The organism is Streptomyces sp. D2-8, from assembly GCF_023184515.1.
Taxonomy (GTDB): Bacteria; Actinomycetota; Actinomycetes; order Streptomycetales; family Streptomycetaceae; genus Streptomyces.
The window spans coordinates 1-57,671 of record NZ_JAAHBP010000012.1 but is presented as its reverse complement, the minus strand read 5'-3'; the positions used below and the strand labels follow the sequence as shown (position 1 = coordinate 57,671).

The 57,671-nt window shown below is 72.2% G+C and carries 31 protein-coding genes (1 of these 31 running past the window's edge); 21 read left to right on the top strand and 10 right to left on the bottom strand.

From position 1 onward, the window contains the following. The 9 genes from eccD to G3I77_RS21570 all read left to right on the top strand — a co-directional run. On the top strand, positions 1-154 hold the end of the coding sequence (gene eccD / locus G3I77_RS21610) for a type VII secretion integral membrane protein EccD (protein ID WP_248506207.1). It extends 1,253 nt beyond the left edge of the window; only the last 154 of its 1,407 coding nucleotides appear in the window; the start codon falls outside the window, past its left edge; its stop codon occupies positions 152-154. A gap of 45 nt (positions 155-199) precedes the next feature. Continuing rightward, the gene (gene eccB, locus G3I77_RS21605) at positions 200-1,768 is read left to right on the top strand and encodes a type VII secretion protein EccB (RefSeq protein WP_248506205.1); all 1,569 of its coding nucleotides are present in this window, start codon (positions 200-202) and stop codon (positions 1,766-1,768) included. A 441-nt stretch (positions 1,769-2,209) separates the two neighbouring features. Continuing rightward, positions 2,210-2,545 carry a hypothetical protein gene (locus G3I77_RS21600; RefSeq protein WP_248506203.1) on the top strand — a complete coding sequence of 112 codons (336 nt, stop codon included), beginning with the start codon at positions 2,210-2,212 and terminating at the stop codon, positions 2,543-2,545. A gap of 94 nt (positions 2,546-2,639) precedes the next feature. After that, positions 2,640-2,948: a WXG100 family type VII secretion target gene (locus G3I77_RS21595; protein WP_248506202.1), complete on the top strand. Its 309-nt coding sequence runs from the start codon at positions 2,640-2,642 to the stop codon at positions 2,946-2,948. A 228-nt stretch (positions 2,949-3,176) separates the two neighbouring features. After that, a complete protein-coding gene (locus tag G3I77_RS21590; protein WP_248506200.1) occupies positions 3,177-3,647 on the top strand; it encodes a type VII secretion system-associated protein in 471 nt (156 codons plus the stop codon). Between the two features lie 129 nt (positions 3,648-3,776). Then, positions 3,777-7,340 carry an AAWKG family protein gene (locus G3I77_RS21585; protein ID WP_248506198.1) on the top strand — a complete coding sequence of 1,188 codons (3,564 nt, stop codon included), beginning with the start codon at positions 3,777-3,779 and terminating at the stop codon, positions 7,338-7,340. Positions 7,341-7,488: 148 nt separating this feature from the next. After that, on the top strand, positions 7,489-7,935 hold the full coding sequence (locus G3I77_RS21580; RefSeq protein WP_248506196.1) for a YbaB/EbfC family nucleoid-associated protein: 447 nt from the start codon (positions 7,489-7,491) through the stop codon (positions 7,933-7,935). A 2-nt stretch (positions 7,936-7,937) separates the two neighbouring features. Next, positions 7,938-8,315 carry a hypothetical protein gene (locus G3I77_RS21575; protein WP_248506194.1) on the top strand — a complete coding sequence of 126 codons (378 nt, stop codon included), beginning with the start codon at positions 7,938-7,940 and terminating at the stop codon, positions 8,313-8,315. A 93-nt stretch (positions 8,316-8,408) separates the two neighbouring features. Then, a complete protein-coding gene (locus G3I77_RS21570) occupies positions 8,409-26,201 on the top strand; it encodes a hypothetical protein (RefSeq protein WP_248506192.1) in 17,793 nt (5,930 codons plus the stop codon). A gap of 21 nt (positions 26,202-26,222) precedes the next feature. On the opposite strand, the gene G3I77_RS21565 is transcribed toward G3I77_RS21570, so the two are convergent. Together G3I77_RS21565 and G3I77_RS21560 are read right to left on the bottom strand one after the other, a co-directional pair. Further along, the gene (locus tag G3I77_RS21565; RefSeq protein ID WP_248506190.1) at positions 26,223-26,474 is read right to left on the bottom strand and encodes a hypothetical protein; all 252 of its coding nucleotides are present in this window, start codon (positions 26,472-26,474) and stop codon (positions 26,223-26,225) included. Beyond that, positions 26,471-26,695, bottom strand: coding sequence for a hypothetical protein (locus G3I77_RS21560; RefSeq protein ID WP_248506189.1), 225 nt, complete (start codon positions 26,693-26,695; stop codon positions 26,471-26,473). The genes G3I77_RS21565 and G3I77_RS21560 overlap by 4 nt, the downstream gene beginning before the upstream one ends. A 212-nt stretch (positions 26,696-26,907) precedes the next feature. On the opposite strand from G3I77_RS21560, the gene G3I77_RS21555 reads away from it, so the two are divergent. From G3I77_RS21555 to G3I77_RS21545, 3 genes are all read left to right on the top strand, one after another. After that, the gene (locus tag G3I77_RS21555; protein ID WP_248506187.1) at positions 26,908-27,744 is read left to right on the top strand and encodes a helix-turn-helix transcriptional regulator; all 837 of its coding nucleotides are present in this window, start codon (positions 26,908-26,910) and stop codon (positions 27,742-27,744) included. Further along, on the top strand, positions 27,732-27,953 hold the full coding sequence (locus tag G3I77_RS21550; RefSeq protein ID WP_248506185.1) for a DUF397 domain-containing protein: 222 nt from the start codon (positions 27,732-27,734) through the stop codon (positions 27,951-27,953). The genes G3I77_RS21555 and G3I77_RS21550 overlap by 13 nt, the downstream gene beginning before the upstream one ends. 303 nt (positions 27,954-28,256) lie before the next feature. Beyond that, positions 28,257-31,772, top strand: a complete 3,516-nt coding sequence (locus G3I77_RS21545; RefSeq protein WP_248506183.1) for an NACHT domain-containing protein — start codon at positions 28,257-28,259, stop codon at positions 31,770-31,772. A gap of 9 nt (positions 31,773-31,781) precedes the next feature. Here G3I77_RS21545 and G3I77_RS21540 read toward each other — a convergent pair whose 3' ends face one another. Then, a complete protein-coding gene (locus G3I77_RS21540; protein ID WP_248506181.1) occupies positions 31,782-35,024 on the bottom strand; it encodes a BTAD domain-containing putative transcriptional regulator in 3,243 nt (1,080 codons plus the stop codon). Positions 35,025-35,198: 174 nt separating this feature from the next. Here G3I77_RS21540 and G3I77_RS21535 point away from each other — a divergent pair, with 174 nt between their 5' ends. Genes G3I77_RS21535 through G3I77_RS21520 form a run of 4 tightly spaced genes read left to right on the top strand, consistent with a single transcriptional unit; the run spans position 35,199 to position 39,841 of the window. Beyond that, entirely contained in the window at positions 35,199-35,873 is a 675-nt protein-coding gene (locus tag G3I77_RS21535) for an NAD(P)H-dependent oxidoreductase (protein WP_248506179.1), read from the top strand. After that, positions 35,816-36,604, top strand: a complete 789-nt coding sequence (locus G3I77_RS21530; RefSeq protein ID WP_248506177.1) for a thioesterase II family protein — start codon at positions 35,816-35,818, stop codon at positions 36,602-36,604. Before G3I77_RS21535 ends, G3I77_RS21530 begins: the two co-directional genes overlap by 58 nt. 30 nt (positions 36,605-36,634) lie before the next feature. Continuing rightward, positions 36,635-39,196, top strand: coding sequence for a BTAD domain-containing putative transcriptional regulator (locus G3I77_RS21525; protein WP_248506175.1), 2,562 nt, complete (start codon positions 36,635-36,637; stop codon positions 39,194-39,196). Positions 39,197-39,256: 60 nt separating this feature from the next. After that, complete coding sequence (locus G3I77_RS21520) at positions 39,257-39,841, top strand: hypothetical protein (RefSeq protein WP_248506173.1); 585 nt, start codon at positions 39,257-39,259, stop codon at positions 39,839-39,841. Here the strand turns inward: G3I77_RS21520 and G3I77_RS21515 are convergent. Both G3I77_RS21515 and G3I77_RS21510 read right to left on the bottom strand, forming a co-directional pair. After that, the gene (locus G3I77_RS21515) at positions 39,794-42,238 is read right to left on the bottom strand and encodes a BTAD domain-containing putative transcriptional regulator (RefSeq protein ID WP_248506171.1); all 2,445 of its coding nucleotides are present in this window, start codon (positions 42,236-42,238) and stop codon (positions 39,794-39,796) included. The two genes, G3I77_RS21520 and G3I77_RS21515, sit on opposite strands and share 48 nt — an antisense overlap. Positions 42,239-42,424: 186 nt before the next feature. Beyond that, the gene (locus G3I77_RS21510) at positions 42,425-44,026 is read right to left on the bottom strand and encodes an aspartate aminotransferase family protein (RefSeq protein ID WP_248506170.1); all 1,602 of its coding nucleotides are present in this window, start codon (positions 44,024-44,026) and stop codon (positions 42,425-42,427) included. Between the two features lie 188 nt (positions 44,027-44,214). On the opposite strand from G3I77_RS21510, the gene G3I77_RS21505 reads away from it, so the two are divergent. Further along, a complete protein-coding gene (locus G3I77_RS21505) occupies positions 44,215-44,760 on the top strand; it encodes a flavin reductase family protein (RefSeq protein WP_248506168.1) in 546 nt (181 codons plus the stop codon). A gap of 112 nt (positions 44,761-44,872) precedes the next feature. Here the strand turns inward: G3I77_RS21505 and G3I77_RS21500 are convergent, their stop codons facing one another. From G3I77_RS21500 to G3I77_RS21480, 5 genes are all read right to left on the bottom strand, one after another. Continuing rightward, positions 44,873-46,066: an acyl-CoA dehydrogenase family protein gene (locus tag G3I77_RS21500; RefSeq protein ID WP_282573731.1), complete on the bottom strand. Its 1,194-nt coding sequence runs from the start codon at positions 46,064-46,066 to the stop codon at positions 44,873-44,875. Positions 46,067-46,122: 56 nt separating this feature from the next. Further along, the gene (locus G3I77_RS21495; protein ID WP_248506164.1) at positions 46,123-46,563 is read right to left on the bottom strand and encodes a nuclear transport factor 2 family protein; all 441 of its coding nucleotides are present in this window, start codon (positions 46,561-46,563) and stop codon (positions 46,123-46,125) included. Positions 46,564-46,610: 47 nt separating this feature from the next. Then, positions 46,611-48,026, bottom strand: coding sequence for an NAD(P)/FAD-dependent oxidoreductase (locus G3I77_RS21490; RefSeq protein ID WP_248506162.1), 1,416 nt, complete (start codon positions 48,024-48,026; stop codon positions 46,611-46,613). Between the two features lie 108 nt (positions 48,027-48,134). Then, positions 48,135-48,515 (bottom strand): nuclear transport factor 2 family protein, encoded by a 381-nt coding sequence (locus G3I77_RS21485; RefSeq protein WP_248506159.1) that lies wholly within the window; start codon positions 48,513-48,515, stop codon positions 48,135-48,137. A 270-nt stretch (positions 48,516-48,785) separates the two neighbouring features. After that, entirely contained in the window at positions 48,786-49,373 is a 588-nt protein-coding gene (locus G3I77_RS21480) for a maleylpyruvate isomerase N-terminal domain-containing protein (protein WP_248506157.1), read from the bottom strand. Positions 49,374-49,619: 246 nt separating this feature from the next. On the opposite strand from G3I77_RS21480, the gene G3I77_RS21475 reads away from it, so the two are divergent. From G3I77_RS21475 to G3I77_RS21460, 4 genes are all read left to right on the top strand, one after another. Continuing rightward, positions 49,620-50,795, top strand: coding sequence for an acyl-CoA dehydrogenase family protein (locus G3I77_RS21475; RefSeq protein WP_248506155.1), 1,176 nt, complete (start codon positions 49,620-49,622; stop codon positions 50,793-50,795). Between the two features lie 86 nt (positions 50,796-50,881). Continuing rightward, complete coding sequence (locus G3I77_RS21470) at positions 50,882-51,769, top strand: NAD(P)-dependent oxidoreductase (RefSeq protein WP_248506153.1); 888 nt, start codon at positions 50,882-50,884, stop codon at positions 51,767-51,769. Positions 51,770-51,967: 198 nt separating this feature from the next. Beyond that, on the top strand, positions 51,968-53,389 hold the full coding sequence (locus G3I77_RS21465; RefSeq protein WP_248506151.1) for an NAD(P)/FAD-dependent oxidoreductase: 1,422 nt from the start codon (positions 51,968-51,970) through the stop codon (positions 53,387-53,389). A gap of 225 nt (positions 53,390-53,614) precedes the next feature. Beyond that, a partial coding sequence (locus tag G3I77_RS21460; protein ID WP_248506148.1) for a type I polyketide synthase occupies positions 53,615-57,671 on the top strand: 4,057 nt, incomplete at its 3' end.

The window sequence follows — 57,671 nt, the reverse complement described above, 5'->3', positions numbered from 1 at the left end:
CGTGGTCGCCGCCTGGACGGTGCCCGGCCGCCGGATGCTGCCGTACTGGGGCCGTGCCGCGGAACTGGCCCACACCGGCCTCGCGGTGGCGCTGCTGCCGCTCAGCCTCTGGACCGCGGGGCTCTTCGGCTGGCTGCGCGGCCTGTTCGGCTGAGCGCCCCTGAACGCCGTCACATCGAAGAGGAGTTGAGAAGCGGCCGTGCAGTCCAAACGCGACCAGGTACACGCCCACAGTTTCATGATGGGCAGGCTCAGCTCGGGCCTGCTCATGGCCGACCCGGACGCCCCGGAGAGCCCGCTGGGACGCACCACCCGCGGCGTGGTCTTCGGCCTCCTGGCCACCGTCCTGATCGGCGCCGGCGCCACCGTCTACGGCCTGCTGCGGCCCGGCGGGAACGACGGCTGGCGCGACGGCGAGCACCTGGTGGTCAACCGTGACACCGGCGCCCGGTACCTGTGGACCGGCACCGACGGCGTGCTGCACCCGGTGCGCAACTACGCGTCGGCGCGGCTGATAGGTGGCGCCGACCTGCCGACCGCGGACGTCCGAACCGCCTCCCTGCGGGACGTCCCGGTGGGCAGCCCGGTCGGCCTCCCCGGCGCCCCGGACGCCGTGCCCGAGCCCGGCGGACTCGACGACGGCCCCTGGCACATGTGCGTGACCGGGCCGGACGGGGCGCTGCCCGACACCTCCGGTGCCGTGGCGAGCACCGGCGTGGACAAGCCCGGGGCCACCACCGTGGTCGCCGGGGCGCCCGTGGACTCCCGCGCCGTCGGCGGCGACCGCGGGGTGCTGGTGCGCGGCCCGGACGACACCGAGTACCTGGTGTGGCGGGGGAGCAGGCTGCCGCTGGACCGCGCCTCCGACGCCCGCAACGCCCTCGGCTACGGCGCCGAACGGCCCATGCCGGTCTCGGCGGCCTTCCTCGACGCGCTGGCACCCGGTCCCGCGCTGAAGCCCCCCGCGGTCCCGGGACGCGGCGAGGAGGGCCCGGTGCTCGGCGGCGAGGCCAGCCGGATCGGCCAGCTGTTCAAGGTCAGCGTGCCCGGCGGCGGCAGCACCTACCACCTGCTGCGTGAGGACGGCCTGGTGCCGCTGACCCGGCTCGGCGCCGCCCTGGTGCTGGGCGACCCGGCCACCCAGAAGGACGCCTACCAGGGGCGCTCGCCCGAGGTGCGCACCGTCGGCGCGGACGCGCTGCGCGAGCACCGGGCGAAGGACGCGGGCCCGGCCGGATCCGCGGAGCTGCCGGACGCGCCGCCCGTCCCGCAGTCCGCGCCGCGCGGCAGCGCGCTCTGCGCCCAGGTGGACGGCGACGACGGAGGTGCCCGGATCAGGTCGGTGCTGGTCCCGCTGGCACGGCTCGCCCCGGTCGCCGTGCCGGACGGCACCGCCGAGCCGCTGGAGCCGGCGTGCGCGCCGACGGACGCCACGGTGGTACGGCCCGGCAGCGGCGCCCTGGTCAGGGCGCTGAACGCGAGCGGCGCCGCCCACGCGGGGACCACCTACCTGGTGGCGGAGAACGGGGTGAAGTACCGCGTGTCCGCCAAGGACTCGCTGGCGGCCCTCGGATTCGGGGCCTCGGACATCGGCTCGGTCCCGGCGACGCTGCTCGCGGCCCTCCCGACCGGAGCGGACCTCGACCCGGCCGCCGCCTCGGGCGTGGTCCCGCCCAAGGTCACGGCTCCCGCGTGCGAGGCAGAGCCGGACAAGGGCGGCAAGGCGGACGCGGCGGGCACCGCTCGCACGGCCGGCACCGCAGGCTGATCGCGGCAAGCACCCCAGGGAGCGCCGGGGACGAGAAAAGGCGGCCGGGATCGGGAAGAATTCGAGCCAGATGAAAGCTCAGGAAAAGCTCAAATATCCCGGCCGGTCGGGTGCGGGGAATCCCGTGTGTGCGCCCACGCCGGAAACGGTCCTTCCCGATGACCGTTTGCCCGTTCCCCGTGCCCGCTTTCCGCCCGAATCACGGGCTGCCCGCGGGACGTCTCACGTTCCTGCCGCCCGGACGCCGGGAGCACCTGTTCATCTGGCGGCAAACCAGACACAACTCCGTTGCGATACGGGCGAATTCTGCCGGCCTGACTGATGCTCAAAAACTCACGGATCGCGTTGCGCGGAACGCCGGGTTCTCTTTAGCCTCAGCGTGCAACGCTGCGACGAGACTTGCTTGAACGACGAGACTTGCTTGAACGAAGGGAACGCGACATGGCGGACAGCGCCGCGAGGAAAGCGGACTATGCCAAGGGCCTGGGGGGCGTCTCCTCCCTGGAGTCGGCCCGCGACCAGGTCGAGAAGATCCAGAACAACGTCGGCGAGATCGCCGCGCGTTCGGGCGTCGGCGGCGACGAGGGCCAGGCCCTGCTGAAGCTCTTCCGCAGCTGGAACGCCGAGGCGCAGAAGGTCGTCATCCAGATCAGCAAGATGGTCGACGCGCTCCAGGAGAACGTGACCTCCGCCAACCGTCTGGCGAAGGAGAACCAGGACCTCACCGAGGTCCTCAACAGCAAGACCAGCCAGGGCGTCTTCGAAGCGCTCCGCTGACCCATCCCCCCCCCGCGGCACCGGCCCCCTCGCGGTGAGGCCGTACCCCCGTGAGCTCGCCGGGCCTTCGTGCCCGGCCCCGAGAGGAGACGTCATGGCCGACGGCATCATCGACGTGCAGTACCCCAAGGTCCGGCACGCCATCGAGGAGCTGATGGACCAGACCCAGCAGATCATCAAGACCCTCAACACCCTGGAGGACGAGCTGAAGCCGCTCGTCATGTCCTGGGAGGGCGCGGACCAGCAGACGTACCGCGAGGTCCAGGCCGAGTGGGACCAGGCCACCAAGAACATGGCCATGCTCCTCGGCGACAACGGCGAGCTGATCCAGACGATCCACGACAACCACTCGCGGGACGAGCGTCGCAGCGCCGACAACTGGGGCGGTGTGCGGGCCCGTTAGGGCTCCGGGCCCGTCAGGGTCCGTCCGCACCCCCTTTCATCCGTCCGGGGGGCGGCCCCCGGCGCCGGGCGTGTGCGACCGGAAGGCTCCGGTCGGCCGCCGGCACGACACCCGTGCGGGCGGCCCGGCGGGCACACCCCACGCCGGAGCCCGGCGTCGTCGCGGGGCGCCCGCCGGGCCCCCGTCCCCCCACCCCCCTTCCGGTACCGAGCGGCAGGAGAGCGTCCCATGGCCGGTGAGAAGGCCGACGTCAAGCACTTCGACCTCAAGCAGATGGAGAACTTCCGGGACAACGAGGTGCAGCCGGTGCACACCGCCGCGAAGAAGCACCACGACCAGGGCGACGGGACGAACATCCTCCCGCTCGGCAAGCTCATCGGCGGGTACACCACCCCGGACAACCTCGACCAGCAGAAGCAGATCCTGCGCATCGGCCGGATGACCACCGAAACCCTGGTCTCCGGACCGAAGCTGATCGAGGACATCCGCGGCGCGGCCGAGGCCATCGACAAGTTGCTCGGTGACCAGATGGACCTCTTCAAGGAGTTGCAGGACGCGCTCACCGAGACCATCGAAGAGGCCAACAAGACCAAGAACAAGAACCTCGACGCCATCGACGCGCAGACGCTGCTCCAGACCTTCGAGGAGGTCGACACCCTCACCGCCGGCAGTTCCGGGACGACGGGCGAGGGCGCCTGACCCCGCCCCCGCGTGGGCCGGTCCCGGCCTCGGCCGCCCGGCACAACCCCTTGAGACAGACACCCGGCAGCGAGCGCGTGAGAACGCGGTGCGCCGGTACGGACGACGACCGACCAGAAAGGGTGCCCGGTGGCCGAGCGGTACGACCCCAACTCCGGCAAGAACATCAAGGACCTGAGCGGCCGGGCCGATCCGTCGTCCGACACCTGGGCCACCCTGGTCACCCACATCACCGGCTATCCCGTGCCGGACCGCAGCACCGTCTTCGACACGCTCCGCTCCGACCACGGCGGCAAGCTCTTCCGGATGGACATCAAGGAGCGCAGCCTCAGCCTGCTCGTCAAGGACTCCGGCTTCCTGACGAACAAGGGCGAGGACTACGACATCTGGTTCTTCGACAGCGGCAAGAAGCGCTCCATCATGCAGGCGCGGATCGTCTTCGAGGGCCGCGTCAAAGCCGGCGACGAGATCATCTTCGCCGGCCCCGGCTCCGACAACGTCCACGACGCCCAGGTCCGTGAGGGCAACGAGTTCACGGACTACAACAAGGACAAGATGAGCACCATCCCGCTCGCCCGGTACATGAACGGGCCGCGGGCGGCACTCCTGGAACTGCTGACCGGCAGCACCCAGAACGCCCGGTTCAGCAACCTGGGCGTGCCCGGGGCCGACGTGGTGGATCTGAGCTCCTTCAACAGGACCGGTGAGTCCTTCGACTTCGCGGCCAAGTTCTTCAAGGACCACGCGACGGTGCTGAAGGACTGGGAGGACCGGTTCGGCCGGGACGACGCGAGCTGGAAGGGCGAGGCGGCGGGGGTCTTCCGCAGCCTGCTGAAGAAGATCCGCGAGAACTACGACAACTACGTCGAGACCTTCAACTCCAACCCCGCCGGAGACGCGACCGGCACCGGCGGCACGGTGTACTCGCGGGCCCTGTCCCTGGGCCGCACGTACCTGGAGGACTCCGCCAGGGAACTGCTCGACGCGTGGCTGGAGTGGGCCAAGTCCCCGTACTACGACCCGCACCAGGTGCTGCGCTACGTCCTGGACGACCTCGCCCAGTGGGTCGACACGAACAACGTCGCCCAGACGGACATCACGTCGTACACCACCCGCTACAACACGGTCGTCAGTCACAGCCCGAAGGCGGACTTCTCCCAGGTGCACCCCGAGTACGGCGACCTCACCGACATCGCCAACTGGGCGAAGGTCGGCGACAAGGCGGTGAAGATCTGGAGCCAGGGCGTCGACAAGCTCCTGGGCGAACCGGCGGCCCGGGTGCAGTCCGCCCTGAACAACCACTTCCTCGACCTCGGCAAGGACTTCTCGGGGAACATACCCGAGCCGAAGTCGACCAGCACGGCCTCGGAGGACTACGAGAAGCAGAAGCTGAAGGAGGAGCAGGAGGAGATCAGGCGGCAGAACGAGGAGAACAAGAAGTACCAGGACGAGCTGCGCGACGAGCAGAACCGGCAGCGGGACGAGGACAAGAAGTACCAGGACGAGCTGCGCGACGAGCAGCGACGCCAGCGCGAGGAGGACAAGAAGTACCAGGACGAGCTGCGGGAGGAGCAGAACCGGCAGCGCGAGGAGGACAAGAAGTACCAGGACGAGCTGCGCGAGGAGCAGAACCGGCAGCGGGACGAGGACAAGAAGTACCAGGAGGAGCTGCGGAAGGAGGCCGAGCGCGAGGCCGAGGAGCAGCGCAAGGCCATGGAGGAGAGCCTGGGCGGCCTCAACGATCCCAACGCGGTCGGCGAGCAGAACCTGAGCGGCCTCGATGACCTGCTGAACCAGAACAACGCGGTCACCACCGAGAGCCTCGGTGACCTCGGCGAGGTGAACACCTCCGGTGGCAGTGGCGGGCAGGGGACCTTCGACCCGCTCCCGATCACCCAGAACCTCGGCAACCTCGGCGGCCTGAACAACGGCACCGGCGGCTCCCTCAGGACTCCGACGGGCGGCAGCACCCGGCTCGACGACCGCAAGCTCACCACCGACTTCCCGGACGGCAGCAGCAGCTCCTTCGACCCGGACAAGGGGGTGCTCACCACGACCCACCCGGACGGTTCGGTCACCACGCAGGACCTGGGTGACGGGCTGAAGGTGACCAACCCGGACGGTTCGGTGACGTCGTTGGGCGACGACGGCAAGCTGACCACGACCTTCCCCGACGGCACCGTCCAGAAGGTCGACCCCACGACCGGTCAGACCACCACCACCGACCCCGACGGCACCACCACGACGACCGACCTGGGCAGCCTCGACGGCCTCAACAGCGGCCTCGGCGGCGGTGACGGTGTGCTCGACACCCCGACCGGCGGCAGCACGCAGCTGACCGGCGGAGGTGACGTGACCACCGACTTCCCGGACGGCAGCGGCAGCTCCTTCGACCCGGACAAGGGGGTGCTCACCACGACCCGCCCGGACGGTTCGGTCACCACGCAGGACCTGGGTGACGGGCTGAAGGTGACCAATCCGGACGGTTCGGTGACGTCGTTGGGCGACGACGGCAAGCTGACCACGACCTTCCCCGACGGCACGGTCCAGAAGGTCGACCCCACGACCGGCGGGACCACCACCACCCGGCCCGACGGCAGCACCGTCACCGAGAACCTCGGCAACCTGGGCCGGCTCAACGGCGGGAGCGGGCAAGGGGGCCTCGGCGACCTGGGGAACATCGACTCCGGCCTGCCGACCGAGTCGATCGGCGACCTGGGCGACCTCGGAAACCTCAACACCGGCCTGTCCGACGGCCTTCAGACCCCCACGGGCGGCCACACCGCGTTCGACGACGGCGACTTCACCACCACCTTCGCGGACGGCAGCAGGGCCACGTTCGACCCCGACAACGGGATGCTCACCACCACTCGCGCGGACGGCACCACCACCGTCACCGACCTCACCCACGGGGCGCAGGTGACCAACCCCGACGGCTCCCGCACCGCCCTGGACGACGGCAAGCTGACCACCACCTTCCCCGACGGCAGCACCCAGGTCATCGACCCGGACACCGGCATCGCCACCGTCACCGACCCGCAGGGCAACACCGAGAAGGTCGACCTGCGCGACCTCGACTCCAGTGGTGGAAAGGGCGGTTCCGGCCTGCTCGACGACCTCGACCTGACGGGCGGCGCAGGCGGCACCACCACCCGGGACGTGCCGTTTTCCGAACTGGGCGTCGGCGGTGGCAGCGCGAGCCCGGCCGGCGTCGGCGGCGGCCTTTCCGGGGCGGGCTCCCTCTCCCCGGGCGGCACCGGCGTGCACGGCGTCGCCCCCCTGGCCAGCGGCACCGCCGACACCACGGGCAGCCCGCTCACGTCCGCCGCCGTGAGCGGCACCCCCGGCGCCCCCGGTACGCCCGGCAGCCCCGGCATGCCCATGGGCGGCATGGGTGGCATGGGCGCGGGCGGTGAAAAGGGCAACGGGGAACGGGTGCGCGCGGTCCTGGTCGACGCGGCGGAGGAGAGTGAACGCCGCAACCGCCGCCGGCGCAGCCCCTGGCACCGGCAGGAGGACAGCGACACCTTCCTCGCGCAGCCGGCCTCCCGGGTGACGACCACCGGCGGCGACTCCCCGGAGAAGGAGGAGGAGACGGACCGCAGGTCCACCAGTTCCGCCGGCTACCTGGAGGAGGACGAGGACGTGTGGGGCACCGAGGAGGGCGGCAACCCGGCCGTCATCGGGCGGTGAACACCGTGGAGACCCGGCGGGTGCACCCCCGGCGGACGCCGGCCGCCCGGCTCCGGCTTCCCTCGCGGGGACTTCACCAGGCAAGATCAGCACAGCAGTTGACGCCCCGGGGCGTACGGAGAGACCGACACGGAAGGGCGGAGCGGGCATGACGGAGCCGCTGGAGAAGCGCCTGGAGAAGGCGATGGCCGAACTCCACGCCGCGCAGGAGGCGGTCGCGCGCACCGAACGCGAACTGCGTCAGGCGTCGTTCGCGGTGCTGTCCTCCGACCGCGCGGTCCGCGCCACCGTGGGACCCCAGGGCGAGCTGACCGGGATCGAGTTCCTGGACAACAAGTACCGGGACATGTCTCCCCAGGAACTGGCCGCCAGTGTCCTGGAGGCGGCGAGCGCGGCGCGCCTGAAGATGAACCGGCACGTGATGAAGGCGATGGCGCCCTTCGCCGAACCCAGCAGCAACGTGCCGGAGCTGAAGGGCTTCGAGCTGGACTGGGAGCGCATCTTCGGCCCCGACGTGCTGCGCGAGGACGACGACAAGGCCCACGGCGGCCAGGCCACCTGGCGGGACGCGCTCGGCGAAGACGGGGAGGACTGACGATGGGCGAGCGGTACTACGTCGATCCGCAGCGCATCGAGACCCTGGCGCGGCAGCTTGAGGAGATCGGCACCCTGGCGAGGAGCATGACCGAGGAGTTCCTCGACGACCTGGCCCCCACGGTCAGCTGGCCCGGCACGGAGGGCGAGTTCGCGGAGAAGGCCAAGCCGCAGGAGCAGAAGGAGCGGCAGACCACCAAGGAGACCATGATGTCCATCCGCGACGCCGTGACGGAGATCACCGAAGCCACGGTCGGCCAGGTCCGGATGATGAAGACCACCCGTGACCGCAACATCGAGGACATCGAGCGGAAGAACAACCTGCTCGACACCCACGGCCTGAACGGCGACGGCGGCCCGGGCGGGCATGGCCGCCGCTGATCCGCGCACCGCCGGCCGCTCCCACGTCCTGCCGGGAGCGGCCGCTTCGCCCTGCCCGTTCGGCACCCGGGGCCGTTCGCGGGACGGGCTTCGATGAGCATCAAGCCGTCGCCCGAGGTCAACGCGATGATCTTCATCCTGACCGGGGAGAGGCTCACCGACGCCGACGAGGACCTCGCGTACGAGAGCCGCCGGCCCTACGCGGGGCTGGGCCGCAAGGTCAACAGGATGTCCTCGCTGATCGACAAGTCGATCCACGACATCGCGGAGGTCATGCCGGACGACCTGTCCAAGTCGTACGCCAAGGCGATGGGCATGCTCATCGACGACGGCGGCAAGAACTACCTGCGCGAGTTCGCCGAGCAGCTCGACAAGATCGCCGAGGGCCGCCGCAAGACCTCCATGGACATCATGGAGTCCAAGTGGCAGGTCATCGCCGAGGTCATCCGGCTGCTCATCGAGATCGCCATCTACCTGGCGATGTCCTTCTTCACCGGCGGCGCCTCGGCCAGCCAGATCATGATGGCCAAGCTGCGCAGCCGGTTCGTGATCCTCACCACCCTCACCCACCTGCTCCAGCGGCTGCACCTGGCGCCCTCGCTGACCGAGGCGTTCGCGGAGGCGTTCACCACCTTCGCGGTGCGGCTGGCGATGATGAACTTCGCCCCCCAGGGCCGCCGTCCCGACGGCTTCGACTGGAACGACATCCTCAAGTCCGCCGCGTTCGGCGCCGCCGCGGGCGGACTCACCAGCATCTTCGACGACTTCGCCAAGAGGATCGTCAAGAGCTACGACGACAACTTCCTGAAGAACGGCCCCGACCTCGACTTCAAGAAGAACCCCGACCTGAACAACCCCCCGAACCTGGAGTTCAAGAACAACGGCCCGGGTCCCAAGCCCGACCCGACTCCGAACCCAGGCGGCCCCGACGGCGGCCCGAACAACCGGCCCGGCCCCGACCCGTACGGGAACGGCCCGAGCCCCGCGAACAACACGCCCATCACCTTCCGGAACGACCCGCTGTCGTTTCGGAACAACCCCGACCTGTGGCGCAACAACATGCTCCTGCGCCACAACGCCGACCGCCCCGGCGCGCTGGCCGGGCACTACGGGCTCAAGGGCACGGCCGACTTCCTTGCCGCCGGAGCGGGCGAGGCCCTCGCGGAGATCCTCATCAAGGGCGCCTTCGACGGGGACTGGTCCACCAGCTGGTCCACCTTCGTCGGCGCGGGCCTCAGCAGTCAGGTCGAGGCCACGCTCACCGGCGGCGCCCAGAACACCGGCGCCGAACTGCGCCACGTCATCGACAAACTGCGCAACCAGCCGCCGCCCACCGTTTCCGGCGGCGACACCGACGCCGACGGCACGCGATCTCCGCGCTCCGGGGACGCCGACGGCCCCTCCCGCCCGGACACCACGGGCAGCGGCGACTCCGTCCTCACCTCGCCTCCGCCCCTCAGTGAGCAGAGCACCGGGCAGGGCGACGCCACGGGCAGCCAGTCGCCCCCTCCCTACGTCGCGGAGAACCCACCGCCGTACACGACCCCGGCCCCGCCGCCGTACGCCCCGGGCCCGCTGCCCGTGACCGCCGCCGAGAACCAGCTGTGGCAGCAAGTCCACAACGGCCCCACGGAGGTGCGCGAGCAGGCCCTCCGGGACCTCGCCGCCCTGCGCGGCGCCGCGCCGCCCACCAGCACCGAGATCGGCGTTCGCGACGGCCTGCACGGCGACCTGTCCCAACGGCCCGAGGTCCGGGTGGTCCCGGCCGGGAACAGCCCCACCGCCGAGATCGACACCGACGCGGTCCGCCGTGCGCTCGAGGGGTCCGGTGCGCCGGTCACGGTGGAGGCTCCGCTCACCCAGGGGGCGGGCGGGCCCGCGGTCTCCCACGGCACGGGGCCGTTCATCCCGGCCGGTGCGGGCTCGGGTACCGGCGGGGGCGTCGGTACCGGTAACGGCGCGGGCACCAGCACTGGTACCGGCGTGGGAACGGGTTCTGGCACCGGGACCGGCACCGGGACCGGGACCGGCACCGGCACCGGCACCGGCACCGGGACCGGCACGGGGACCGGCACTGGCACCGGGACCGGGACCGGCACGGGGACCGGGACCGGCACCGGGACCGGCACGGGGACCGGGACCGGCACGGGGACCGGGACCGGCACGGGGACCGGGACCGGCACCGGGACCGGCACGGGGACCGGGACCGGCACGGGGACCGGCACGGGGACCGGCACTGGCACCGGGACCGGCTCTGGCGCCGGCTCCGGCGCCGGTGGCCGGGCGGGTGGCGTCCCCTCGCAGGGAGGCGGCACGGCCGCCTCCGGCCCGCAGGCCCAGGGCACTGGGGCCCCGGACGGCACGGTCTCGGTGGACGGCCCGCAGAGCACGACGGACGGGACCGTTGCGCAGCCTGCGGGGGCCGCCGACACATCGGCGGGGACCGCCGGCTCTCCGGAGACCGGCCCCTCGGCGGAAAGTAACGGCACGTCGAACTCCACCCAGAGCGCGCCCGCCCCGGCGGACGGCCTCACCACCGCTCCGCCGAAGGTGGGCACCACCGGCTCGTACGCGGACACCGGCACCGGCGACGTACGCGATGTACCCGGCGTGAGCGGTGACGTGAAGGGCGGTTCCGCCTCGATCGGCGATCCCGCGCCCACGAAGGCACCCCCGTTGACGATCGTGGTCTCGGAGGCGCCGCCGCCGGGGGAGGGGTCGCCGCAGGCGGCCGAGCTGCTGGACGGTGCCGGGACGGACCGGGCCGTGGTGCTCGGCCCGGCCGTCGCGTCGGACGGGGCGGGGCGCCCGGTGCGCGCCGCCGCGGAGCTGACCCGCGAGGCGCCGGGGGCCCCGGTCAAGGTCCGCCCGCTCAACGGCCCGCCGACCACCGTGACACCGGACGGCGGCACGGCCGGCTCGGAGGCGACGGACACCGCGGACCTCGACGCCGCCCCGGTCGCCACGAGTTCCACGGACGCCGAATTCCCCGGCGCGGACGTGCTGCTGCCGCTCGCCGACGCGCTCGGCGTGGCTCCCGACCCGGCGCCCCGCCCCGTCACCGAGAGCAGCGCGGGGACCGTCGGCGAGTCCGTCACCACCGTCCCGGACACCGAAGTCGACGCGAACGCGCCGCTCACCGCGGAGCCACCCGCCTCGAAGCTCGCCACCCTGTCCCGCCCCTGGACCGAACCGGCGACGGACCTGCACCTGGAGTCCGGCGGTAGTGGTACCGGCGGCGAAGCACCCGGTACCGGCAACGGACGAGGGCCCGGGGGCGGGGCCACCCCGCCCCCGCCCGCCGGCCAGGACGCCTCGACGCCGGACGCCCCCACGCCGGCACCCCTCGTAGCGTCCCCGCCGCCGGGCCGGATCATCGTGCGGCCCGCGACCCCGGACGGTACCGCCGACGACGGCGAGGCTTCCGAGCGCCCCGGGAGAGAGCCGTCCGTCACCACCCTGGACGGACACACGGTGCCCTTCGCGCAGCTGCGGCGCTGGATGCCGGACACGGTCGTGAAGCCCGAACCCGGGCGTGTGGTACGGACGTTGACCATCTCGCAGGGCCCGGCCGAGGACGGTACGGCGCACAGCGCGGCGCGTCGTGCGCTGCTCGGCCAGGACACCTTCCGCGGAGTGCGCACCACGTCTGCGGCCCCCGCCACCACCCCGGCTCCGGGGACCACCGAGGCCGAACCCGTCCGCCGTACCGTGTTCACCGGCCCGCCCGCCCCGCTCCCCGGCTCGGGCACCGAGCGCGGCGCCGACGGCTTCGTGTCGCACGGCACACCCCGTACCGTCACCCTCGGCACCGAGGACGCGGCGCGCCCGACCGTCAAGGTCAGCGGCGTACAGCTCGGCGAGGTGCTCAAGTACTGGGCGCGGGACGGCGATCAGGACCGGCCCCTGGTGCTGTTCTCCTGCAAGACCGGGCGGCAGCCGGAGGTGGCGGGCCTGCCGGTGGCGCAGCACGTGGCGAACCGGACCGGCCGGCAGGTGTACGCGCCGACCACCGAGGTCGGCACGGCCCGGGACGGGCAGGGAGAAGTCCGCGCGGTCCTCACCGAGGGCCCGGACGGGCCGGGGCGCTGGCGGCTGTTCACCCCGGAGCCCAGCGGTGCCGACCTGGACGAGCTGGCCCGCGTCGCCGGTCTGCACGCGGGCCCGGAACCGGCCGACGCCTTCGCGCGGGCCCGGACCCTCCAGCAGATCCGTACGCTGCGCGACGCCCTGGGCCCTGATGCCGAACAGCAGCCGGAGAACCGCGAGTTGCTCGCCGGGCTCGCCTTCGTGGACGGCCTGCGCTGGCTCAGCCCGGACACCGCCGCCCGCTACGGCGACGGCCGGATGACCCCGGACCTGCTGCGCCGGATGGTCCTCGACCGGCCCGGCACGACGAGCGGGCCCGACGTCGATCCGGCCACCGCCGATCCCACGCCCGCTCAGTACACCGAATTCCTGCGCGCGGCGGCGCAGTTGCGTGCCACGGCGGGCCCCGGCACCACGCTCGACGCCCTGCTGCCTCCGCCGCCGCCCGCGCTCCCGCCGAACACCCTGGTCTCGCCGGAGGACGTGCGCGGCCTCTCCTACGCGCCCTCCGCGCAGATCACCTGGTCGTTGTCCACCACCCCGCTGCCGCTGTCCGAGCTGGCCCTCAGCCCCGAGGACACCGCCGAACTCGCCCGCCGCAGGCCCGACCTGGCGCCCCCGGCGAGCCGCCCGGCGACCCTCGCCGAGGACCTGACCCTGCTCAGCAAGGACCCGGCAGGGGCCGGACCCGACGACGTCGTGCACGCGGACGGCACGGCCTTCAGACGGCTGGAGACCCCCGGCGGCGGGAACTGCCTCTTCCGGGCGCTGCTCGACAGCGCGCGGAGCCTGGACGTACCGCCGGCGTGGGCCGCGCGCAACGTCACCGGGCTGCGCACCCTGCTGCGTGACCGGATCACCGGGTCGGAACTGGCCGCCGCGGCGAGTGAGGCGACGCCCGACCCGGTGCTCGCCGTGGTGGACGACCTGCGGATGCGTGCCCTCGCCGGGGTGACGGACCCGGACGAGCAGAGGCGTCTCACCCGGCGCTGGAACCGGATCGCCCGGGCGGTCGTCACCGGCGGTGACACCGGCCGGTGGCAGCAGATCCTCCAGGACAGTTCCTACCCGCACCTCGCCCAGGTGGCGCCCACCCCCGCCGACGCCCGGCGGATCGGCACCGAAGGCCTGCTGACGGCGGCGGCCGAGCACCCCGGCCTGTGGGCCTCCCCCTTCGGCGACCTGCTCCCACAGGCGCTCGCGCACACCCTCGACCTCGACCTGCGGCTCGTCCAGCCCGACCCGCAGGCGCAGGGCACCACCTTCGTCACCTCCCTCCACCCGGGCGGCAGCGCAGGCACCCTGCACCTGGCCTACAACGGCACGGACCATTTCGACGCCCTGGTCCCCGCCTCGGCCCCGATCACGCCCGTACCGGACCCGGCCCCCGCACCCGACGAAGCCGGCACGGCCGCCCCGGAGGTGCCCGCCGAGAACACCCCCGCCCAGGACGGCGACGACCCCTTCGGGGAGTGGCTGCGCGGCATGGGCGGGATCACGGACGTCTACGGCCCCGGCACCGAGGCTCCCGACCGGGGCGACCCGGTACCGCTGGAGACCCAGCTCGACCGGCACCGCCCGGCACGCCTGCTGACCGGCGAGGACGCCGCACCGCCGGGCCCGGCCCCGCACACCGTCACCTTCCAGGACGGCAGCCGCCTGCCCGCCGTACTGATCAGCCCGGACGCCGATCCGAACGACCGGGGCCCCGGCGGCCGTACGGACGGCGGCCGGCGGACACCGCCGACCGGACTCTTCAACGGCCCCGGCGTTCTCACCCTGCGCTCGCCCGAGGAGGTCGCCCAGGAGATCCTCGGGCAGCTGCCGAAGAAGCTGCGCGAGCAGTTCGACGAGGCGGAACTGCTACGCCTGCTGACCGGGCAGCCCGGTGCCTTCACCGCCCCGCGCGGCGCGCGCCTGGTGGGCCGGGAGAAGTCCGGGGTCGGCCACGAGCTGACGGTCGAGGCCGTCCCGTACCACCGCTGGGAGCGCTTCTCCGACGTGGACGGCGCGACCGTGCGGGTGGACACCATGCGGCGCGGTCAGGCCGGTACGGGCGGCGGGCGCAGCGTCGGTTTCGGGCGCCGCGTCGCCGCCGCGATCGGCATGGGCCCGCCGCTCAACTGGCTGCTGAAGATCGGCCTCTCGCTGGGCTGGACCCGCAGAACCGACTACGCCCAGGGCACGCAGGCGTACAACCAGTCCGAGTACCGGGCCTGGGGCGGCTCGCACCTGCACCTGGACGACGTCCACTACCGGGTGCGCGTGCAGCGGGTCACCGAGGCGCCGGCGAACGACGGCCGGGACACCGTGTCCGGTTCGCCCGCCCCGGGCCCCCGCTGGCAGCGCAGCACGGTCCACACCGCGCGGTTCGCCATGCGGGACGGGCTGAGCTGGCGGCTGCCCGACGACCTCACCGTGCCCTTCGCGGGACCGCGTCGCGCGCCGCGGACGCTGACCTTCCCGGACGGGCTGGAGCCGCGGGCCACCGACATCACCGCCCTGCACTTCACGGACCCTCCGGAGGACCTGGCGCTCGCCATCTCCGGCGCCCGGCCCGGCAGTTCGGCGCACCGCACACTCGTCTCGTACGTCCGGCCGGGGCGGCTGCTCGCGCTGTTCGGGCGGCTCACCGGGCCGGTCAGCGGTCCCGAGCTGACCCGGGGCAGTGGTCAGCACCCGCTGGGGCACCTGATCGTCGAACGGTCGATCCCGCACCGGGCCACGCTGGTGACCGAGTCGGTGAAGGCGGAGATACGCGACCTGGCCCAGACCACGTACCAGAACGAGCGCGGTCACGTCCGCGACACCCGGTTCGGCATCCAGATCACCTCCGGCCCGAGCCACACCTTCATCGGCCCGGAGACGGACGTACGTCTCCAGGGCGGCCCGCTGGTCCGCGCCGACTTCAGCACCGGGCGCGGCCACTACGCCGGGACCGACGCGGCCCGCAAGACCACCGGCCGCGTCCGCAACCACCCGGTCGCGCTCTACCGGGTGGAGCGCTCCCTCATGGTGCGCAAGGCCGGCGAACCGCCGTCCGCGGCCCGCCCGGTCCGGGTGGTCAGCCTGGACTGGATGTCCACGCAGGACGCGCGCCGGCTCGCGGGCTGGGACAGCCGCACCCCCGGGAAGGCGGGCCCCGACCCGGACGCCGAGCCCGCGGTGCCGTGGTACCTCACCCGGGAGGATCCGCTCCATCTGAGCGGCCAGGTACGGGCCGAGGGCTTCCTGGCCGACCGCCCGCAGCCGCCGGTACCGAGTCAGGGTCAGGGCCAGGGCCCGGTGACGAACCAGGGCCAGGCCCCGGCACCGGGTCAGAGCCAGAGCCAGGCCGCCCCGCAGGACCCCATGCGGGTCTTCGCGGACACCGTCCTGGACACCCTGCACCGCTCGTACCCGACCTTGTTCGTGCCGCCGCTGATGCTGCGCCACCCGCGCCTGGCCAAGTTCTGGTACGGGGACGGCCGGATGCGGACCGCGCTGCACAACGACCGCCAGGTCCGCGAGGCGCTGAACCGGCCCAGCCTGGCCCAGAGTCTGGACGACCTGACCACCACCGGCGTGCCGGTCACCCTCACCGAGGACGGCAAGGTACGCCGCGGTCACCACACCCTGATCCTGCGGGCACGGCTCACCGACCGGCGGTTCGAGACCACCATGAGCGAGCGCTCGCTGCGCAACGCGGTGATCGGTACGGAGGTCTCCGGCCAGGGGCAACAGGCCTCCAGCACCCTGTCCGGTGGCGTCGACCTGGGCATCTCGCCGCGCGACCACGACAAGGTGCCGGAGGCCGGCCTGCCCCGGCAGACGGGCAACGTGTCCCTCGGGGCCCGTTACGCCCACACCGAGAAGAAGGCCACCCGGAGCACGGTCGCGGTCACCCACGACCACCTGACCTTCCAGAACGGCGCCGACCTCTACAGCTACCGGGTGGAGCTGAACGCCTCCTTCGAGGGCCACCGCCGCCCGCGCGGCTGGGCCCGGCTCATGTCGGTCGGTCTGCTCGGCGCGGGCGTCTTCGTCAGCAAGGCGGAGGAGCGTCCGCTGTTCAGCCGGGGGAGTGAGACCGTGGGCCGGGTGGAGCTGGCGGTGCCCGCCGCCCACGGCTCCGAGCGCCACGCCCCGACCGACCCGACACCGCCCGGGGGCCCGGCACCGACGCCCGGCGACTCCGTACCTGTGACGCCCCGACTGCCGCAGCCCTCCGCCGTCGAAGCCGACCAACTCCTCGACGGCACACGCCCGCTGCCGAGGCATGACTCCGCCGACCGGCAGCTCACCCGGAGGCTGCTGAGCGCCCCGCACGTGGTCCTCAGCACCGAGGGCGGCCGGCAGCGCCAGCAGCTCGTGCAGGACACCGCCGATCGCGCCGCGGGCGGCACCTGGCACGTCAGCGCGCCCGGCGCCCCGGTGCGCACCGCCCTGCGCCGGGCGATGGCGAACCTCAGCGTGGCCGGGCAACTCGGCCAGTACCTGGGCCCGTTCGGCTCCCGCATCACCGGGCTCAACGGCGCCGGACCGTTCCGCACCCACTACCTGAAGGCCGCGGTCCGCGGCGAACTGAGCAACCTGCGCGTCAAGAGCGACCCGAAGCCGGCCAGCCTCGAGGTCACCATCGGCAACGAGCACCGCATCGCCGGCACGCAGAGCACCGTCTCGCACACCACCCTCGGCCTCCAGGGCGCCGACATGCCGCTCCAGCAGGCACCCGGCCACCAGCCGGTGGTCGGCTCGTACGCGACCGCCCTGCAGTACGCCTGGGGCAAGGGTCACAGCGTGTCCCAGGCCCTGACCCGCGGACGCAACACCACCCTCACCTTCGCCGGGCGGATGTACCTGGTGGTCGCCGACGCCACCGAGACCGTGGCGGTGCGGGACCGCTGGACGGCCGCGATGGGCCTGGCGGGCACGCGTGCGGCGGCCCGGATCAGCTCCGCGGCCGGACGGCTCTCCGGGCGCCTGGCCCGCGACCTCGCCCCGCGCCGTGCCGCCGCCGCGCTCCAGCACCTCCGTGACGCCGTGATGTTCCACCTGCCGATGCAGGACGTCATCGAGGCCGGGCTCGCCCCGGACGGCATGGGCACCACCACCCCGGACAACCTCGGCCGCGGCTACCGGGTGCCAGCCTTCCTGCGCGGCCGCCGCTTCCCGGGCCACCCCAGCGGCCAGCTCGACGCGAGCCACGCCGCGCAGCGGCTGATGAGGCAACTGGAGAAGATCGGGGTGCCCTCGCACGACCGCGAGCAGGTCCTCCAGCGGCTCTCCCCGGACTTCCTCCGTGCCAACCAGCACGAGCTGACGACCGACGGGATGGTCCTGCCGGTCCGCTACCGCTCCTGGTCGAGCCCGACCCACCTGCCGGTCGGCGGCAGTCCCGGACAGCTCCGGTTCAAACTGACGCCGGTCACCACCACCGTGGAGCGGCTGCGCACCGGCTTCGAGCTGGAGGACTACCGAACCACCGCCCGCGACGACGCCGACGGCACCTCCCAGGACCGCGGCGCCGACGTGACGCTGAGCGCCGGCCAGCGCGCCACGGAGAGCGGCGTCCTGACCGCCAGCCCCTCCCTGCAGGGCACCGCGGCCAAGCAGAGGTCGAGTACCCGGACCGAGACCAGCGGCCGCACTTCCATGCCGAACATCGCCACCGTCCAGGCGCACGCCGAGATCGTCACCGGCTACACCCTGACCGTCACCATGACGGACGCGGCCGGCGACCCGCTCGCCCCCCGCGCCGTCGCCCCGGTCGGCAGCCTCCGGGAGATCGTCCCCGCCAACCTGCTCACCCCGGACGGCGACGGCGCCGACGGCGCGCTCACCGAGCAGGACGTACCCGAACCGGAGCGCGCGGTAAGGATGCTGACGGCCGCTCAGGCCCGCCCGGAGGACATCGCCGCCTGGCGCGCCTCATCCACGGCCCCCGGCGACCACATCGGCGACGACAGCGCCGACGCCTCGGACATCCTGCCCTTCGACGACGACCGGATCGGCTCCGGCATCCTCGCCGTGGACATCCGGGGCGCGGCCAACGTCCAGGACGCCCTCACCCTCGCCACCGCCCGCGCCGACGGCTTCGGCGACAGCGATCTCGGCAGGCGGCACACCGGCGACGAACTCGCCGCACGCGTGCGCATGGCCCGCCTCACCCCGCTCACCGGTCTCGGCACCGCCCCCGCCCAGGCCCAGCAGGAGGCCACCACACAGGCCGGTCTGACCGCGGGCTTCCGCGAGGCGCTGAGCGCGAACGGCTCACCGCTGCCCACCCAGTCCTCCGCCCGCCTCATCGGCCAGTTCCACACCGCCGACTCCCGCCTCTACGCGAAGATGCACCGCCGCGGCGCCCGGCTGCTCGCCGTGGAGAACAAACCGCGGATGGAAGCCATGCAGCGCGCGAAGACCTCCGACGCGCTGGAGTCCGGCATCACGGACAACGTCGAGGGCGCCGTGGGCTCCGCGCCCCTGGCGGGCACCAGCAACGCGGGCGTGACCAACCCGGGTGCCACGGTCCCGATCGGCGGCTCGAACGACGGCACCGTGCTCAAGGGCACCGCGGACACGACCCTCGGCACCCACATCAAGGTCGTCACCAACCGCAGCATGCTGTTCGCGCTGCCGGTGAGCTGGCTGTCGGTGGCCGAGGTGGACCACCGGCTCACCGACAGCCGCCCGCTGCGCGCGCTCGGCAAGGCCAAGCGCGGTCCGCGCGCCACCGAGGCCGGGACCACCGCCCTGGTCTGGCTGCGCGAGGACATCGCCCGCGACTACGGCCTCCTGGACGACACCACGTTCCCCGACGAGGTCAGCACGGCCTGGGACGACCTGTCCAAGGCGGCCGGCGACCTCGCCACGGCCGAGCAGCGCTACTACGACGCCCGGGCGCGCGCCCGGGAGGCGTGGCTCGACCTCAGCACCGCGGAACAGGCGGCGCTGGGCGACGGCCACCCCGACCGGCCCACCGTCCTGACGCGGGCCGTGGCCGAGTCCCCGGCCGTCGTCGCCTGGCAGGCCGCCCGCGACGAGGTCCGCCGGTGGCAGCAGCGCACCGACGCCGTCGCCGCGGACCACCACCGGCTGCACCTCGCCGCCTCCCGCCTCACCGCCCACCACCAGGGCTCGCCGTCGGTCCCGGTGCCGGACCGGCCGCAGGAGTACGCCGAGCCGGGCTGGCGTTCCGAGGCGCCCACGCCGTACACGATCACCGACCCCACCGACTCCGCGCCGCGCACCCTCACTTCCCCGGACGGGGCCACGGTGCGCGAGGTGCACGACGTGCCGCACGACGGCGCCTCGTTCTTCCACGCGCTGCTCGCCACCGCCGAGGCCCGGGGCCGCCTGGACCACCTGCTCGGCACCGACCTCGCCCGCCGCTTCACGTCGGCCCCCGGCGATCCGGCGGTCACCGCCGAGGCCGTTGGCGCCGCCCGCGACCGCCTCGCCTGGGCGCTGGGCGACGACGGCAACGAGGACCTGCTCGACGCCCTCGCCCTGGACGTCGCCGACACTTTCACCCAGGACGAACTCGACGCCGCCGCAGTGACGTTCACCCCGGCGCAGCAGGCCGAGTTCGACGCGTTCGGGCGTCTCCCGGTGACCTTCTGGCCGACCCCCGCGCAGCGCGTCGCGCTGGCCACCGTCGCCCTGTCCCGCCCGTTCGCCTCCGAACCGGCCCAAGGCAGCACGGACGGCCAGGACGGCCAGACCCGCCCGGACGGCGATCCGGCCCCGCCCGTGCGCCGGGCCGGTGACCACGGCGGAGCCGACCTGCTGCCCGCTCTCGCCGCCCGGGTCCTGGGCACGCCGCTCACCGTGGTCACCGGTGAGGGCCGCGAGCAGCTCCTCCTCCCGCCCGGCACCGACCCGGCCGCCGTCGACCCGGTCAACGATCCGGTCCTGTTCGCCGCCGACGGCTTCTTCCACGCCGCCCTACCGCCCGGCACCCCGCCCCCGGCCGCCACGGCACTGCCGACGCCGGCGGCCGAGACCGACTCCGGTGCGCACACCGGCACATCGACGGCCGGGACCCCGGCCACCGACAGCACCGCTGCGACACGGCAGCCGCCGGCACACCGCAGCCACGCCACCCCGCCCTGGATGCCGCCCGCCGACGGCAGCGGCCCGCGTTACCGCCTCGACCGCACCGGCGTCCTCACCGCCCCCGACGGCGCCACCTACACCCAGGGCACCCCCACCGGCCGCGGCAACGGCTTCTTCGGCGCCCTGTCCACGGCCCTGGGCAAAGCCGCCGACCAGCAGGGCCTGGACCGCCGCGAGGCCGCCCGGCTGCGGATGCGCGCCCGGTGGTCACCCCTCCAGCTGATGCGGCTGCACGGCCTGCCGGGCGACCCGGCCGAGCGGGACTCCCTGTTCACGCCCCCGCCCCTGGCGACGCGCCGCGCCGCACCCGCGCCGAGCGCGGAAGCCCTGGAAGCCCAGGTGCGCCGCCACCTCGCCCAGGCCCCGTGGGGCCCCGAGGCCGACCGCGCGGTCGCCAAGTGGGCCGCCGCCGCGACCGGCACCACCGTCACCCTGGTCGACGAGAACGGCACCGTCCACACCTATCCGGGCCCGGCGGGCGACAGCGGCCCGCACGTCCGGCTCCGCCGCCGCGGAGGCGACTTCGTCCCCCTGCACCTCCGCACCCCGGCACCCGAGCCGAGCGGACGGGAGACCCCCGAGACACAGAAGACACCGGAGACACAGAAGACACCGGAGACACCGGAGGCGCCGCAGACGCAGAGCACGCCCGAGGAAGAGGCGTACGAGCTGTCCACGCTGACCGGCGTCGAAGCGACCCCCGACACCCCCGCGAACCCGGCCCCGGCCCCCGCCGCACCGGAACCGGCGCAGCGGTCCTTCAAGCTGGGCAACTTCGAGTTCACCAACCTGAACCAGACGGAGCGGTATCTCGACAAGGCGATCCGGATCATCGAGCTGCTCGACGAGCACAGCACCATCAGCACATACGTCGGCGGCCGGCCCGTCCGGATCACCCTGCACCTGCGCACCACCGAGACCCCGGCCGACGTCCGCGACCTGGGTGCCGACGGTGTGCAGATCAACCTCGCGAGCTACTACTTCGAGAAGTACGACACCGGCTACATCATGGGCATGCTGTCCCACGAGATCGGCCTGCACCCCCTGGCCTCCCGCAACACGGACATTCGCGAGCAGGAGGAGGCGTACCGGGGGATGCCGCTCACGGTACCGGGGCTGACCGATCTGAAGACGCCGCGCACCATGAACACCGACAGCGCCGGCCAGGCCGACCACATCATGGCGGCCTACCCGCAGACCATCCGGCACGGCATCTACCGCGACATCGTCGTGGAGATGGCCAGGGTGCTCGCGCAGCGCGCCCGGGTCGGCGTGGCCGGCGCCAAGTCCAGGGACGTCACCGACCTGTTCGACTGCTACCTGATGGACCTGGCCTCCATCGCGGTCACCAGCGACTACCGGATGAACGCGGTCAAGGAGCCCAACTACACGGCGAGGGTCTACAACGCCTACAAGGAGATGCTCCACGCCCGGCTGGCGGACAACCCCTCACTCCAAGCCCTCCTGCCGCCGAACAAGGGCCTGTTCGGCGTCGCACGGGACTTCACCCAACTCGCCACCAGCATCGGCACCAACAACCGCGGCGACAGCATCCAACGGCCGCCCGCCGCGGAGCAGTCCGGCGGCACCACCACCGGCGAGGCACGCCCCAGGCTTCCCGGAACCAGCACCGGCACGGCGCCGCAGACACAGACCGCGCCGCCCGCCGCACCACGGTCGCGCGGCGCGCGTGACAGCCGCCCCCGTTTCGTGGTGCGCTCCGGCTTCGACGCCCGGCGGTTCTCGCACCAGGGCGATCCGGTCACCGACCTCACGGTCCGCGTCGCACTGCGCGGCACGGACGACGACGCCGCCACCCACGTGTTCGACCAGCTCGAGACGGGAGTGAACGAGTTCCTGAACGCCCCCGCTCACCGCCTGCCGAATGGTGACCGGCTGCACGTGACGGTGGAGTTCGTCGATCCGGTTGACTCGCCTCATCTGACGGTGGACCTGGTGGGCCGGGACCGGGTGATGAACCAGACCACGTGGTGGACCGACGCCGCCCCGGTGCAGTTGGTGCACGAGCTGACGCATCAGCTGGGTCTGCGGGACGAGTACCGGGACGCCGACTCCCCGCACCGCCCGCACATCCCGGGCAGTCTGCTGGGCGACCTGGACGCGGACCCGGAGAACTCCTCGCTCGCCGCCGCCGGTCTTCGTGACCGTCACTTGGCGCTGCTCGGCGCGCTCATCGGTGACGTGGACCCGCACCCCGGCCCGCGCGACGGCGAGCAGAGCTGGGAGGCGGCGCGTGACGCCGCCGAGCCGGTCACTCGCCGGTCGGTGTGGGTGGACCCCGTCTCTCTGCCCCGGTCGGCCGATGACTCGGCAGGGTCCGAGGTCCCGGCCCACATGCCGCAGGAAGTGACCTTCGTTCCGTTCAAGTCGGGGAACTTCGAGTTCACGAACCTGAAGCACACGGATGCCAGATATCGCGACAAGGCGATCCGCATCATCGAGCTGCTCGGGGACCATCCGGTGATCAGTGACTACGTCGGCGACCGCCCGGTCCGTATCACCCTGCACGTGCGCACGACCGAAACGCCCGCCGACGTGACGGACCGTGGCGACGACGGTGTCGACATCAACCTGGCGAGCTATTACTTCGAGAAGTACGACGTCGGTTACATCATGGGCATGTTGTCCCATGAGATCGGTCTGCATCCCCTGGCCTCGCGGGACCGGAATATCCCTGACGAGGAGGAGATGTTCAAGAACTTCCCGCTGTCCGTGCCGGGACTGGAGGACCAGAACCCGCCGCGCACCATGAGCACGGAGGGTGCCGGTCAGGCCGATCACATCATGGCCGCCTACCCGAGCAGCACCAGGCACCGGATCTACCGTGACATCGTGCTCAGGATGGCCGACATTCTGGCCGTGGCGGCGCAGGCCGGTGTGGAGGGTGCAAAGCCCAAGGACGTCACGGACCTGTTCGACTGTTACCTGATGGACCTCGCGTCCATCGCGGTCACCAACGACCACCGGGCGCGGGCGATCACGGATCCGAACTACACGGCCAAGGCCTACAACGCGTACAAGGCGCAGCTGGCGGAGCACCTTCCCGAGGACAGTCCCCTTCGTGCCCTGCTGCCCGCCGACAAGGGCAGGTTCGGTGTGTTGGGTGACTTCGCCCAGCTCGCTGCCAGTGTCGGGGCCAACAATCGTGGCGACAGCATTCAGGTGCCGATTCCGACGGGTGAGGCGCTGCCGCGTCTCCCGCAGGCCGATGGTGATGCGGTGCCGACGGTGGCGGAGCCGGTGCCTGCCTCGTTCCGGTTGGGGCAGTACGAGTTCACCAATCTGAATCAGTCGGAGCGGTATCTCGACAAGGCGGTCCGGATCGTGGAGTTGCTGGATGAGCACGCCACCATCAACCGTTACGTCGGCAGTCGTCCGGTGCGGATCACGCTGCGTCTGCGGACGACGGAGGCTCCGGCCGATGTGACGGATCGTGGTGATGACGGCGTCGACATCAATCTGGCGAGTTACTACTTCGAGAAGTACGACACCGGTTACATCATGGGCATGTTGTCCCATGAGATCGGTCTGCATCCTCTGGCGTCGCGGAACGCGAGAATTCCCGAGGAGGAGGAGCTGTATTCGGGGATGCCGCTGCCGGTGCCGGGGCTGGAATCGTTGAGTACGCCGCGTTTCATGAACACCGAGGGTGCGGGGCAGGCCGATCACGTCATGGCCGCTTTCCCGCACACGATCCGGCATGGGATCTACCGGGACATCGTGGTGGAGATGGCCGGGGTGCTCGCGCACCGGGCACGCGTGGGCGTGCAGGGGGCCAAGTCCAAGGACGTCACGGACCTGTTCGACTGCTATCTGATGGACCTGGCCTCGATCGCGGTGACCAATGACCACCGGGGCCGGGCGGTCACGGATCCGAACTACACGGCCAAGGCCTACAACGCCTACAAGGCCCAGTTGGCTGAGCATCTGCCCGCAGACGGTCCCCTTCGTGCCCTGCTGCCCGCCGACAAGGGCAGGTTCGGTGTCCTGGGGGACTTCGCCCAGCTCGCCACCAGTGTCGGAACCAACAACCGCGGCGACAGCATCCAGGTGCCGATTCCGACGGGTGAAGCAAGTCCCCGGCTGCCGCAGACCGGCGCAGATGACCGGGAAGGCCCGTCCGCCACGCCGCAGTTGAACGGGGCGCGTGATGGCCGCCCTCGGTTCGTGGTGCGGTCCGGTTTCGACGTGCGGCGGCTCACGCACAACGGCGAGCCGGTCACCGACCTGACCGTACGGGTCGCCCTGCAGGGTGCGGACGGGCAGAGCGCCCGGGTCTTCGGGCAGTTGAGCGGAGGAGTCGAGGAGTATCTGAACGATCGGGGTTACCGCCTGCCGAATGGTGACCGCCTGCACGTGACGGTCGAACCCGTCGATGCCGACGGCTCGCCGCACTTGACGGTCGATCTGGTGAGCCGGGACCGGGCCATGGATCAGAGGACCTGGTGGGTGGATGCCGAGCCGGTGCAGTTGGTGCACGAGCTGACGCATCAACTCGGTCTGCGGGACGAGTACCGGGACGCCGATGCCCCGCACCGCCCGCACATCCCGGGCAGTCTGCTGGGTGATCTGGACGCGGACCCGGAGGACCCCTCGCTCGCCGCCGCCGGTCTCCGCAGCCGTCATCTGGCCCTGCTCGGCGCGCTCATCGGTGACGTGAACCCGCACCTTGGTGGGCGCGACGGTGAGAAGGGAGAACAGGACTGGGAAGCCACCCGGGCGCAGGCCGAGCCGGTTGTCCGCCGGTCGGTGTGGGTGGACCCGGTGTCCCTGCCCCAGCCGACGTGGGGGCAGGAGGACCCCGGCACGGATGCCGACACCGCCGTCGTCAGCGACGTGCCGCCCCGGATACTCGTACCGTTCAAGTCGGGGAACTTCGAATTCACCAACCTCAAGCACACGGAGGAGAAGTACCGCGACCGGGCGGTCCGCATCATCGAGTTGCTGCGGAAGCACGACACCATCAGCGACTACATCGGTGACCGGCCCTGCCGCATCACCCTGCACGTGCGCACCACCGAAACCCCCGCTGACGTCACGGACCGCGGTGCGGACGGCGTCGACATCAACCTCGCCAGCTACTACTTCGAGAAGTACGACATCGGTCACGTGATGGGCATGCTGGCCCACGAGATCGGCCTGCATCCCCTGGCTGCCCGGAACGCGGGGCTTCCCGACGAAGAGGCGATGTTCGAGAACTTCCCGCTGCCGGTGCCGGGCCTGGAGGACGTCAACCCGCCGCGCACCATGAGCACGGAGGGCGCCGGTCAGGCCGACCACATCATGGCCGCCTACCAGAGCAGCACCAGGCACCGGATCTACCGCGACATCGTCCTGGAGATGGCTGGGGTGCTCGCGCGGGACGCCCGGAACGGGGAGGAGAACGCGAAGCCCGAAGACGTCACGGACGTGTTCGACTGCTACCTGATGGACCTCGCCTCCATCGCCGTCACCAACGACCACCGGATGGGCGCGGCCATGGAGCCCGGATACACGGCGAGGGTCTACAACGCCTACAAGAAGACGCTGCACGACCAGCTGACGGCGGACCCCGAGGTGCAGGCCCTCCTGCCGTCGGACAAGAGCAGGTTCGGCGTGATGAACGACTTCCGCCGCATCGGCACCTACGTCTCCCTCAACAACCGCGGCGACAGCATCCAACGGGACGACGCGACCTGACCCCCGTCAGGAGCGATGGGGTCACTTGGTGGTCCGGCTTCGGCGGCTGCGGGCGTTGACCTCGGCGAGGAGGGCGCTCAGTAACTCGTCCTGGCTCAGTGTCCGGACGTGGCGGGGGTCGGCGTCCCATTCGCGGCCGCCGAGCGGCCGGACCTGGAGGCAGGGGCCCTCGTGGCCCATGACCCGGCCCACCCGGTCGCGGGCGGTGTCGCGGACGGCCACGCCGACGCCCGGGACCTCGCCGCCGTGCCCGTCCACGTCGTCCTCCCTCATGCGTCGGCCCCCTTGCGGATCACGTCCGCGAGCATCAGGGCCACGGGCGCGGAGCACACCCCGAGGTGGACGAGCGCGTACCGGGCCTCTTCCTTCCGGTCGTCCCCCCAAGGGGTGCGGATGTCCATCGCGGGGAGCTGGATGCCGGCCCGGGTGAGGGCGGCGGCGAGGGCGTCACGGGCTTCGAGGGCTTCCTGGATCTTCGTGGGGGTGGAGGGCATCGTCGTCGTCCTGTCGTCGTTGTCGGTCCGGTCCTGTGGAATCCATGACCCGGCTGCGCTGCGCGAATTACGCTGCGTAGTCCGGGCGTTACGAGAATGCGCCCGGACGAGGGCGGCCATGCCGTGGACGGGGCTGTGCTTCCCCGGGCCCCGGGGGTCGTTCCACACCTTCCACACCGTCCACGCGAACATCTCGGAGGGGAGCCAGCCGTATGCCGCAGCGTCGCGTCATCACCGGCCGCAGCCAGGAACCACGTCAGCGGTTCGCCGAGGAGCTGCGAACCCTGCGGCTGGCCGGCGGGATGAGCCTGCGGCAGCTCGGGGAACGGCTGGGCTGGGACTGGTCCCTGTTCGGCAAGATGGAGAAGGGCGAAACCCTGGGCAGCCCCGAGGTCGTCCAGGCCCTCGACACGCACTACGGGACGCCCGGACTGCTGCTCGCCCTCTGGGAACTGGCCGCCGGGGACCATACGCAGTTCCGTGAGCGGTACCGGCGGTACATGGCGCTGGAGGCCAGGGCGGTGAGCCTGTGGCACTTCGCGGTGAGCGTGCTGCCGGGGTTGTTGCAGACACCGGGCTACGCACGGGAGGTCCTGGCGGCCGGTGGGCTGAAGGGCAAGGAGCTGGAGCAGCAGGTCGAGGCTCGGATGGGGCGGCGGGAGTTGCTGGAGGGGGAGGGCGCGCCGAGGTTTCGGACCATCCTCTCCGAGGCGGTGCTGCGCACGGCGCTGCTGGACGCGGGCGAGTGGCGCGGGCAGTTGCAGTACGTGGCCGACATGACGGAGCGGCCCAACATCGTGATTCACGTACTGCCGTTCAGGGCGGGTCCGTACGGTCTCGATAGCACCGACGTGTGGTTCCTGCGGGTGCCGGATGGACGTACGGTGGCCTACACGGAGAACGCGCACCGGGGCGAACTGATCGAAGAGAACACGGCGGTTGAGAAACTGCAAGGCGCTTACGATGCAGTTCGTGACCTGGCGTTGTCTCCAGCCGAGTCGCGGAAGTTCGTCCTGAGCATGTTGGAGGAAGTGCCGTGCGAACCATAGACGTGAGCGCCCTGACGTGGCGCAGCAGCTCTTACAGCAACTCGGACGGCGGCGCATGCCTCGAGGTCTCTGACGGCGTCGTCGGCGCCATCCCGGTGCGGGACAGCAAGGTCGCCCACGGGCCGGTGCTCGTGTTCCCGGCGGGCCGCTGGGCCTCCTTCGTGACGGCCGTCAAGGGCGGCAGCTTGCCGCCGGTGTCCCGCGGCTGAGAACGACGACACCCCACGTTACTCCCCGGTAGTGCTTCCTTTTGCCTGCCCGAAATCGCCGTGATTCCATGGAAGAGGGCCGAATTTTGGCCAGGGATCCTGGCACGGGGAGTTCTGATGAGCCCTGGCAACGAGACCCGTAGGCATGGCACGCCCGGCCCTCGGCCGGCAGGGGCGTGGGCTCGGCTGTGGTTCGGGGCGAGCTGGCCGGTTGTCTTCGTCTGGCGCAAGGGGCGCAACTGGTGGCTGCTGAAAAGGGGCGAGCGGCGGGCGCGTCACTGGTGGCGTCCTCAGACCTGGTTGATGAGCGGGGCGTACGTCGTCCTCTCCGCGGCGTACCTGGCGCTGCTCGTGTACGGCGTGTGGCAACCGGGTAAGACGCGTCAGTGGGGCAGCGCGCAGGGCGTGCTGGGAGCCGTGGGCCTGTCCTCCTCGGCCGTGGTGGCCACCGCGTGGTTCATCGTCTGGCGCTTCCGGCGGGCCCGTCACTACTACCTGCGCAAGGCGCGCAGACATCCCGACGAACTGGTGAAACCGGGCAGCATCATCGGCACCGTCGTGGGACGCGATCAGCTGTGCGACGCCTTGATGAACGATCTCCACGACTCCTGCCAGCGTCGCCCCCATGTGATCGTCGGCACGATCGGAGTCGGAAAGACGGCTCTGCTCGTGCGGCTCACCCAACGACTGGCCCGTAAAGGCATCGTTCCCGTCGTGCTGCGGCTTCGCGATGTACAGGAGCGGCTCAACTTCTCGGAGCAGGCCAAGGACAAGTTCTGCGAAGAGGTCCTGGAACGGGTCTTCTCCGTCTCGGAGGCCGAGAAGGTCTGGCAGCGGCTGCGCTACACCCAGGACCGGGTGGTCGTACTGGCCGATGGACTCGAGGACGTCCTGAAGGACGTCGACGACCGCGACAACAAGATCCGGAAGGCCATCAACGACGCCCGCGACGACAGACTGCCCCTGGTCATCACGTCCAGGCAGCAGAAGTCGCTGGAGGCCATCAGCGCGGCGCAGACGATTCTGGAACCGCTCAGTGAGGAAGCGGCGCTCCAGTACGTCGCCCTCGGCAGCAACTGGCGATCGAACAGACAGCGCATGGACTGGGTGGTGGAGGCGGCCGAGATCGCCGAATCCCCGCTGTACCTCAACATCGCCAAGGATCTCGAGCTCCGCGGCAGGCTCGAACTGATCGTGGGCGCCGGAGGGGACGAGCGCTGCGATCCACGCGACCAGGACATGTGGGCGCTGCGTTACGACCTGCTGGAGGGCTGGGTCGACGCCCTCGTCGAAGGCGCCCTCTACCCCGAGCAGCCCATTTCCGCCAAAGGCCGCTTCATGACCGTCGAATACCTGTCGGTTCTCGCCTGTGCGGCGCTGCGCACCAACTCGACGTACGTCGACTACGGCGTCCTGACGCCGTCACGCGCAGGCGAAGACAGCGTGATCGGTGAGGAGAAGACACAGCAGGACGCCAAAGCGGCACAGAAACTGCGTGAGTTGCTCGAGCTTCGCGTGCAACTCGCCGCGAAGAGGTTCGGTGCCGGTGAGGTGGCGGACGCGAGTATGGACGAGCGTCTGGCGGCCAGTTGGGGCAGCCGCCTGGGACTCGTGGAGGAACGGGGAAGCGGAGTCAGGTTCCAGCACAGCGTTCTGCAGGCCTACCTCGCCTCCCGCTGCATGGACGTCCTGGTGAACCTCGACCCGGCGGTACGGCCGCGCTCCTCCGCCTCTGCGGTCCGTGAGGCCTTTTTCGCCCGGGCGCTCACCTGCCCGGGCCGCGAACTCGCCATGGCTCTCGTGTTCTACTCGCGGTCGGTCGAGGCGCTGGCCGGATGTCACGACCACCCCGAAATCGGGGGGCGCCTCCAGACCGCGGAACACTGTTCCCTCGATTTCGTCCGGATGGAGCTCAGGACGGCCGCGGACAATGCGCTGAAAGGCGATTCCGAACCGAGCACCGAAGCGCCCCCGGACGACCGGGGAGGCGGTGACATCGAGCAGGATCCGAAGATCAGGGCCCTGGAGTTGTACTCCGCCGCGCTGGACGTCGACAGTTTCCACCACGAGCCCCAGCACCGAGAGATCGTCGAGGAGATCCACGACAAGTGGGGCGATCTGCAGGTCTACAACGACCGGAAGCTCGACTCGCCGAAGAAGGCCTTGATCAGACGGATCGCCGCCACCGGGCTGCTGCTGAGCAGACGGCGGACCCTCCCACCCAGCGGTGTGCGGGAGGTCCGGGGCCGGACCGGCTACGACCTGCTGTTCGACATCGCCGGCAAAGAGCCTTCCCACGGCGTGAGGTTCGCCATCGCTCAGGCGATCGGTGAGGGCGGCGACGAAGCCTTCCATGCCCTTCAGTTCGAACTCTCCGCCGCGAGGGCACCCGTTCCCGCCCTCTCTCTCTTCGGAGTCGGAGCCGTCACCGGAGCGGGAGCCCGACGCACGTTCGCCCGCAGCCTGGAGAGCGTCGACGACCCCTTCCATGCCATCGCCCGTCTCGGGCCGAGTGAACGCGGGAATGGTCTTCCCTTCGCATCCCCCGCATCCCCCGCATCCCCCGCATCGCTCGAAGCGGAGCGTCCGCCGTCCGCGCCGGGCACCACACGGACCGAGCGGCTGCTGCGCAAAGGCCGCGCGAAAGTCCTCGAGAACAAGCGGCGCGACGAAGAGAACGAGGAGCAGAAAGAGCGGTACCGGGATCAGGAGGAACAACGTAAGCGGATCATGAGAGCCTGGCTCGCTCCGATGCTGGTCCATTCCTGCTCCTTCACCCCGCACCAGAACACCCCGTACGAAGTGCTGTCCGGGTGGATGTCGAGGATGCGGGACAAGCAGGTCGACCTGGAACTGCAGGTCGCACTCGCCCAGGGGTTCCGGCAGGCGGCGAACCATCGCACACCCCCCACTCATCCCGGCAGGGCCGGCGAGTTCCTCAACGAGCAGGCCGGGGAGATGCTGAAGCACACCGACTACTGGTTCGCCCGGCTCGCCCTGCTGCACGCGCTGACCTTGTGGGCCCTCCCGGACGACGTCACCGAGGGGCAGCCCCGACGCGGACACGGGGCGAGTCCCGACCGGCAGGTACGTCAATGGCTGCAACAGACGGCCAACCCCAAGGTCAAGCGCAAGCGCCGGGACGAGCACCCGTTGGTCAGGGCCGCGGGCAAGATGGCGCGACAGGCCCTGCAGACCCGGCGCCCGGACCGGTTCCTGTGGATCGACGAGGCCGGCATGGCCTCACAGATCGGATCCGGAACCAGCTCGCCACGCGAGTGGCGGATGCACAATCTGTGGATCCCGCCGTCCCGGGGATGGAGCACCCTCGACCCCAGCGCCCAGCAACTCCTCGCCGACATACTGGTCCTGCTGATCCTCACCGAGGAACGGGGCGACCGGCCGAAGGACGCGCTGCTGCGCCTGGAGGACGCCTACTCCGGCGAGCAGAACGCCCTCCCGCCCTGCCTGGCCAAGGACCGCACCCCGCTCGACCCGAGGCAGGCACTGGTCGGAGAGACACCACGTTCGCTGCCCGGCTCCCACTGCGTCGACGGCTGCGCGTTCCAGTTCTGTCCGTACCCGCCCAAGGGGCCGCAGTGCCGCACCGAACTCAACGAACTGTTCTGCATCCACCAGCATTCGATGCTCAAGAGATTCCAGTTCCAGGCATGGCGTTCCCTCAGGTTCCGGCGGCGGGCGCGGTGGCAGCGCAGGACGACGGTCGCGAACCTGCGCAGGTTCTGGGACGAGATGGGGGCGCGGGCGCGCAACCGCGATCTCAAGGAAGCGTCGTCCGACGCGCGGGGCGGTGAGTGAGCGGGCCCGTCACCGGGCCTCCGGCCGGGCGGCCGACTCCGCCTGGGCCTCGCTCTCGTGGTCGCGTCGGGTGCCCGCGGTGAACTCGCGGTCGTACGCGGCCTCGTCCATCCTGGCGCGCAGGCGGGCCGCGATGCGCTCCACGTCGCCCCGCTCCGCAGGGGGGTGCGGGGCGCCGGCCCGTTCCCGGGTCGCCGCCGCCGTGCCCAGTAGACGCGCTGCCCGTTCCGGGGCGCCTGCCAGCGAGTACGCGCCGGCCAGGCCTTCGAGGGCCAGGGCGACCGAGCGGGGATCCTTGGTCGTCGCGGCCGCCGCGAGGCCGTCTCGGTGGCAGGCCAGGGCGCGGTCGGCGTCGCCGCGCTGTTCGGCGATGAAGCCCAGTTCGGCCAGGACCAGCGCGAGGCCCGGACCGTCGCCGCGGCGGCGGTTCCAGGCGAGCCAGGGCCGCAGCCACTCCTCGGCCGCGTCCAGCCGGCCCTGGCGGCGGGCGCTCAGCGCGAGGCCCAGGGCGGCGAACTGCTCGGCCGGCTGGTTGCCCTGCCCGACCGCGATCCGCAGGGCGCGCGTGTGCAGGTCGTCGGCCTCGTCGTAGCGCTGGGTGAGCAGGGCGATCCTGCCGAGACCCGACAGCTTCGTGGACATCTCGGGCCATGTCTCCAGGGCCTGGGCGATCCGCAGGCTCTCCCGGTGCAGTTGGGCCGCCAGGTCGTAGTCGCCGTTGATCTCGGCGAGCCTGCCGAGCACATCCGTCGTCTTCAACCGGCCCCACAGATCGCCCAGTTCGGCGAACTGGGCGCGGGCCTCCTCGGCGTTGCCGCGCAGCGACTCCAGGTCGCCGCGGGCCAGGGCGAAGCACGCCCGCGTGGTCAGCGCGGCGGCGGTGCCCCACGCGTCGCGCAGGGTGCGGAACCGGACCAGGACACGCTCGACCCGCTGCTCGCCCTTGACCAGGGCCCCAACCGTCCACTGCGCGTGCGCCAGGAACCACTGCGCCCTGGTCGACTCCAGGGACGACTCGGGCGGGTACTCCTCCAGGGCGTCGCACTCCCGCTCGTGCTCGCCGAGCAGCAGGCGGATGCCCGCGTACCAGAACACCGCCTCCACACGCTCCTCGGGCGCGGCCTCGCCCGACGTGTCCAGGGCCGTCGCCAGCGCTCTGCGGGCCTCGCCCAGCCGGCCACGGACGTACCAGTACCAGGTCAGCGAGTTGACCAGGCGCAGCGCCTCCTGCGCGGCACCGGCCCGGTCGGCCTCGGCCAGCGCGCGCTGCACATTGGCCGCCTCCAGGTCCAGGTACTGGAACCAGCGGGACTGCTCCCGCTCGTGCAGATGCGGCCGGGCCCGCTCGGCGAGGCGGACGCAGTGGCGCAGATGCCGGGCGGCGGTCCCGGCGTGCTCACCGGACTCGGCGAGCTTGTCACGCGCGTAGACCGCGACGGACTCCAGCAGCCGGTAGCGCGGGCCCTGCGGTCCCTCGGTGCGGACGGCCAGGGAGCGTTCCACGAGCAGGCTCAGCGCGTCGAGGACGTCGGCGGGCGACACACCGCCGCCCGAGCACACCTCCTCGGCGGCCCGCAGACCGCAGCCCTCGCCGAACACCGACAGCCTGCGCAGCACGGTCCGTTCGCGGTCGTCCAGCAGGCCCCAGCTCCAGTCGAGCGTGGCCTGGAGCGTCCGGTGGCGTGAAGGGGCGTCCCGGTAACCGCTGTTGAGCACCTTGAAACGGTCGTCGAGCCGGTCGTGCAGTTCCCTGATGCCCAGCGATCTCACGCGCGTGGCGGCCAGTTCCAGGGCGAGCGGGATGCCGTCGAGGCGCCGGCACACATCGGCGACGAGTGGGGCGGTGGTGGCGTCGAGGACGAACTCCGGGTCCGTCGCCCTGGTTCTGTCCACGAAGAGGCGTACGGCGCCCGCGCTCGTCAGCGCGTCGAGATCGGGCCGGTCCTCCGGGGGCAGCGACAGCGGCGCCACCGGGTACACCGTCTCGTCCCGGGTGCGTAAGGGTTCCTGGCTGGTCGTCAGGATGTGCAGGTGCGGGGCCCGGCTCAGCAGCAGACCGGCCAGCCGCGCCACGGCCTCCACGACGTGTTCGCAGTTGTCCAGCACGAGCAGCAGCCGCCGGCCGGCCAGTGCGCTCGCCAGGCGGTCCGTCGGACCCTTGACGTCGTCGTCCGAGGTGTTCTCCCGGATTCCCAGCGTCGCCATCACCTGTTCGGCCAGCGCCTCCGCGCCGGCGAACCGCTCCAGGCCCCCGGCGTCCGCGAGCTCCACCAGCCAGGTGCCCTCGCCGAACGCGCCCGCCAGACTCTCCGCCGTGGCCTGGGCGAGGCGGGTCTTGCCGACCCCTCCCGGGCCGGTGAGCGTCACCAGACGGCGCCGTAAGAGCAGGGTCCGGATCGCCTGGACGTCCTGTTCGCGGCCGATCAGGGGCGAGGCCGAACCGGTCGGCCCCGGCCCCGCCTGCACCCCCGCGGCGGACTGCGCGGGCGGCTCCGGCCGGGCCAGGACCGGATCGTGGCGCAGGATGGCCTGTTGCAGCGCCTCCAGGGACGGTCCGGGGGTCAGCCCCAGCTCCTCGTCGAGCCGGCGCCGCAGATCGTTGAAGCAGTCGAGCGCGTCGGAGGAGCGCCCCGCCTGGTACAGCGCCCACATCAGCGCGCCCCGCAGCCCCTCGCGCAAGGGATGCTGCTCCACCAGCTCGGTCAGCTCGCCCACCAGCAGACTGTGCTCGCCCAACTCCAGCCGCACCCCGGCGTGTTCCTCCACCGCCGTCAGGCGCTCCTCCTCCAGGCTCGCCGCCGTCGGCCGCACGGACGGCTGGTCGGCGAACTCGGCGAAGGCGGGGCCGCGCCACAGCGCCAGCGCCTCGGTGTACAGCGCCGCCCGCGTCACCGGGTCCCCGCCGGACCGGGCCCGGGCGACCAGCTCGCGGAACCGCCCGGCGTCGAGCGCTTGGGCCGGGACGTCCAGGACGTATCCGGGCGGCCGGTGCGCGATCAGTTCGCGGCCGCCCGCCTCCGCGTCCTCCAACACGCGCCGCAGCTGGGAGACTTTGGCCTGGAGCGACGCCGTCGGCCGTGCCGTGAACGTTGAGCCGCCCCACAGATCCTCGATGAGCCGTGGCGCCGGGACGACCTGCCCGTGGTGGGCGAGCAGATCGGCGAGGAGCATGCGCACCTTGACTTCGGGTACCCGCACGACACGACTCTCGTCCGTGCGCACCTCCAGCGGCCCCAGCACCCCGAATTCCATGATCTCAGCGTAACCGGCCGACGACCGGCGCGACGTGGGACGAAAAGGGCTCGGCCACCGCTGTGAAGGGCCCCACCGCAGCGTTTCCGAAGCCGTCCGAAGCGAATCCGAAGGGGCATATGCCAGGGTTCCCCGAGGAATGCGGTTCGGCGCTGGTGCGGAAGGCGGGGGCAGGTGGCCGAGAATGAACGACTGCGGCTGGCGATCATCATCGGCAGCATCAGGAAAGGCCGGTTCGGGCACGTCGCGGCGGAATGGCTGGCCTCGCGGGCCCGGCTGCGGCACGACTTCGACGTGGACGTCATAGATCTCGCCACGGCCTGGCTGCCCGACGTGATGTCCGCCGACCCGTCGGCGCCCAGACCCCAGGCCGTCAAGGACCTCGCGCCCTGGCTGGAGGCGGCCGACGCGTTCGTGGTGGTCACCCCCGAGCACAACCAGACGTTCCCGGCGTCCCTGAAGAACGCGATCGACTGGTACGACGAGGAATGGCACGCCAAGCCCGTCGGATTCCTCTCCTACGGCGGTCCCTCCAGCGGCCTGTGCGCCGTCGCCGCCCTGCGCCAGGTCTTCGGCGAGGTCCACGCCGTCACCGTGAACGAGACGGTGAGCTTCCACAACTACTGGGAACGGCTCGGGCCCGACGGCACCCTGGTCGCCTCCGACGACTGGGACGTGTCGGCCCGGCTGATGTTCGACCGCCTCAGCTGGTGGGCCGGTGTGCTGCACCGGGCCCGGGCAGAGCGCGGATACCACGTACCGCAGGTGAACAGACAGGAGCGCAACGCCCCATGGACGGCCAGTGGTTCCGACGTTTCGGCGATCCCGAGCCCGACGCTCTCAGGCTGATCTGTTTCCCGCACGCGGGGGGCGCGGCCAGCGCGTACCAGCCGCTGTCCCGGCGGCTCCGACCGCACGTCGAGGTACGGGCCGTGCAGTACCCCGGGCGCCAGGACCGCCGGCTGGAGACGCCGGTGGCGGACATCAGGGAGCTGGCCGGGATCGTCGCCGGGCAGCTGGAGGCCGGGGACGAAGCCGGGGACGCCGAGGCGCCCTTCGCGTTCTTCGGCCACAGCATGGGAGCGCTGGTCGCCTACGAGACCGCCCGGATCCTTCAGGAGCGCGGGGCCCGACCACCCCGCAGGCTCTTCCTGTCGGCCCGGGGAGCGCCGGGGCCGCGGCGCAGTCGGCACGACCTGCTGCCGGACGACGACGCGATCCTGGCCGCCGTACGCCGGCTCGGGGGGACCGGCGTGGCCTTGTTCGACGACCCCGAGCTGGTGGCAATGGTGCTGCCGGCTCTGCGAGCCGACTACGCGGCCCTCGCCGCGTATTCCTGGACGCCCCGGGAGCCGCTGCACACGCCGGTCACCGTGCTGTGCGGCGACGCCGACCCGGTCGTCTCCGTCGAGGAAGCGGCCGGCTGGCGGGCGTTCACCCGCGCGGAGTCCGAGGTGCGGGTCTTTCCCGGCGGTCACTTCTATGTGGACCAGCGGCTCGATGACGTGGCCGAGGTGGTACTGCGCGGCGTCCGTTCGGCGAGCGCCGCTCGGGTGGGCAACGACGCCTGCCATGACTGAACACGGGTTGTTCGACGTACGGGGGTAGGCGTGGAATTCAAGGTTCTCGGACCGCTGGACGTGGTGAGCGGCGGGCGGAGTCTCCCGCTGGGCGGCGTCAAGCAGAGAGCGGTGCTCGGCCTGCTGCTCCTCCACGCCAACCAGGTGGTCGCCACCAGCCAGCTCCTCGACGCCCTGTGGCCCGAGGACGCGAGGCCGGTCACGGCACGCAAGATGGTGCAGAACGCCGTGTGGGGGCTGCGCGCCCTGCTCGAGAGCGGCGACGGCGAGGAGCACGAAGCGCCGCGGCTGCTCACCCGGGCGCCGGGCTACGTCCTGCGCGTCGACCCCGAACAGCTCGACGCGACCCGCTTCGAGCGCGCCGTCGCCGCGGGCCGGGCACGCCTGGACGCCGGTGAGGCGGCCGAGGCCGCGGAGCTCCTGGGGGAGGCCCTCGCGGAGTGGCGCGGCTCGGCCCTGTCGGACCTGGCCGAACAGGGAGTGGAGTGGGCCGAGCTGACGGCGCTGCGGCAGCTGCGTCTGGACGCCATGGAGGACCGCTTCGAGGCGGAGCTGGCATGCGGCCGGCACCATGCCGTGCTGGGCGAACTCACCTCGCTGGCCGAGGCCGAGCCCATGCGGGAGCGGCTGTGCGGGCAGCTGATGCTCGCCCTGTACCGCTGCGGTCGGCAGGCCGAGGCGCTGAGCGTCTTCAGCAGGGTACGGCTGGCCCTGGTGGAGGAGTACGGCCTGGAGCCGTCCGCCGCCCTGCAGACCCTGCAGCGCCGCATCCTGCGCCACGACCAGGCGCTGGCCGGCCCCACGGAGGTCCGCGCGGAGCCGGGCACCCCCGAGACGAGCGCACCGCGGTGGCACCCGGTCGCGGAGACGGACCCCGCGCGCACGCCGGTCCGGATGGCCGGGCACGCGGGGGCCGCCGGCCGGATGCGCATGCCGTTGTCCGTAGGTGTCGCGGAGGGCGGCGTTGCGGAGGGCGGCGATCGATCGCGTGCGGGGTCGTCCTTCGGGAGTGCCGAGGGGGGCGGTCGTGTGAGCGGGGCTTCGTCCTTCGGGGCTGCGGAGGGGGACGGTCGGTCGACCGTGGCGTCTTCGTACGGCGTCGCGGAGGGCGGCGACCGATCGCGCGGGGCGTCGTCCTTCGGGGCGGTCGCCGAGTCGGGTGGTCGTGCGCGTGAGGCCTCCTCGTACGGTGTCGCTCAGGGCGGCGAACAGCCAGGCACGGCAACGGGGTTCGGCGCCGCCGAGGGCAGTGCGGTCGCCGAGCGGCGGGACGTGTGCGTGCTCGTGGTGTGCACGGAGTCCGCCGGGGACGCGGCGGCCATGGGGAGTGAGCAGCTGGACACCTCCCTGCACGACGCGGTCACCGTGCTCACCGAGAGCGTCGAGAGCCGCTCCGGGACGGTCGTCGGCTCCATGGGCGGGCTGTGCGCCGCCCTGTTCGGGCTGCGCTCCGACCGCCCCGAGGCGTCGCTCAACGCGGTGCGCGCGGCCTTCGCGGCCCGTGAACGGCTGGCGTCACGGGCGGGCATGGTGATGCGTGCCGTGGTGATCTCCGGCAAGGCCATCGTGCGGCACGACCCGCACGACCCGAGTGCCGCCGTCTCGGTGGTGGGCACCCTGCTCGACAAGGCGCACGGACTGCTCTTGGGCGTCCCGGAGGGCGAGTTGTACGTGAGCGAGGACGTGGCCGGCGACACCGGCGCGTGGGTGAGCTACGACGACAGCGTCCGCGCCGCAGACCCCACCGGCGGCATCCGCAGGGCCCGAGCCCTGCACCCGGACGAGCCCGCCGGACACGGCACCGACACCCGGCCCCTGCCCGAACTCGCCCTGCTGGAGAACATGCTGGAGTACTCGCACCACCATGACGTGCCCTCCATGCTGACGGTGCTCGGCGACCACGGGGTCGGCAAGACCCGCCTGCTCGCCCAGTTCGAGTGCCGCGTCGCGGACGACTTGGACGAGGTGCGGGTCGTACGGCCGCGCGCCCCGAAGGACGGCCAGGACGCCGTCGGCATGGCGGCCGCACTGCTGGAGGCGTGGGCACCGCGGCACGGGACACGGCACGACCCGCCGGAGCAGCGGATCAGAGCCGTCGTCCGCTCCGCCGTCGGCTCCGACGTGGACGCCGCCCGGCTGCTGCGTGTGCTGTGCCCCGCGCCCCACCCCGGCCTGCCCGGACGCGGGGCCGACCTGCTCGCCGCCTGGGGCGAGGTGATCGCGCACGAGGCACGCCACCGCCCCGTGGTCCTCTGCCTGGACGACCTGCACCTCGCCGACGACGTGGTGCTGGACTGGGCGGAGGGCCTGGGCGGCGTCGGCACCGGGGCGCTGCTGGTCGTCGCGTGCGGCCACTCCGACCTGCTGCGCCGCCGGCCCATCTGGGGCAGCGGCTGCGAGCACGCCAGCCGGCTGACCCTGTCGCGCCTGCGTGAACCGGCCGCTCCGCTGCCGCGGCGCACGCTGCCCTTCCCGGACTGCCGCCCGCGGCGGCAGGAGGACCGGGCGAGGCCGTCGGGCCGGATCCACGCCGGGTTCCGGGGCAAGGGAGCCGAGCCGGTCGAGGTGCGGCCCGGGCGGCGGGCCGTGTGATGACCGGGCCGAGGAGTCGCGAATGGGCGGCGTGTGGACGGGACTTGATGTGCTGTCCGCATGGACATCGCATCCCCACGAACCCGCCGTCCCGCGCACGCCTCACCTCGGCCCGGACGTGGCTCCGGCGCCGGTGAGATGGACACCGCGCTGGCCGTCTTCGTCGGCGCCCGGTTCGCCGCGGCCCTGCACGAAGGGCTGAGCCGGGCCGGCCGCCCCCGGGAGGCCTCCCCGGCGCGGCCGGACGACTCCGAGCGCCTCGCCCGCCCGCCCGGGCGCACGGCAGCGCGGCAGGACGCCCTGCTCGCCGAGCACACCGGGGAGATACTGGCCCGCTTCGACGCCGGGCTCCGGGCCGTGCCCGGCGTCACCGCGGCGCAACGGACCCGGATGACCGGGTGGGCGCGGCGGGTGCTCGGCGCGGCGCGGTCCGCCGGCCCGGTGCGCGCGGGAGCGGCGGCCCCCTGGGCGGCTCTGGCCGGGTCCCTGCTCATCGAATCGGCCGCGGACGTCCTGCCCGAGGGATCGGCGGACGGCACGCGGGCCCTGGGCGCCCTCGCCCGTGCCATACGTCTCACCGGCACGGGCGGGACGCGCTCAGGCGACCTCGGACTCCCGGACCGGCGGAAGCAGAGACTCCAGTAGCCGGTCCAGGGCGTCGCCCGTCTCCGGGGTGAGGCTGAGGGTCACCGTGCGCGGATGCGCGGTGGCCCAGCCCGGCCGCCGGTCCGGCAGCCGGGAGTCCGCGCCGACGACGATGAGCAGCGGCACGCCCGCATGGGTCTGCGTCAGCCGCTCCACCATCTCCAGCAGCGCGTCGTCGGCGTGCTGGAGGTCGTCCCAGATCAGCACCAGCGGCTGCTCGCGCGCCGCCCGCGCCAGGAACGCACCCCACGCCCGGAGCATCTCGCCGGGCTTCTCCCGCTCGTGCGCCGCCCGCCGGGGGGACAGCAACCGGGCCAGGGGTGCGTACAGGTCCGCTCCGGCCGCCGGGTCGCCGCCGAGGCGGTTCAGCGTGGCCCGCAGCCGCGTTGCGGCCTGGGCCTCCGGGCTGCCGGGGTCGATGCCGCAGTACGCGGCCAGGATCTCCGCCGGCACCGACAGCGCGGAGCCGGTGTGCGGCGCCGGAACCGTGCCGGCCAGCACCCGCACGGGGCCGCCGTGGCTCTCCTCCACCCGGCGCTGGAACTCCATCAGCAGACGGGTCCTGGCCCGGCCGGACCCTTCGATGAGGGTGATCAGATGCGCGGTCGAGCGCTGCCGGGTGTGCAGCAGGGTGTGATGCATCAGCTCCAGCTCACTGACGTGGGCACCGGCGCCGTCCGGGCCCCACGCCAGGTCGGTGACGCCGTCGTGCAGGGCGTGCAGTTCCCACGGGGCGGCGGCAGAGGCGCAGGCCCGCCGGAACGTCGCCGCCCGCTCGACCTGCCGGTGGGTCTCCTCACAGACGTGGATCTCCCCGGCCTGCACATGGGCCAGCATCGTCCGGCAGGTGTCGACGAGCCTGCCGCCGCTCCAGGGCGGCGGCGGATCGTCCGAGGGCCGACGCGGCAGCAGGGCCTCCCCGGACGCCACGGCCCCGTGCACGGTGAGGCCGCGCACGGCGGCCTGCGGCGGTGCGAGCGTGCCGGTGGGGACGCTGAGGCTGTCGCGGACGGCGGCCGCGGTGCGGACCGCGCGCTCGGCGCCGTCCGCCGGGTCCGTCCCGTCGGCGAACACGGAGAGCACGGTCGAGCCGAGCACGGCCGTCACCCGGCCGCCGTGGAGTTCGGTCTTCTCCCGGGCGATCTGGGTCAGGGCGTCGACCACCCGGTCCCGGTCCTCGGCCAGCACCCGGCCCAGTTCCGCGCCGAGCCCGAAGCGGAACATGACCACGCTGGCGGTACGCGCCTCGTGCCGGCCGGGGGAGGAGACTTCGGTGGCTGTGGCTGTGGCTGTGGCTGCGGCGGGGGCGGGGACGGACGGCCCGCCGCGTGCGGGCGGATCGGTGCACGCGGCCCGCATCGCGGGCGCGGGCGGTGCGGTGCGTGCACCCGGCTCCGTGTGTGCGGGTGGTGTGGTGGGTGTGCCGGGTTCCGTGCGTGCACCCGGCTCCGTGTGTACGGGCGGTGCGGTGGGCGCGGCCGGCACGCCGCGTGCGGCCGGGCCCGTGGGCGCCGTCGCCGTTGCCGCGGGTGCGAGGGCCGCGGCGGGCAGGGGCGGGGAGGGCACGGGCCGGGGAACCGGGGCGAGGTTCGCCGGCTCCCGGCCGCTCACCGCGCGAGGCGCCTCCAGCGTCGGGTCCTGGGTGAGGATCGCCTGCTGCAGCCGGTGCAGTTCGCGTCCCGGCTCCAGCCCGAGCCCCTCCACGAGCGCGGTGCGCACCCGGCCGAAGACCGCCAGCGCCTCGGCCTGCCGCCCGCACCGGTACAGGGCCACCATGAGCTGCCCCGAGGCGCGTTCCCGCAGTGGCTCGGCGGCCACCAGGCTCTCCAGGTCGGGCAGGACGAGCTGGTGCCGGCCGCAGGCGAGGGCGGCCTCGAAGTGGTCCTCCATGACATCGAGCCTGCGGTTCTGCAGGGCCGTCAGCTCCGGCCAGCAGACACCTTCCTCCACCAGGTCGGAGAGGACGGGCCCGCGCCACAGGGCCAGCGCCTCGCCGAGCGAGCGGCGGGCGCGCTCCACCTCGCCCGCCGCCAGGGCGGCGCGGCCGGTCACCACCCGCTGCTCGTACTCGAGCAGGTCGACGCGCCGCTGGGGCACGCGCAGCAGATAGCCGGGCGCACGGGTCAGCAGCTCGGGACTCTGCTCGGTCCGCGGCGGCCGCGACAGGACGCCGCGCAACTTCCAGACGGCGTTCTGCAGGATCTTGCGCGCGGTCATGGGCGCGTCGTCGTCTGCCCACAGGGCCGACAGCATCTGGCTGGTGGACACCACCTGATTCGCCTGGAGCAGGAGATACGCCAGCACGGCACGCTGCCGGTGCCCGCCCAGGTCCACCAGGTTGCCCGGCGGTCCCCCCGCATGCTCGACCTCAAGCGGCCCCAGTAAGCGGAACTGCATGGACTCCCCCGTTTCGCTTGCTCCGGCATGCTGTGTTTCCCGGGACAGGTGTGGGGCCTGACGGGGCGTCATCGACCCGCTTCCCGTACTGCTTCCGGTCGGGAGCCGGCCCGGTCACGGCCGGCACCCGGCCGGAAATGCCCTGGGAGCCCGCCGGTGGGGGGAGGCGGCGGCCCCAGGGGTGGATCAGCGGCCCGCGGCGGTGAGTTCGTCGCCGGCCTGCTTGCGCAACAGTGTGCACACGTCGTGCAGTCCGGCGTACAACTGACCGAGTTCGGCGTCTGTGACATAAATCGAGGGTTCGAAGCGCAACGTGCTCACCGCGCTGGCCGTCGGGAACGTCCGCACCCGGTGGCGGCGCAGCAGATGGCCCGCCAGGAAGTAGCCGAACAGCCCGCTCTGCGCGATCTGGCGCAGTTCCGGCGAGGAGGCGTCGGACTGGTCGTGGAATTCCAGGCCCTGCATCAGTCCGTGTCCGCGTACCTCGGCCACCACGTCGGGGAATTCCGCCCGCAGTGCGTCGAGTTTCGCGCGCAGTGCCGCTCCGCGCTCCTCGGCCTGCCGGTAGGCCGCACCGCCGTCTCTCTCCAACAGCTCGAGGACCTTCAGGGCGATGTGGCAGGAGAAGCTGTCCTTGGCAAAGGTTGAACTGTGCACAATTTCGAAATCGCGGCGGTAGCGCTTCTCGCGCACCAGCATCACGGACGCCTTCGCGATGCCACCGCCGAGTGTTTTGGCCAGGGTGTAGTAGTCACCGCGCAGGCCGATCCGGGAACTGGCGAGCAGGGCGCCGGTGCGGCCCATTCCGCTCTGGATCTCGTCGACGACGACGGGGCAGTCGATCCGGGCGCAGAACTCCTGGATCTCCCGCGCGAACTCGCGGGACAGGACGCGAATTCCGCCCTCTCCCTGAATGGGCTCGATGAGGAAGGCGCAGAACACCGGGAACTCGTGCTCCGTCACCGTGATCCGGCCGTTCTCCGTGCTCAGGCCGAGCAGGACCCGGCGCTCACGCGCGTAGACGGCGGTCAGATCCTCGGGGCTGTCGTGCGGGACGAACCGCGCCTGCGCGGCGAGGGACTTGAAGGGCAGCCGGTAACCCTCGTTGTGGGTCAGCTGCACACTGCCGGCGAGCTTGCCGTGGAAGCCGCCCTCCAGGGCGAGGAACAGCGGTGGGGCGGCGGCGATCTCGTCGTTGCGGCGCCTGATCGCGGCCTCCAGAAGGCGTACGGCATCGTTGTCGTCTGCGGCGAGGGCGACGCCGAGGCGAGCGGCCGCCTCCCCGTGGACGGTGGCGGACCCGTCGGCCACCGCGGCGCGCGCCGCCGCGAGTTCGGCGTCGACGGAGCCGAGCAGTCCGGACACGCGCATGCCCCGGTCCAGTTCGGCGTGCTTCACGGCGGCTTCCACCGCTTCCGCGCCACTGTTCCCGAAGATGGCGTAATAAGGCTCACCGTCGGAGAGTTCACGCGCGATGATGCGGTTCAGTTCGGCGGCCAGCCGGTTGGCGTACGGGTGGCGCGAGAACTGGGCGTGGATCGGTGTATGTTCGGCGAGCAGCTGACGGGCGTGCGCGGTGATCTCGGGGTGGTGATGGCCGAGCAGCACCGAGCCGTAACCGCCGGCGAAGTCCACGACCGGGAACTCGGTGCCGTCGTCGTCCCGTACGTACAGGGTGTTTCCCTCGGCGCGTACGTATTCCACCGCCAGTCCCGCGGTGTTGAGTACCTGGCGCAGATAGGGCTCGGCGAGTTCGCGTTCCGCGGCCGCGGTGGAGGTCTCAGTCATGTCCTCAGGGTCCGATGGCCGGGTAAACGTCCGGTCATTGAAAGGTCATCGGTGACGCCCGGTCACAGGAGGCCCACCGGTTACCCGGGCATGAAGGAACCGCGAGACGCCGCGACTACGTTGATTGCGCCGGCTGCCCCTTCCGTGCGGACGGCACTGACGTGTCCCGTGACCCATCGGAGAGTGGCATGAATTCCGCGTCCGCCGAACTCGATCACGCTGCCGTGCGTTCCGGTCACGAGCCGGTACGCCCGGACCGGCTGCGCGGGGTGATGTCCCGCTTCGCCACCGGCGTCACGGTCCTCACCGTGGGCGGGGAGCACCTGCACGCCATGACGGCGAACGCCTTCAGCTCGGTCTCCCTCGACCCCCCGTCGGTGCTGTGCAGCGTCGGCCACAGCGCGGTCATGCACGGAGCGCTCACCGGCGCCGGGCGCTTCGCCGTGAACATACTCGGCGCCCACCAGGAGCCGCTCGCCCGGCACTTCGCCGACAAGAGCCGCACGCTGGGTGCCGCCCAGTTCGAGCGCGTCGACTGGCGTGCGGGCGAGCACACGGGGGCGCCGCTGCTCGACGACTCGGTGGCGTGGCTGGAGTGCGAGCTGACCGAGTCGCACGCGTTCGGTGACCACACCATCTTCATCGGCACCGTGCTGGCGGCGGGCGAGGGCGCGACCGGTGACGGGCTGCTCTTCGTCAACGGTCGCTTCGGGAAGCCCGCCACCACCTCCTGACCGTTCCGGCATCCGACCGCCGGGTGCGGCGGACACGACAGGGCGGCACCACCCACCGGTGGTGCCGCCCTGTCGTGTGTCCCGGCCTCCCGCCGTCGCGGGAGGCCGGCCGTCACAGGAAGTAGGTGCCCGGGTCCATGCCGACCAGGACCCGCCCCTGGACCTCCAGGTTGGCGTCCCGCTGGACCAGGGCGTGCAGCGAGAACCCCTGGATGTCGCGGTGGAACCGCTGCAGGGCGACCTCGCGCCGGATGACCGAGCCGCCGCTCGCCGCGTACAGCAGTTCCACCGCCTCCTTGGCCAGTTGTGCCGCGTACGCCGTCCGGCCGCGGATCACGGCCTTCTCCTCGTCGGTGGGCTGCTCGCCGGCGTCGGCCCGGGTCTGTAGGACCTCCAGGCACAGGTCCGCCAGGGCCTCGGCGGCATCGATCTTGTTGGCGGCCGTGGCGACCTGGATCTGGGTGAGCGGGTGCAGCTTCTGGTCGGTCCAGTCGGTGTACGTGATCCCCCGGCCGGGCAGGCGCTCGAGGAACAGCTCGTACGCGCCGCGCGCGATGCCGGTGAAGGCCGCGGTGACGCCGGACAGGACGTAGCCGAGCAGGCCGTAGTTGCGGCCGGTGGCGCCGGTGTTCTCGCGGTCGCCGGTCGCGCTGATCATGGCCTCCTCCAGGGAGACCACGCGGTGGGCGGGCACGAACACGTCCTCGGCGGCGGTGGTGCAGCTGCCGGTGGCGGCTCCCGAGCTGACGTGCCAGTCGTCGGTGACCTCCAGCTCGGAGACCGGGACCAGCGCGACGAGTTCCTCGGTGGTCCCGTCCGGGCGCTCCACCATCGCGGCGAGCAGGTCCCAGTCGGCGCCCCGGACACCGGAGTTGTAGCCCCACGTGCCGTTGAGGCGGTACCCGCCGTCGACGGGGGTGAGGGTGCCGGTCGGGGCGAAGACGATGGACACCCGGGTGGTGCCCCCGGCGAACACCTCCTTCTGCGCCCGGTCGGGGTAGAGGGAGGCACACCAGGTGCTGGTGAGCCAGACCATGGTCAGCCAGCCGGTGGACGGGCAGCCGCGCGCCACCTCGGCGATGACCTTGAACTGGTCGGCCACGCCGAAGTCGAGCCCGCCGTGGGCACGGGGCACCGCGGCGCGGAACACCCCCGCCTTCTCCAGCAGCCGGATGTTCTCGTCGGGGACCCATCGCCGTTCCTCCGCGTCCGCGCCGTTCGCGCGCAGGGTGGGGACGACATCGCGTACGGCGTCCAGCACGGACGCCAGGTCTTCCTGGTCGGTCACTGTCTCTCCTCGGACCATCTGGGGGGTTTCCGGCACGGCGGAGCCCCCCTGGCACACCAGGGGGGCTCCCGGGCTCACTGGTCGGCGACGAGGCCGGACGCGGCCACCGGACGGTCGATGGCCATCAGCCAGCGGCCGTCCTCGGTCTTGCGGAGCACATCGGTGCAGACGCCCTCCAGCCGGACCGGCTCACCGTCCGGGCCGGTGGTGTCGATGGAGTACTCGACCCCGATCAGCGCCACGTCTCCGGCCACGTACGAGTGGGTGACACTCGCCTTGAGGGTCGGCTTCGAGGCCAGGAACTCCTTGAAGAACGTCAGCCGGTCGGCGCCCGTCAGGGGCTCGCCGGAGAAGTTCGATACCGAGTCGTCGAGGTAGAGGCGGTTGAACAGCTCGCCGTCACCCGAGTTGAACACCTGGATGAAGATCTCGTTCTGAATGTCGGTGTCGTCGGTGAGGTCGGGCCGTTCCGGGTCGAAGGGGACGGTGAAGGTGGTGGCTGACGTGGCTGACATGGGGATGCGGTTCCCTTCCGGGGGGTGGGTGGGTGATGCCTCGGTGGTCATTCCTCGCCCGCTGCCTGCCGGGCGGCGCGCAGACCGGACTCGATGGCGCCGTCGATGTAGCCGCTCCAGCCGTTGGCTATGTCGCCGCTGGCGAAGGAGAGCCGCCCGCTGGTGTAGGTGACCTCCGGGTAGAGCGTGGTGAGCTGCCGCGGCTTGCGGAACGCCCAGCCGCCGCGCGCGTAGGGGTCGCGGCCCCAGTCGTGCACCTTGACGCCGATGATGTCCAGGTTCACGCCGAGCTGCTGCACGGCCTTCTTCACTTGGGCGACGTTGGTCGGGTCGAGCCGGGGGTCGGTGCTGAAGGCGACGTAGAGCATGCCTTCGGAGGTTTCCTTGAACGGCAGCAGCATGGGGATCTGAGAGCCGCCCTCGGCGCCCTGGCCGTAGACCCGGCCGGCTCCCTTGCGGGCGTGGATCCACAGCTTCACCGCGTTCTTCACGGCGATGCCCTGGGTCGTCGCGGTGGTGAGCGCCGCGGGCAGGGACGGGCTGAACTTGACCGTGCTCAGGGCGTTGACCGGCATCGCGACGACGACCGCGGCGGCGCTGTGGCGCGTGCCGGAGGTGGTGGTGACGTACACCAGCGATCCGGTGTCGTTCACCGAGGCGACCGGCGAGCTGAGCTTGATCGTCGGCTTGGCCTCGTCGATCATCGCCTGGAGCAGCGCCTTGGTGCCCTTGGCGATGCGCCAGCGCATGGTGTCGTTCCAGCCCGCGTTGGTGTGGCCGGCCAGGGCCCACCAGTGGGCGAACATCGTGAAGGCGCCGGCCGTGCTCGCGCCGCCGGCGTAGACCGCCGTCTGCCCGTTGACGAGGAGTTCCTCCTCGGGCGTGAGGGCGAGCTGGGTCAGGCGGTCGCGCAGCGTCAGCTTGTCCAGGCTCTGCAGCAGGTCGGCCCGGTGCAGGGGCTGGAACGGCTTCTCGAAGTACGTCCGCGTGCCGTCGAACATACGCTCGAATACGGTGCCCATCCGGCCGAAGCCGTCCTCCGGCGTGAACTGCCGCGGGCCGTTCGGCGTCGGCAGCCACGTGGTCGAGATCGGCTCGTCCTCCTCCAACGCCAGTTTGTAGCGCGTGAGTTCGGCGCCGAGGTAGGGCTGGGTCGGCTCGACCCAGGTCCCGCCGCGCTCGATCAACTGGCCGCCGTAGCTGTCCGTCCAGGTGCGGCCGCCGATGCGGTCGCGGGCCTCCAGGACGAGCACCCGCTTGCCGCGGGCGCGCAGTTCGCGGGCCGCGGTGATGCCCGCGAAACCCGCGCCGATGACGATGACGTCCCAGTCCGCCGCGGCGGCGCGGGTGGCGGCCGAGGCGACCGGGGCGAGGGCGGGTACCGCGACGGCGGCCGCCCCGGCCGCCTTGAGCAGGGTGCGGCGCGTGGGCCGCCGCCCGCTGGTGGGTCCGTTGCTGTGCATGGTGCTGTGTGTCCCCCGTGTACTCGGTGCGGGCCCGCCGTGCGGAACCTGCATGTCACTCATGGGCCAAGGTGCTCTCGGTTCTGCGTGCCGCGGCGCTCGCGCCGGTCAGCTCGCCTGGCCGTACGGGTCGTCGATGGCGTAGCGCCACACCCCGTCCTCGCCCCGGGTCAGGACGTCCACCCCGACGCCGGCCAGGTGATCGGTGGTGCCGTCGGCGCCGGGGAGGTCGATCGTCCAGTCGACGATCATCAGCGCGGTCTCGCCGGTCACGAACACCTGCCGGGGCTTGGCGGCCATCCGCGGCCCGGCCGCGAGGAATTCCCGCTGGTACTTCCGGCGTTCGTCACCGCTGAGCGGCTTGCCCGGTTCCCAGACGGCGACCGCATCGGCGGTGTAGAACTGCTCGACCGTCTCGTAGTCGCCGGCGTTGACGGCCTCGACGTAGCGGGCGGTGTGGTTTTCCAGTTCCGCGATGAGCTCGGACATGGCGGAAATCGACCTGCCTTCTTGGCTGGAGAGACGTTTGAGGGAAACGTTCACGAGAAAGGAACGTTCCACGTGGGTGCTGCACGGACGGTGCGGGCGCTCGTGCATTTCCGTGGCCGACACTATTCGGGCACGTTCAACGTTCCAGCCACGCTGCGGTAATGCCGTGGTCTCCAGGCGGGCGGGGCACGACATGACAGTGCCGCCGGGCGACTTTTCCAGTCGCCCGGCGGCACGTGATCCGGTGAGCGGGGGAGGGCGGTGGCGGCCTCAGGCCTGGCGCACCCGGCCGTCCCAGCGCCAGGCGCCGCGCCGCGGCAGCCCGGGCAGCGCGGTGCGTCCCGTGCACCACAGCAGCGTCTCGGCGGCGGAGTGACCGGTGGGCGCGTCGGGGAAGAGCCGCTCGACCACAGGCGCCGCCAGGGCGTCCGACGGCGTGTACTCCACGCCTACCGCCTGCGCGATGTCCCGCCCGTGGACGACGAGTTCGAGCACGCCCATCGCGGCGAAGCCGGCCGCGTCCGAGTGCCCGTACGGGTGCCAGGCGCGTGCCTCCGGCGGGGTGTCGCGGACGGTGCCGGCGAGCAGCGTGCCGGCGATCCGGATGCCCTCCAGGGCGGCCGGGACCGGGGCGTGGCCGTCGATCGAGGAGAACAGGGTGATGTAGCGGTCGGCGGGGCGGGCGATGAGCAGCCCCGCGTACCCCACCACCCCGAGCGCGATGTGCGAAAGGGTTTCACGACAGCTCCAGTCCAGATCACCCGCCTTTCCGCGCCAGTCCTGATCGGCTCCCTTTTCGAGTACCGAGGTGGTGTCCTCGGCCGCCGTCCGTACGAGTTCGGGCCATGAAAGAGTCATGCTGGGATGTTCCCACACGGGCCTTCCCGGGCACCGTCCGGTCATTTCCCGGTCAGTGGCCGGTAATTGCCCGGTAATGGTGTGTCGGATCCCCTCCGGTTTCCGGAGGTGCGGGAGTGATGACCGGGCGATGAGTGTGCTCTTACTCATTTCTCCGGGCCCTTCAGTAAGGTTTCGAACTGCCGGGGAGCGTTGGGTTCTCGCGCCTCTCGACCGGCAGTAGGAATCACAATCGAGGAGCCGGAAATGGCCACGAACGACGACCTGGCAGCCGTACTGGAAGCCGTGGACAGCATCGTCCCGACCCTGCGCGAGAACGGCCGTGCCGCCGAGGACCGCGGCTGGCTGCTGGACGAGAGCATCGAACTCCTGGAGAAGGCCGGGGTGTTCCGCATGGCCGTGCCGCGCCGGTTCGGCGGGCTCGACCTGCCGCTCGCCGACCAGGCCCGGGTCATCACCGAGATCGGCCGCGGCTGCCCGGCCGCCGCCTGGGTGACGATGGTGTGGGTGACGAGCACCTGGACGGCGACGCTCTACCCCGACCGCGCCCAGGAGGAGGTCTTCGCGGCCGGCTCCGTCAAGATCTCCAGCGCGTTCGCGCCGACCGGCGTCGCGGTTCCCACCGAGGGCGGCTACCTCCTCAACGGCACCTGGAAGTTCAACACCGGCTGCAAGGGCGCCGACTGGGACTTCACCGCCGCGATGGTGCGCAACCCGGACGGCACCGAGGGCGAGATCATGGCCCTCGTCCCCATGTCCGACCTCAAGATCGTCGACGACTGGGACGTCTCGGCCGGCGCCGCCACCGGCAGTGCCACCGCGGTCGCCGAGGACGTCTTCGTGCCGGCCCACCACGCCGTGTCCTTCGAGGAGGTCATGGTCAGCGCGACCGGCGACCGCTCCAACCTGGGCGCCACCGGCCGCAACTACGGCCTGCTCAGCTTCGTCATGGCCGAGTGCGCCGCCGTGTTCATCGGCATCGCCCGCGGCGCCTACGAGCTGTTCCTCGAGCGCCTCCCCGGCCGCGGCATCACGTACACCGACTGGACCGACCAGAAGCTGCACCCGCTCACCCAGATCCAGGTCGCCACGGCCGCCAACAAGATCGACGCCGCCGAGGCGCTGTCGACCCGCTGGCTCACCCTCCTCCAGGACCGCGCCGACGCCGGCGAGCAGCCCACCGACGCCGAGAAGGCGATCGTGCGCGGCCAGACCGGCTTCGCCGCCCAACTGGCCAAGGAGGCCGTGGAGATCCTCTTCAACGCGAGCGGCGGCTCCGTCATCCGGCGCGACGTCCACCTACAGCGCTTCCACCGCGACATCCAGGGCTTCTCGCTGCACGCCCTCGCCAACGCCGACGTCAACCTCGAACTCCAGGGCCGCGTCCTGGTCGGCCTGGAGCCCGGCACCGTCTTCCTCTGAGTCGACGCCCGGACCCCCTCTTTCACCGGCGCGCCCCGCGTGCCGGTTCGCTCAGCACACCACTTTCGTACTGGAGGAACTGATTCATGGGTGACAACCACACCGCGGTGTCGGTGCTCGGCCTCGGCCTGATGGGGCAGGCCCTGGCCGCCGCCTTCCTGAAGGCGGGTCACGCCACCACCGTGTGGAACCGCTCGGCGGACAAGGCCGACGGCCTCGTCGCGGACGGCGCCGTCCTCGCCGCGAAGCCCGCCGACGCGGTCGCCGCGAGCGACCTCGTGATCGTCTGCGTGTCGACGTACGACGTGGTGCACGACGTCATCGGCTCGCTCGGCGACGCCCTGCGCGGCAAGACCGTCGTCAACCTGACCACGGGCTCCTCCGAGCAGGCCCGGCAGACCGCCGAGTGGGCGGAGAAGAACGGCGCCAAGTACCTCGACGGCGCCATCATGATCACCCCGCCCGGCATCGGCGCCGAGACCTCCGTCCTCTTCTACGCGGGCGACCAGGCCGTCTTCGACGCGCACGAGCCCGTGCTGAAGCTCCTCGGCGGCGGCACCACCTACCTCGGCACCGACCACGGCAAGCCCGCCCTGTTCGACGTGTCGCTGCTCGGCCTGATGTGGGGCGCCCTCAACAGCTTCCTGCACGGCGTGGCCATCGTGGAGACCGGCGGCGTCAAGGCGCAGGAGTTCCTGCCGTGGGCGCACATGTGGCTCGACGCCATCAAGATGTTCACGGCCGACTACGCCGCGCAGATCGACGCCGGCGACGAGAAGTTCCCGGCCAACGACGCCACCCTGGAGACGCACCTGGGCGCGCTCAAGCACCTCGTCGAGGAGAGCGAGGCGCTCGGTGTCGACACCGAACTGCCCAAGTACTCCGAGGCGCTCATGGAGGGCATCATCGCCCAGGGCCACGCCAAGAACAGCTACGCCAGCGTCGTGAAGGCATACCGCCGCCCGAAGCAGTGACCGGGCCCGGTATTCGCTTCATCCCCTGACGAAGGGGCCGGTTCCGAATCCCCCGTCGGAACCGGCCCCTTCCCCATGCCCGAACACCGGCGGCCCGGAATCGAATGCGCCATTCGTCCGTCGTTTCCGTCCGTCGATTCCGTGCGCTTTCCGTTCCGCAATTCCCGCTCATCCCGCTTTTCGCGAAAGGTGTGTTCCATGACCGAGAACGGCGACAGCACGACCCCTCGCGCCCACGGACGCGTCACCAGACGAACGCTCCTGAAGGCGGCGGGCGCCTCCGCGCTCGCCGCCGGTGCCGTCACGGCGACGGCGTCCTCCGCCGCGGCCGAGGGCACGCCGTACGACGCCATCGTCGTCGGCGCCGGCTACGCGGGCGGCACGGTCGCCCGCGAGCTGGGCGCCCGCGGCATGAAGGTCCTGGTCCTGGAGGCGCGCGACCGGATCGGCGGCCGTATCGAGCCCGGCACCCTGGCCGGCCAGCACATCGAACTGGGCGGCGGCTGGTTCGGCCCCGGCCAGGACCTCGTGGCCCGCGAACTGAAGCGCTACTCGCTGACCACCACCGAGGACGTACACGCCACCCGCATGGTCATGCCCGGCCCCGACGGCTACGCCAGCCACTCCCCGCAGGAGGCGGGCGCCCGCCTCAACAGCCTCTTCGCGGACTTCTACGCAGGCTCCGAGCAGTACTTCGAGCGGCCCTACGAGCCGCTCCACCGCAAGGACCTGCTGTCGTCGGTGGACCGTCTCTCGCTCGCCGACCGCATCGCCCAGCTCCAGCTGACCGGGGTCGACCACGACTGGGTGAGCGGCGCCACCTCCGTGTTCGCCGGCGGCAACCGCACCGGCTCCCTCACCGGCCTCGCCCAGTGGTACCAGCTCGCGGGCGGCACCTACGACAAGTTCCTCTCGGTGATGAGCCGGCTGCCCCAGGGCGGCATGATCTCCATCCTGGAACGGATGCTGCGCGAGTCCGGCGCGACCGTCAGCCTCAACTCGCCGGTCACGGCGATCCGCGAACGCGGCGGCCTCACCCACGTCGAGGTCCGCGGCGGCCGGGTCCACAAGGCACCGGTGGTCGTGCTCGCCACGCCCGTCAACCTGTGGTCCACCCTCACCTTCGAGCCGGGCCTGCCCGCGGTGTACGCCGACGCCGCCCGCGAGGGCCTCGGCGTCCCGCACGCCACCAAGCTGTGGTTGCGGGTGCGGGGCACCTCCGAGGCGGTCTCCGCCCAGGCCCCGGAGGGCGCCCCCATCCTGCTGCTGATCCCGCAGAAGCAGCTGCCCGACGGCCGCATCTTCGTCGCCTTCACCGGGCCCGCCCTCGACGTGTCCGACCCGCAGGCCGTGCGCGCCGCAGTCCGCGGGCTGCTGCCGGAGGCCAGGGTCGTCGAGTACCGGGCGAAGGAGTGGCACAAGGACCCGTACGCGCGCGGCGGCTGGGGCCTGCGCCGGCCGGGACAGCTCCTGCGTCAGCTGCCGGACATCCAGCAGCCGTTCGGCCGCATCGTCTTCGCCGGCGGCGACATAGCGAGCGGCTGGAACGGGGCCTTCGTGGAAGGCGCCCTGGAGTCCGGCTTCCGTGCCGCGGAACAGGCCGCGACCCTCGCGGGCTGACCGACGGCAGCGCCATGACCGGGCGGTGGGACACGGGGAGTGCGGTCCCCGTCCACCGCCCGGTCATGGCGCCTTCTCCTTTTCCCCTCCCTTTCGTCCGAGCCGAATTACCGAAGCGAGGCCGGACACTGAGAAGGGGGAGAGACCCCCCTGCCTACGATCGGGCCGAACATTCCCCCACTCAGAAGTCTTGCGGTAATTCGGCCGAAAGGGCAGTCGAGCGCGATGACGAATCAGCACCAGTCCGAATCGATCGGGACGCGCCGTGCACGGAGCGAGGACATCGCGGTCGTCGGCCTTTCCTGCCGTCTGCCCGGAGCCGGGAATCCCGAGGCCTTCTGGGAACTGCTCAGCACCGGCACCTCCGCCATCACCCCGGTCCCGGCGGACCGCCTGCAGCCCGCGACCGGCGAGGCCACGCCCGCCGGCACCGAACCCGGCCTGCGCCGCGGGGGCTTCCTGGACCGCGTCGACACCTTCGACGCCGGCTTCTTCGGCATCGCCCCGCGCGAGGCGCGCGTCATGGACCCGCAGCAGCGCCTCGTGCTCGAACTGGCCTGGGAGGCACTGGAGAACGCCGGGATCGTCCCGGCCACCCTGCGCGGCAGCCGCACCGCCGTCTTCGTCGGCACCCTGCGCGACGACTACGCCGCGCTGCTCTACCAGCACGGCGCCCGGACCGTCACCCAGCACACCATGACCGGCGTCAACCGCGGTGTGATCGCCAACCGGGTCTCCTACCACCTCGGCCTGCGCGGCCCCAGCCTCACCGTCGACTCGGCGCAGTCCTCCTCGCTGGTCGCCGTGCACCTGGCCTGCGAGTCCCTGCGCGCCGGCGAGTCCGACGCCGCCATCGTCGCCGGGGTCAACCTCAACATCCTCGCCGAGGCCGCCGTGGCCGGGGAGCGCTTCGGCGGACTCTCGCCCGACGGCACCACCTACACCTTCGACGCCCGCGCCAACGGTTTCGTCCGCGGTGAGGGCGGCGGCGCCGTCGTCCTCAAGCCGCTGTCCCGGGCCCTCGCGGACGGCGACGACGTCCTCGGCGTGATCCACGCCAGCGCCGTCAACAACGACGGCGCCACCCCCGCACTGACCGTGCCCGGCCAGGAGACCCAGGAGCGGGTCCTGCGCGAGGCGTACGCACGCGGCGGCCTCGACCCCGACGCCGTCCAGTACGTCGAACTGCACGGCACCGGCACGCCGGTCGGCGACCCCATCGAGGCCGCCGCACTGGGCGTGGTGCTGGGCGCGGCTCGTTCCGGCGCCGGTCCGCTGCGGGTCGGGTCCGCGAAGACCAACGTGGGCCACCTGGAGGGCGCGGCGGGCATCGTCGGCCTGATCAAGACCCTGCTGGCACTGCGCCACCGCCGCCTGCCCGCCAGCCTCAACTTCGACACCCCGAACCCGGCGATCCCGCTGGCGGACCTCGGTTTGGAGGTGCAGCGCGAGACCGGCGACTGGCCCGCCCCCGACCGGCCGCTGATCGCCGGCGTCTCCTCGTTCGGCATGGGCGGCACCAACGCCCATGTGGTGCTGGGGGAGGGGCCGGCGACACCGCCACCGGTCGAGGCCCCTGTCCTCGACGGCGTCCTGCTGCCCTGGGTCGTCTCCGGCCGTGGGGCCGGCGCCCTCGCCGCGCAGGCCGGGCGGCTGCGGGCCGCCGTGACCGCCGTACCCGAGCCCCGCCCCGAGGACGTCGGGCGGTCCCTGGCCACCACCCGCACCGTCTTCGACCACCGGGCCGTCGTCCTCGCCGACGACCACGCCGGAATGGTCGCCGGCCTGACCGCCCTGGCCGGGGGCCGCCCCGCCGCGCAGGTCGTCACCGGCGCCGTCCGCCCCGGCACGACGGCCTTCCTGTTCACCGGGCAGGGCGCCCAGCGCGCCGGCATGGGACGGGAACTGCGCGCCGCCTTCCCGGTGTTCCGTGCCGCGTTCGACGAGGTGTGCCGGGCCTTCGCCCCGCTGCTCGACCGGCCGCTTGCCGAGGTGGTGGATTCCGGGACCGGTCTGGACGACACCGCCTGGACCCAGCCCGCGCTGTTCGCCGTCGAGGTCGCCCTGTACCGCCTCGTCACCTCCTGGGGCGTCACCCCCGGCCACGTGGCCGGGCACTCCATCGGGGAGATCGCCGCCGCCCATGTCGCGGGCGTGCTGTCCCTCGACGACGCCGCCCGGCTCGTCGCCGCCCGGGGCCGTCTGATGCAGGAACTGCCGGCCGGCGGCGCCATGGTCGCCGTCGAGGCCACCGAGGACGAGGTGCTGCCCCTGCTCGCCGCGCAGGACGGGCCGGTGGCCGTCGCCGCCGTCAACGGGCCGCGCGCGGTGGTGCTCTCCGGCGCGCACGGCAGCGTCACGGCCGTCGCGGAGCAGCTCGCCGCGCAGGGCCGCAAGACCCGCCGTCTCACGGTCAGCCACGCCTTCCACTCGCCGCTCATGGATCCGATGCTGGAGCCGTTCCGCGCCGTCGTGGAGGAGCTGACGTTCCACGAGCCGCGGATCCCCGCCGTGTCCACGGTCACCGGCACCGCCGTCGAACCGGGCCAGTGGACCTCGCCCGCCTACTGGGTCGAGCAGGTGCGCCGCCCGGTCCGCTTCCTCGACGCCGTGCGCACCCTGGAGAACCTGAGCGCCGCCACCCTGCTGGAGCTGGGCCCCGACGGCGTCCTGACCGCGCTGGCCGCCACGAGCGCCGGTGACACCGAGGCCACCGCCCCCGTCGCCACGCTCCGCGCCGGACGCGCCGAGGTCCGCTCCCTGCTCACCGGCGTCGCCGCCGCGTTCGTCCGCGGCACGCCCGTCGACTGGGCGGCCGTGCACGCCGGCGGCCCGGGCCGCCGCGTCCCGCTGCCCACCTACGCCTTCCAGCGCGAGCGCCACTGGATCGACGGCCCGGCCGCCCCGGCCGTGCGGGCACCCGCACCGGCGCTGCCGGAAGCCGAGACCAGCACACCCCCGGCCGCCCCGGCCCCCGACGCCACCGCCCTCGTGCTGGAGCGGGTCGCCGCCGTCCTGGAGCACACCGACACCGGGCGGGTCGACCAGCACGCCGCGTTCAAGGACCTCGGCTTCGACTCCCTGATGACGGTCGAGCTGCGCGACGCCCTCGCCTCCGCCACCGGCCTGAAGCTGCCCAGCGGCCTGCTGTTCGACCACCCCACCCCGGCCGCCCTCATCGCCCACCTCAGCACCCTGCTCGCCGGCCCGGACACCGCCGCCCTCACCGAGGAGCGCCCGGGCGGCACACCCGACATGGCGCACGAACCCATCGCCATCGTCGGCATGGCCTGCCGCTACCCGGGCGGCGTCACCTCTCCCGAGGAGCTGTGGCACCTGGTCGCCGAAGGCCGGGACGCCATATCCGGCTTCCCCGGCGACCGCGGCTGGGACGCGGGCCTGTACGACGCCGACCCCGGTCACAGCGGGCACAGCACGGTCCGCGAGGGCGGCTTCCTGCACGACGCGGCCCTGTTCGACAACGAGTTCTTCGGGATCTCGCCCCGCGAGGCCCTCGCCATGGACCCGCAGCAGCGCCTCCTCCTGGAGACCGCCTGGGAGGCCGTCGAGCGGGCCGGCCTGGACGCCGCCGCCCTCAAGGGCAGCCGCACCGGCGTGTTCGTGGGCGCCACCACCCTCGACTACGGGCCCCGGATGCACGAGGCTCCCGACACCGTCGAGGGGCATCTCCTCACCGGCACCACACCGAGCGTCATGTCCGGCCGCATCGCCTACCAGCTGGGGCTGCTCGGCCCGGCCGTCACCGTCGACACGGCCTGCTCCTCCTCGCTGGTCGCCCTGCACATGGCGGTGCGCTCCCTGCGCACGGGCGAGACCAACCTGGCCATCGCCGGCGGCGCGACCGTCATGTCGTCGCCCGGCATGTTCGTGGAGTTCTCCCGCCAGCGAGGCCTGGCCGCCGACGGGCGCTCCAAGTCCTTCGCCGCGTCAGCCGACGGCACCTCCTGGGCGGAGGGAGTCGGCCTCCTCGTGGTCGAGCGGCTGTCGGACGCGATCCGCAACGGGCACCGGGTGCTGGCGGTGGTGCGGGGCAGCGCGATCAACCAGGACGGCACGGGCAACGGCCTGACCGCCCCGGTCGGCCCCTCCCAGCAGCGCGTCATCCGCGACGCCCTGTCCGACGCCCGTCTCACGCCCGCCGAGGTGGACGCGGTGGAGGCGCACGGCACGGGCACGCGGCTGGGTGACCCGATCGAGGCGCAGGCGCTGCTGGCGACCTATGGCCAGGACCGTGAACAGCCTTTGCTGCTCGGGTCGTTGA

What these genes read in the sequence shown, in the direction of transcription:
- G3I77_RS21545 (WP_248506183.1), top strand. Translation starts at nt 28,257, where the DNA reads ATGAGCGGGGCGTACGTCGTCCTCTCCGCGGCGTACCTGGCGCTGCTC.
- G3I77_RS21520 (WP_248506173.1), top strand. Translation starts at nt 39,257, where the DNA reads ATGGACATCGCATCCCCACGAACCCGCCGTCCCGCGCACGCCTCACCT.
- G3I77_RS21575 (WP_248506194.1), top strand. Translation starts at nt 7,938, where the DNA reads ATGGGCGAGCGGTACTACGTCGATCCGCAGCGCATCGAGACCCTGGCG.
- G3I77_RS21470 (WP_248506153.1), top strand. Translation starts at nt 50,882, where the DNA reads ATGGGTGACAACCACACCGCGGTGTCGGTGCTCGGCCTCGGCCTGATG.
- G3I77_RS21600 (WP_248506203.1), top strand. Translation starts at nt 2,210, where the DNA reads ATGGCGGACAGCGCCGCGAGGAAAGCGGACTATGCCAAGGGCCTGGGG.
- G3I77_RS21500 (WP_282573731.1), bottom strand. Translation starts at nt 46,066, where the DNA reads ATGGTCCGAGGAGAGACAGTGACCGACCAGGAAGACCTGGCGTCCGTG.
- G3I77_RS21555 (WP_248506187.1), top strand. Translation starts at nt 26,908, where the DNA reads ATGCCGCAGCGTCGCGTCATCACCGGCCGCAGCCAGGAACCACGTCAG.
- G3I77_RS21515 (WP_248506171.1), bottom strand. Translation starts at nt 42,238, where the DNA reads ATGCAGTTCCGCTTACTGGGGCCGCTTGAGGTCGAGCATGCGGGGGGA.
- G3I77_RS21505 (WP_248506168.1), top strand. Translation starts at nt 44,215, where the DNA reads ATGAATTCCGCGTCCGCCGAACTCGATCACGCTGCCGTGCGTTCCGGT.
- G3I77_RS21560 (WP_248506189.1), bottom strand. Translation starts at nt 26,695, where the DNA reads ATGCCCTCCACCCCCACGAAGATCCAGGAAGCCCTCGAAGCCCGTGAC.
- G3I77_RS21530 (WP_248506177.1), top strand. Translation starts at nt 35,816, where the DNA reads ATGGACGGCCAGTGGTTCCGACGTTTCGGCGATCCCGAGCCCGACGCT.
- G3I77_RS21485 (WP_248506159.1), bottom strand. Translation starts at nt 48,515, where the DNA reads ATGTCCGAGCTCATCGCGGAACTGGAAAACCACACCGCCCGCTACGTC.
- G3I77_RS21510 (WP_248506170.1), bottom strand. Translation starts at nt 44,026, where the DNA reads ATGACTGAGACCTCCACCGCGGCCGCGGAACGCGAACTCGCCGAGCCC.
- G3I77_RS21480 (WP_248506157.1), bottom strand. Translation starts at nt 49,373, where the DNA reads ATGACTCTTTCATGGCCCGAACTCGTACGGACGGCGGCCGAGGACACC.
- G3I77_RS21475 (WP_248506155.1), top strand. Translation starts at nt 49,620, where the DNA reads ATGGCCACGAACGACGACCTGGCAGCCGTACTGGAAGCCGTGGACAGC.
- G3I77_RS21595 (WP_248506202.1), top strand. Translation starts at nt 2,640, where the DNA reads ATGGCCGACGGCATCATCGACGTGCAGTACCCCAAGGTCCGGCACGCC.
- G3I77_RS21465 (WP_248506151.1), top strand. Translation starts at nt 51,968, where the DNA reads ATGACCGAGAACGGCGACAGCACGACCCCTCGCGCCCACGGACGCGTC.
- G3I77_RS21580 (WP_248506196.1), top strand. Translation starts at nt 7,489, where the DNA reads ATGACGGAGCCGCTGGAGAAGCGCCTGGAGAAGGCGATGGCCGAACTC.
- G3I77_RS21590 (WP_248506200.1), top strand. Translation starts at nt 3,177, where the DNA reads ATGGCCGGTGAGAAGGCCGACGTCAAGCACTTCGACCTCAAGCAGATG.
- G3I77_RS21570 (WP_248506192.1), top strand. Translation starts at nt 8,409, where the DNA reads ATGAGCATCAAGCCGTCGCCCGAGGTCAACGCGATGATCTTCATCCTG.
- G3I77_RS21495 (WP_248506164.1), bottom strand. Translation starts at nt 46,563, where the DNA reads ATGTCAGCCACGTCAGCCACCACCTTCACCGTCCCCTTCGACCCGGAA.
- G3I77_RS21565 (WP_248506190.1), bottom strand. Translation starts at nt 26,474, where the DNA reads ATGAGGGAGGACGACGTGGACGGGCACGGCGGCGAGGTCCCGGGCGTC.
- G3I77_RS21490 (WP_248506162.1), bottom strand. Translation starts at nt 48,026, where the DNA reads ATGCACAGCAACGGACCCACCAGCGGGCGGCGGCCCACGCGCCGCACC.
- G3I77_RS21540 (WP_248506181.1), bottom strand. Translation starts at nt 35,024, where the DNA reads ATGGAATTCGGGGTGCTGGGGCCGCTGGAGGTGCGCACGGACGAGAGT.